The sequence below is a fragment of the Streptomyces coffeae genome (assembly GCF_016741875.1).
Lineage (GTDB): Bacteria > Actinomycetota > Actinomycetes > Streptomycetales > Streptomycetaceae > Streptomyces > Streptomyces coffeae.
Genome location: NZ_JAERRF010000039.1, coordinates 1 through 57,671, shown reverse-complemented (window position 1 = coordinate 57,671; position 57,671 = coordinate 1). Strand labels below are relative to the sequence as shown.

The 57,671-nt window shown below is 70.2% G+C and carries 31 protein-coding genes and 1 pseudogene (1 of these 32 running past the window's edge); 19 read left to right on the top strand and 13 right to left on the bottom strand.

All coding sequences use genetic code 11. The annotated features are described in order from the left end of the window. The 11 genes from JK363_RS37205 to JK363_RS37155 form a co-directional block, all read left to right on the top strand. Positions 1 to 876: the 3' portion of a cytochrome P450 family protein gene (locus JK363_RS37205; RefSeq protein WP_201882361.1), read on the top strand. It extends 480 nt beyond the left edge of the window; only the last 876 of its 1,356 coding nucleotides appear in the window; its start codon lies beyond the left edge, outside the window; its stop codon occupies positions 874 to 876. A 78-nt stretch (positions 877 to 954) separates the two neighbouring features. After that, on the top strand, positions 955 to 2,592 hold the full coding sequence (locus tag JK363_RS37200; protein WP_236076440.1) for a phospholipase D-like domain-containing protein: 1,638 nt from the start codon (positions 955 to 957) through the stop codon (positions 2,590 to 2,592). A gap of 416 nt (positions 2,593 to 3,008) precedes the next feature. Continuing rightward, positions 3,009 to 4,271 carry a phenylacetate--CoA ligase family protein gene (locus JK363_RS37195; RefSeq protein WP_201882359.1) on the top strand — a complete coding sequence of 421 codons (1,263 nt, stop codon included), beginning with the start codon at positions 3,009 to 3,011 and terminating at the stop codon, positions 4,269 to 4,271. Beyond that, entirely contained in the window at positions 4,268 to 5,689 is a 1,422-nt protein-coding gene (locus tag JK363_RS37190; protein WP_307822021.1) for an MFS transporter, read from the top strand. Before JK363_RS37195 ends, JK363_RS37190 begins: the two co-directional genes overlap by 4 nt. Continuing rightward, a complete protein-coding gene (locus tag JK363_RS37185; RefSeq protein ID WP_201882358.1) occupies positions 5,686 to 6,837 on the top strand; it encodes a GNAT family N-acetyltransferase in 1,152 nt (383 codons plus the stop codon). Before JK363_RS37190 ends, JK363_RS37185 begins: the two co-directional genes overlap by 4 nt. Then, positions 6,834 to 7,997 (top strand): LuxE/PaaK family acyltransferase, encoded by a 1,164-nt coding sequence (locus JK363_RS37180; protein WP_201882357.1) that lies wholly within the window; start codon positions 6,834 to 6,836, stop codon positions 7,995 to 7,997. Before JK363_RS37185 ends, JK363_RS37180 begins: the two co-directional genes overlap by 4 nt. Then, on the top strand, positions 7,997 to 10,585 hold the full coding sequence (locus JK363_RS37175) for an acyl-CoA reductase (RefSeq protein ID WP_201882356.1): 2,589 nt from the start codon (positions 7,997 to 7,999) through the stop codon (positions 10,583 to 10,585). The genes JK363_RS37180 and JK363_RS37175 overlap by 1 nt, the downstream gene beginning before the upstream one ends. A 703-nt stretch (positions 10,586 to 11,288) precedes the next feature. After that, on the top strand, positions 11,289 to 12,569 hold the full coding sequence (gene dacB / locus JK363_RS37170) for a D-alanyl-D-alanine carboxypeptidase/D-alanyl-D-alanine endopeptidase (RefSeq protein WP_201882355.1): 1,281 nt from the start codon (positions 11,289 to 11,291) through the stop codon (positions 12,567 to 12,569). Between the two features lie 152 nt (positions 12,570 to 12,721). Beyond that, positions 12,722 to 12,868, top strand: coding sequence for a hypothetical protein (locus JK363_RS37165; RefSeq protein WP_201882354.1), 147 nt, complete (start codon positions 12,722 to 12,724; stop codon positions 12,866 to 12,868). Between the two features lie 242 nt (positions 12,869 to 13,110). Then, positions 13,111 to 14,175 carry a methyltransferase domain-containing protein gene (locus JK363_RS37160; protein WP_201882353.1) on the top strand — a complete coding sequence of 355 codons (1,065 nt, stop codon included), beginning with the start codon at positions 13,111 to 13,113 and terminating at the stop codon, positions 14,173 to 14,175. A gap of 67 nt (positions 14,176 to 14,242) precedes the next feature. After that, entirely contained in the window at positions 14,243 to 14,440 is a 198-nt protein-coding gene (locus tag JK363_RS37155; RefSeq protein WP_201882383.1) for a hypothetical protein, read from the top strand. A gap of 171 nt (positions 14,441 to 14,611) precedes the next feature. Here the strand turns inward: JK363_RS37155 and JK363_RS37150 are convergent, their stop codons facing one another. The 4 genes from JK363_RS37150 to JK363_RS37135 form a co-directional block, all read right to left on the bottom strand. After that, on the bottom strand, positions 14,612 to 15,508 hold the full coding sequence (locus JK363_RS37150; RefSeq protein WP_201882351.1) for an SDR family oxidoreductase: 897 nt from the start codon (positions 15,506 to 15,508) through the stop codon (positions 14,612 to 14,614). Between the two features lie 69 nt (positions 15,509 to 15,577). Next, entirely contained in the window at positions 15,578 to 18,094 is a 2,517-nt protein-coding gene (locus JK363_RS44455; protein WP_307822020.1) for an FAD-dependent monooxygenase, read from the bottom strand. 22 nt (positions 18,095 to 18,116) lie between these two features. Beyond that, a complete protein-coding gene (locus JK363_RS37140; RefSeq protein WP_201882347.1) occupies positions 18,117 to 25,355 on the bottom strand; it encodes a non-ribosomal peptide synthetase in 7,239 nt (2,412 codons plus the stop codon). A 263-nt stretch (positions 25,356 to 25,618) separates the two neighbouring features. Continuing rightward, a complete protein-coding gene (locus JK363_RS37135; protein ID WP_201882346.1) occupies positions 25,619 to 28,270 on the bottom strand; it encodes a glycosyltransferase family protein in 2,652 nt (883 codons plus the stop codon). A 336-nt stretch (positions 28,271 to 28,606) separates the two neighbouring features. Between JK363_RS37135 and JK363_RS37130 the strand changes: the two genes are divergently transcribed. The 4 genes from JK363_RS37130 (at position 28,607) to JK363_RS37115 (ending at position 32,868) form a co-directional block, all read left to right on the top strand. Further along, positions 28,607 to 29,389: a thioesterase II family protein gene (locus JK363_RS37130; protein ID WP_201882345.1), complete on the top strand. Its 783-nt coding sequence runs from the start codon at positions 28,607 to 28,609 to the stop codon at positions 29,387 to 29,389. Between the two features lie 188 nt (positions 29,390 to 29,577). Then, on the top strand, positions 29,578 to 30,759 hold the full coding sequence (locus JK363_RS37125) for a cytochrome P450 (RefSeq protein ID WP_201882344.1): 1,182 nt from the start codon (positions 29,578 to 29,580) through the stop codon (positions 30,757 to 30,759). After that, on the top strand, positions 30,756 to 31,943 hold the full coding sequence (locus tag JK363_RS37120; protein ID WP_443726314.1) for a cytochrome P450: 1,188 nt from the start codon (positions 30,756 to 30,758) through the stop codon (positions 31,941 to 31,943). Before JK363_RS37125 ends, JK363_RS37120 begins: the two co-directional genes overlap by 4 nt. A 67-nt stretch (positions 31,944 to 32,010) precedes the next feature. Continuing rightward, entirely contained in the window at positions 32,011 to 32,868 is an 858-nt protein-coding gene (locus JK363_RS37115; RefSeq protein WP_201882343.1) for a phytanoyl-CoA dioxygenase family protein, read from the top strand. 6 nt (positions 32,869 to 32,874) lie between these two features. On the opposite strand, the gene JK363_RS37110 is transcribed toward JK363_RS37115, so the two are convergent. From JK363_RS37110 to JK363_RS37080, 7 genes are all read right to left on the bottom strand, one after another. After that, positions 32,875 to 33,798 (bottom strand): SMP-30/gluconolactonase/LRE family protein, encoded by a 924-nt coding sequence (locus tag JK363_RS37110; RefSeq protein WP_236076438.1) that lies wholly within the window; start codon positions 33,796 to 33,798, stop codon positions 32,875 to 32,877. A 24-nt stretch (positions 33,799 to 33,822) separates the two neighbouring features. Then, positions 33,823 to 34,797, bottom strand: coding sequence for a sugar kinase (locus tag JK363_RS37105; RefSeq protein ID WP_201882341.1), 975 nt, complete (start codon positions 34,795 to 34,797; stop codon positions 33,823 to 33,825). Beyond that, entirely contained in the window at positions 34,794 to 35,405 is a 612-nt protein-coding gene (locus JK363_RS37100; protein ID WP_201882339.1) for a bifunctional 4-hydroxy-2-oxoglutarate aldolase/2-dehydro-3-deoxy-phosphogluconate aldolase, read from the bottom strand. The genes JK363_RS37105 and JK363_RS37100 overlap by 4 nt, the downstream gene beginning before the upstream one ends. Then, positions 35,402 to 36,253: a hypothetical protein gene (locus JK363_RS37095; RefSeq protein WP_201882337.1), complete on the bottom strand. Its 852-nt coding sequence runs from the start codon at positions 36,251 to 36,253 to the stop codon at positions 35,402 to 35,404. The genes JK363_RS37100 and JK363_RS37095 overlap by 4 nt, the downstream gene beginning before the upstream one ends. Next, positions 36,247 to 37,392 carry a galactonate dehydratase gene (dgoD, locus tag JK363_RS37090; RefSeq protein WP_201882335.1) on the bottom strand — a complete coding sequence of 382 codons (1,146 nt, stop codon included), beginning with the start codon at positions 37,390 to 37,392 and terminating at the stop codon, positions 36,247 to 36,249. Before dgoD ends, JK363_RS37095 begins: the two co-directional genes overlap by 7 nt. Beyond that, on the bottom strand, positions 37,389 to 38,105 hold the full coding sequence (locus JK363_RS37085; RefSeq protein WP_201882334.1) for a FadR/GntR family transcriptional regulator: 717 nt from the start codon (positions 38,103 to 38,105) through the stop codon (positions 37,389 to 37,391). The genes dgoD and JK363_RS37085 overlap by 4 nt, the downstream gene beginning before the upstream one ends. A gap of 62 nt (positions 38,106 to 38,167) precedes the next feature. Beyond that, positions 38,168 to 38,935: an SDR family NAD(P)-dependent oxidoreductase gene (locus JK363_RS37080; protein ID WP_307822019.1), complete on the bottom strand. Its 768-nt coding sequence runs from the start codon at positions 38,933 to 38,935 to the stop codon at positions 38,168 to 38,170. Positions 38,936 to 39,218: 283 nt separating this feature from the next. On the opposite strand from JK363_RS37080, the gene JK363_RS37075 reads away from it, so the two are divergent. From JK363_RS37075 to JK363_RS37060, 4 genes are all read left to right on the top strand, one after another. Further along, the gene (locus JK363_RS37075) at positions 39,219 to 40,256 is read left to right on the top strand and encodes a substrate-binding domain-containing protein (protein ID WP_201882333.1); all 1,038 of its coding nucleotides are present in this window, start codon (positions 39,219 to 39,221) and stop codon (positions 40,254 to 40,256) included. A gap of 109 nt (positions 40,257 to 40,365) precedes the next feature. Next, entirely contained in the window at positions 40,366 to 41,943 is a 1,578-nt protein-coding gene (locus tag JK363_RS37070; RefSeq protein WP_201882332.1) for a sugar ABC transporter ATP-binding protein, read from the top strand. Further along, the gene (locus JK363_RS37065; RefSeq protein ID WP_201882331.1) at positions 41,940 to 42,980 is read left to right on the top strand and encodes an ABC transporter permease; all 1,041 of its coding nucleotides are present in this window, start codon (positions 41,940 to 41,942) and stop codon (positions 42,978 to 42,980) included. Before JK363_RS37070 ends, JK363_RS37065 begins: the two co-directional genes overlap by 4 nt. 204 nt (positions 42,981 to 43,184) lie before the next feature. Further along, complete coding sequence (locus JK363_RS37060; protein ID WP_201882330.1) at positions 43,185 to 45,425, top strand: DUF8189 domain-containing protein; 2,241 nt, start codon at positions 43,185 to 43,187, stop codon at positions 45,423 to 45,425. Between the two features lie 81 nt (positions 45,426 to 45,506). Here the strand turns inward: JK363_RS37060 and JK363_RS37055 are convergent. Both JK363_RS37055 and JK363_RS43320 read right to left on the bottom strand, forming a co-directional pair. Further along, positions 45,507 to 49,610, bottom strand: a pseudogene (locus JK363_RS37055) (type I polyketide synthase); the annotation flags it as partial. 101 nt (positions 49,611 to 49,711) lie between these two features. Continuing rightward, complete coding sequence (locus JK363_RS43320; protein WP_307822018.1) at positions 49,712 to 57,655, bottom strand: SDR family NAD(P)-dependent oxidoreductase; 7,944 nt, start codon at positions 57,653 to 57,655, stop codon at positions 49,712 to 49,714. Positions 57,656 to 57,671 lie beyond the last annotated feature (16 nt).

Genomic DNA, 57,671 nt, shown 5'->3' with positions numbered 1-57,671 from the left:
AACGTTGTCCTGGGCGTGCCCGAGGAACTGCACGACGCCTTCCGGGACGCGATCGGTGACCTGTTCGCCACCGATCTGACGCCGGAGGCAGCCGCGGCGTCTCACGTCCGGGTGTACGAGCTCCTCAACGAGCTGATCGACCACAAGAAGCGGCGCCCCGGTGATGACATCACCTCAAGCCTCATCGCCTCGTGCGACGATGGCCAGATCACCGGGCAGGAGCTCACCGACAGCCTCATGCTCCTCATCGGCGCCGGACACGAGACCACCGTCAACCTCCTCGACCACGCGATCGTGAACCTGCTCGTCCACCGCGGCCAGCTCGCCCGTGCCACGGCCGGTGACGTCACCTGGCCCGAGGTCGTGGAGGAGGCGCTGCGCCACCAAGCGCCCATCGCCACGATCATCATGCGCTTCGCCGTACGTGACGTCGTCGACGAACCCACCGGCCTCACCTTCGCGCGGGGCGACGCCGTCGTCATCAACTTCGCCGCCGCCGGGCGTGATCCGGGCGTTCACGTCGCCCCGGACAGGTTCGACATCACCCGCGACGCGCACGACCACCTCGCCTTCGGGCACGGACACCATCTGTGCGTCGGCGCCGAACTCGCCCGCGTCGAAGGCCGTATCGCACTCGCGGCCCTCTTCGGCCGCTTTCCGCGGATGCGCCTCGCGGTCGACCACGACCAGCTCCGTCCCCTTCCCAGCTTCATCTCCAACGGCCACCGCGCACTCCCCATCCGCCTTGGCCCCGCGGTCCCTCGGGCAGGAACCCGTGCAGGGGAGTCGCCGGTGGGCCGTGGACCTGTCGGGCGGCTCGGTGTTCCGGACGTGACTCAAGATCGATACCCGAATGGTTACGCTACTCAGGAGTAAGGTAGCTTCGGGTCACCCCACAGCCGAGCGGGCCATCAGCCCGTTCGGCATTTTGCTCATGTACCGGAAGGAAACCTCTTGGCTCGCCCCCACCTCCGCCGTCTGATATCCGCCGCGGTCGCTCTCACCGCCACGTTCACCGCCTTACCCGCCACCGTCACGGCCGACCCGGCTCACGCCGCCGACGCTCCGCCGACCCCGCATCTGGACGCCGTCGAAAAGACGCTCCGGGAGGTCTCGCCCGGCATGGAGGGTTCGATGTGGCAGCGCACCGAGGGCAATCGGCTGGACGCCCCCAAAGGCGACCCGTCCGGCTGGCTGTTGCAGACTCCGGGCTGCTGGGGCGACGCGAAGTGCACCGACCGCTCCGGGACGCGCTCGCTGCTGCGCCGGATGGAGCAGAACATCGCGCGGGCCGAGCACACCGTGGACATCTCCTCCCTGGCACCGTTCCCGAACGGCGGCTTCCAGGACGCGATCGTCAAAGGGCTCAAGGCATCGGTCCAGGCGGGTCACCGCCCCCGGGTACGCATCCTCGTCGGGGCCGCGCCCCTCTATCACCTCAATGTGATTCCCTCGCGTTACCGCGACGAACTGATCGAGCAACTCGGGGACGCCGCCACGTCCGTCACCCTCAACGTGGCCTCGATGACCACCTCCAAGACCGCCTTCTCCTGGAACCATTCCAAACTCCTGGTCGTCGACGGCCGGACCGCGGTGACCGGTGGGATCAACGGCTGGAAGGACGACTACCTCGACACCGCCCACCCGGTCTCCGACGCCGACATGGCGCTGAGCGGTCCGGCCGCCGGGTCCGCGTCCCGGTACCTCGACACCCTGTGGGACTGGACCTGCGACAACTCCCGGAATCCCGCCCGGGTATGGCTTGCCACCTCGGGCGGCGCCTCCTGTATGCGCACCCTGGAGAAGGGAGAGGACAGTCAGGGCGGTGGTCGAGCGGCGGAAACGGCCGGTGACGTCCCGGTCGTCGCCGTCGGAGGGCTGGGCGTGGGCATCAAGGACAAGGATCCGTCCTCCCACTACTCCCCCACCCCGTCCCCCGCGCCCGGTGTCCGGTGCACCGCCGGACTCCCCGACCGCACCAACGCGGACCGCGACTACGACACGGTCAACCCCGAGGAGAGCGCGCTGCGTTCACTCGTGTCCTCCGCCACGTCCCGCATCGACATCTCGCAGCAGGACCTCAACGCCACCTGCCCGCCGCTGCCGCGCTACGACGTGCGGCTCTACAACACCCTGGCGGCCAAACTCAAGGACGGCGTGAAAGTGCGGATCGTGGTGAGCGATCCGGCCAACCGCGGCGCCTTCGGCAGCGGCGGCTACTCCCAGATCACCTCCCTGTCCGAGATCAGCGACGCTCTGCGGGACCGCCTGGTCAAGCGCACCGGAAGCACGGCGGAGGCGGACGCGGTGATGTGCCGGAACCTTCAGCTCGCCGCCTTCCGGAGCTCCCCGGAAGACCGCTGGGCCGACGGCAAGCCCTATGCACTGCACCACAAGATCGTCTCGGTGGACGACTCGGCGTTCTACATCGGGTCGAAGAACCTCTACCCCGCCTGGTTGCAAGACTTCGGCTACATCGTCGAGGACCGTGACGCCGCAGTGCAGTTGAAGGAGTCCCTTCTGAACCCGGAATGGAAGTACTCCCAGAAGACAGCGACGGTCGACTACGCCCGGGGCGTATGCCCCGGATGAACCGCCCCCGTGTTCAGCGCCCGGGGCGCTGAACACCGGACCAGGGGACCGGCCCGGCAATGCTTCTCCCACCTGCCGGGGCCGGTCCTCCACGTGTCTCCCCATACTTTTCCGCCATGCCGGGCTCCGCACGCCCGTTCTGGCGTCCGACGGGTAATCAGGACCCTCCTGAGGGTGTTATCGTTGAGTGTCGGTGCACGCATGAAGCGGTAAGAAGCAAGCCAGAGTCAGCCTTGGTGGAGCAGGAATTCCGACCCTGCACCCCGGGCCGCATTCCGGCTGGTCCGTGAGTTTTCCGGACCAGCCGTACAGCACAGCCGCACTTGCCTGACCAGCAGTTGAACCAACACCACCCCGCAGCGGTGTTCGCGTTTCATGGACACCGTCGTCCTTCGTATGCCTCAAAGCAGGAATTGATGCCCGTTCAATCACTAGCGGAACTCATTCATTTCGCCCGGCGCAACTCGGGCTTTTACTCGGCGCTCTACTCCGGTTTACCCGAAGGCGTCACGGAGCTGACCGCACTGCCGGTCATCCCGCAAAGCGAGTTCTGGCAGGCCAACACTCCCCGCGATAACACCCTTCTGACCGGGCCGCTGGAAGAAGCCGTCGTCTTCAAAAGCGGCGGGACGACCGGATCACCGAAGTTCTCCTTCTACACCCGGGAAGAGTGGCGGGAATTCACCACCGCTTTCGGTGCCGGACTGGCCGAAGCCGGGCTCCGGCCGGGGCAGCGGGTCGCCGACCTCTTCTACGCGGGGGACCTGTACGCCAGCTACACCTTCATCCTGGACAGTCTGGCGCGCTCCCCGGTCGCCAACGTCCGCCTCCCGATCGGCGGCGCCGCGCCCCTGGCCTCGACCGTCGCCACGTTGGAGCAGTTCGGCGTGGAGGTGATCGCCGGAACCCCGACCACGCTGTGCGGCCTGGCCGAACACCTCCGGACCGAAGGGCGCCAATTGCCCTGCGTCACCATGCTGTTCTTCGGCGGCGAGAGCATCTTCAGCGACCAGCAGCGGCTGTTGTCCACCGCCTTCCCCGCCGCCCGCGTGGCCTCCATCGGCTACGCCGCCGTGGACGCCGGGCTCGTGGGCCTTCCCGTGCCCGGCGACGATCCGCGGCTGCACCGGGCCCCCGCCCCATACAGCGTCGTCGAGATCCTCGACGAGCACACCGGAGAGCCGATCACCCGTGCGGGCGTCCCCGGCCGGGTTGTCGTCACCGACCTGCGGCGCCGGCTGATGCCCATCCTGCGCTACCCCGTGGGTGACCGCGCGGAATGGACCGATGTCGCCGCCGGCCGCTTCCGCGTCCTCGGCCGCGCCGAAGAAGGCGTGCGTGTGGGTCCGGTGGCCCTGCACACCCAGGACATCCACGACCTGGTGCGGGACGCCGACGTCGCGGGCCGGATCACCGGTGTGCAGCTCGTGGTGCGCCGCTGGGCGGACCGGGACGGCCTGCTGCTGCGCCTGGCGTGCGACACCGGGTCCGGGGAGCTGTCCGAACTTGCCGCGGCCGTCGAGAAGGCGTTCCACGCCGCCCGCCCGATGTACGCGGAGGCGGCCGCGGCCGGGCATGTGCACCCCGTCGCCCTGACCTGGGTGCGCCACGCCGACCTCGCCGTCAACGCCCGCTCGGGGAAGCTCATCCGCGTCCTGGACGAACGGCCGCTCGCGTGAACGCGCCCCTAGCCCCCGGATCGTCCGCGTCCGCGCCGCTGCCGAAACGATCCGCCACCCGGCTGCCCGTCGTCCTGCGCAATCCGGCCTTCGGCGCCGTCTGGATCGCCCAGGTGCTCACCCAGGCCTCCGCCCGGATGTTCCAGGTCGGCATCGTGTGGTGGCTCATCCAGTGGTCCGCCGGATCCGAACGGGGCCTGGCCTCGGGCGCGTTCCTGGCCGTGAGCACCCTGCCCGCGGTCGCGCTCGCCCCCGTCGTCGCCACCGTCATCGCCCGCCACCCGTACCGCACCGTCATGGCGGCGGCCGCCGCCGGAGCCGGACTGGTCGCCGCCGCCACGGCCGCCTGGGCGTACACGACGCCGCTGCCGATGGGCCTCGCCTACGGCGCCGCGCTGCTGCTGGCGGGCTGCCAGGCGTTGTTCGACCCGTGTCTGACGACCTCGTTGCCCGTACTCGTCGACGACGCCGACGTGGAGGCGGCCACCGGCTTCGAACTGGCCACCCAGTCCATCGCCGGACTGGCCGGCGGCCTCCTCGGACCGCTCGTGATCGACGCCTGGCAACTGCCGGGCATCGTCGCCGGATGCGCCGGGGCGTACCTCCTCGCGGCCATGCTGGTCGGTGTGACGCGGTTCCCGGCCACCCCCGCCGCCGAGGACACCGGCACCACCACGGCAGCCGACCCGGTCGGCGGAGCATCCGCCGCCCCACGCCGCACACTGCGCCGCATCCTCGCGGACCTGCCGTTCATCCGGCGGGTGCTGCTCTGCTTCGCCGCGGCGAACGTGGTCACCACCGCCGTCTTCGTCGTCATGCCGATGTACACCGCGCTGGTACTGCACCAGGACGGCTCGACCGTCGCGCTGCTGGAAGCGGCGCTCGGCACCGGCACGCTGGTCGGATCCTTCACCGGTGGTCGGCTGCCGGGCCGTCCGGTCACGACCGGCACCGCATGCCTCGGACTGATGGCGGCGGCGCTCGCCGTACCGGGACTCATCACCGACCGCACCGCCTACGCGGCTGCCATGGCCGTCGCGGGCTGGTGTGTGGGCACGATCGGCGTACGGTTCGTCGCCCTGTTCCAGCGGCTGGTGCCCGCGGCGGACAAGCCCGGCTTCTTCGCCGTCATGCAGTCACTCCTCGGGGCCACGTTCCCCGTCGCGTCACTGCTGTTCGGAGCGCTCGGGGACCAGATCTCACCGCGCACCCTGTGCCTGGTCCAGGCCGTGGGCCTGGTGCCCGTCGCCCTCGCTCTGTGGTGGACGGGCACACGCGGCGACGCCGCCATCGCCGCCGCGCCGCACCCTCCCGCCGACACCACACCCGCCACATCCAACACGGACGACGAGGCCGACGCGCCCGCCCAGGAGACGGCCACCGACACCACCGCCACCACCGGAGGAGGAGCACGATGAGCGTCACCATCACCCCCGCCGTCCTCCAGGACATCGCCGACCTGCGGCAGCTGTACTTCGACGTCTACGGCCACGGCTACCCCGTCCCACTGGGCAGCGACCCGGCCGAGATGCGCCGCCTCATCACCGATCCGCACACCCACTGGCTGGTGGCCCGCTGCCCGGACAGCGACGAGCCCGCCGGTTCCGTGGTCGTGCAGACCGACCCCGGCACCCGTATCGGCAAGCTTCTCGGCCTGGCCGTCCATCCCGCCCAGCGCCACGGCGGACTGGCCGGCCGGCTCACCGCCGCGGCCTGCGCCGACGCCCTGGCCACGGGCACGGTCAACTCGGTGTACGCCACCGTCCGCGTAGTCACCGAAGGCCCCCAGCACGTCGTGGTGCGCAACGGCTTCCGGCCGCTCGGGCTCCTGCCCAACGCCGTCGAAGTCGCCGGATGCGAGAGCCTGGCCCTCTTCGTCCGCTACGCCGACGGCGTGCTGGAGCAGCGCGAGACCGTGGCACACGTGCCGGAACCCCTCGCCCCGCTCCTCGCCGCCGCCGGGCACACCTCGGACGTCGACTACGCGGCGGCCCGGCCCGTCGAGACCCCGGGCACCGGACCGTCCTCGGGATCCTCCGTCCCGGCCACCACCGCCATGGAGATCGTCACTGCCCGCTCCTTCGTCCGGCGCCGCTTCCTCGAACAGTTCCCCGACCCCGCCGACCGTTTCTTCCCCCTGCACTCCCCCAACGCGATCCTCACCCCCGAGGACGGCACGTTCGAGGTGTACGCGGACCTGGACCCGGCCGCCCGGAGCTGCTCGCTGATCGCCGTGCACCCGTACCCGGCGGCCATGGCCCACGCCCTGGAACCACTGATGGCCACGGTCATCCGCACCGGCGCGGACTACGTCGAGACCCTGCTCCCCCTGTCCGACACCGCCGGTCTCGGCGCGTTCCTCACCGCGGGCTTCGTGCCCAGCGCGCTCTATCCGGCCATGCGCCGCATCGGCGACCGCTTCCACGACTACGTGGTGCTGTCCCGGACCAACCGCCAGATCGACTTCCGCACCGCCGCCGTCAGCCCGCTGGTGCGGCCGTACCTGAGCGCGTACCTGCGGGCCTGGACCGCGACCTACCTTCCCCTTCACGAGGTTGTCTCATGAACCCCCATCTGCTTCCCGTCGAGGTCCCCGACCCCGGCGCCCTCCCGCACGTCCAGCGGCTGTGCGACCTGACCGCACCGTACGAACGGGGACCGGAGGCCGACGCCCTCTTCGCGGCCGCCATGGCCGAGAGCAACGCCTGGCACGCCGAACGCTCCCCGTTCTTCCGCTCATTGCTGGCCGACGAGCCCGCCGCGCCCGCACCGAGCATCGGCCGGGACGTCCGCACCCCGCTGGTGCACGCCAACTTCTTCAAGCGGCACGAAGTGCTCTCCATCCCCCGGGAGGAGGTCCACCTCCACCTCACCTCCTCCGGGACCACCGGCCAGAAGTCGCAGATGTTCTTCGACGAATGGACCATCCGCGCCGCCCAGCGCATGGTGGCCCGGATCTTCGACCACTACGGCTGGATCACCCCGGACCAGCCGGTGAACTACCTGCTCTACAGCTACGAACCGGCCCCCTCGCTCAGGCTCGGCACCTCCTTCACCGACAACTACCTCTGCGACTTCGCCCCCGCGAAGGACACCACCCACGCCCTGCGGCACACCGGAAGCGGCCACGAGTTCGACGCGCGCGGCTGCATCGAAGCCCTCCAGCGCTACGCCGATGAGGGCCTGCCCGTGCGGATCCTGGGCTTCCCGGCCTTCCTCCACTTCACCCTGGAGCGGATGCGCTCCCTCGGCGTTCCGCCGGTGCGCCTGCCGGCCGGATCGCTGGTGGTCCTCGGCGGCGGCTGGAAGGGACACACCGACCGGCAGATCAGCAAGGACACCTTCTACGCGCAGGTCAGCGAGCAGCTCGGCATCCCCTCCGAGCGGATCCGCGACACCTTCGGATCCGTGGAGCACTGCGTGCCCTACGTCGAGTGCGAACGGCACCGGCTGCACATCCCCGTGTGGTCCCGCGCCGCCGTACGCGACACCGCCACCCTGGCACCCCTCCCCTACGGCGAACGCGGCTACCTGCACCTCGTCTCTCCGTACATCACCTCCGTCCCCGCCCAGAGCGTCCTCATGGGCGACCTCGCCTCCCTGCACCCCGGCGAGGAATGCGGCTGCGCCCAGCCGACCGAGTGGTTCACCGTGCACGGCCGGGCCGGGATCAGCCGCAACCGCAGCTGCGCCGTGGCCGCCGCCGAACTCCTGAAGGGAATGTGATGACCAGCGCACCGACACCCGGGACCGCCACCGCGGGGAACGCCGCACCGGCCCCCGGAACACCCGGCGGCGAACACCACTGGTGGCAGGGCGCGTTCATCGACGAGGCAGAGGTCACCGAACACCTCGCGGACCTCCCCGCCCTCACCGACCGCGTCCTGAGCGAACAACTCCCCACCGAGATCGTCCTCGCTGCCTGCGACCAACTCTCCGGCGCACTGCACACCCCCGGCGACCCCGTGCACACCCGGCTCACCCGGTGCCTCACCGACGACGGCACCGAGCCCGAGGAGGCGGCGGCACTCCTCGCCGACCTCGCCACCGCCCTCGCCCGTCCCGCGCTGGAGCGCAAGCTCCGCCGCGAACTGGGCGGCCCGCACCCCGAACGCCTCACCCGGCCCGACGCACGCGAAACCGTCTACGAGGCGTGGGCGCCGGTCGGACTGCTCGTACACATCGCCCCGGGCAATGCCGCAAGTGTCGCCCCGCTGAGCGTGGTCGAGGGCCTGCTGTCCGGCAACCTCAACATCCTCAAGACCAGCAGCTCCGACACCCCGCTCGCACACCACCTGCTCGCCGAACTGGCCGCCGCCGACCCGACCGGCACCCTCGCCCGCCGGATCGTCGTGCTGAGCTTCCCCTCCGGCCGACGCGAGTGGCTGGAGCCGCTGTGCGCCGCAGCCGACGCCATCGCCGTCTGGGGAGGTGAGGACGCCGTGGCGGGCACCACCGAACTGGCGCGGCCCGGCTGCCGCCTCGTCGAATGGGGACACAAGATCTCCTTCGCCTATCTGTGCCGCGACTCCTGGTCCGACCCATCCGTCCTGTCCGCGCTCGCCGCGGATGTCTGCCGCCTGGAGCAGCAGGCGTGTTCCAGTCCGCAGGTGGTCTACCTCGACACCACCAACGCGGACGAGGTCTTCGCCTTCGCCGACGACCTGGCCGGACACCTGGCGCAGGTCTCCGACAAACTGCCCCGCCCGGCACTGGGCCTCGCCGAGCACGCGGAGATCACCAACACCGAGCTGGTCGCACGGCTGGAACAGCACCTCGGGCTCACCCGCGTCATCGCCGCCGACGACGGCTCCTGGCGGGTCCTCGCCGACACCCGGCCCGCGCTCACCGCCTCGCCGCTCCACCGCAGCGTCTGGGTCAAGCCACTGCCGCGCCACGACATCACCGCCACCCTGCGCCCGATGCGCCGCTATCTCCAGACCGCGGCGGTCGGCGGCCACCGCACGGACATCGCCACGCTCTCCCGCGCCCTGCTCACCGCCGGTGTCACCCGGGTGACACCCATCGGCGACATGCTGGAGAGCTACGAGGGCGAACCCCACGACGGCGTCTACGCGCTCCAGCGCTACAGCAGGCGGGTCGCCGTCCGCACCGACGAGCGGTTCACCGCGACCTCCTGCCTGGACGACCTCGTCGCCCCGCCACTACACCCCGCACCGCCCACCGGCCCCCTCCTCGACAAGGCGGGTGTGCAGGACCAGTTGCGCCATCTCGCCCCCGAGCACGCGCAGCTGTACTTCCGCAGTGGCGGCACCACCGGGGCGCCCGCCCTGTCGGTGTTCACCAACGCCGACTACGACACCCAGATGCGCGCCGCCGCGCACGGGCTGCTCGACTCGGGCTTCGACCCGGCTCGCGACCGCGCCGCCAACCTGTTTTACTGCGGCGGGATGTACGGCAGCTTCATCAGCTTCTTCTCCATCCTGGAACGGCTCAATGCCACCCAGATCCCGCTGGCCGCGGGCGACGACCTCGCCGCCGTCGCCGAGGCGCTGGTGGCCTACCGCGCCGACACCCTCTTCGGCATGCCGTCCTACCTGTGGCAGCTCTTCCATACCCAGCGCGAGACCCTGGGCGCCTGGGGCGGGGTGCGGAAGGTGTACTACGGGGGCGAACACTTCACCGGCGAGCAACGCCGCGTCCTGGAGGAGGACTTCGGCGTCGAGGTGATCCGGTCCGCCGCCTACGGCAGCACCGACCTCGGCCCGCTGGGCTACCAGTGCGAGCACGCCGAGGGCTCGGTCCATCACGTCCTCACCGACCTGCACACGCTGGAGATCCTCGACATCGAGGAGGACCGGCCCGTGACACCCGGCGAACCGGGCCGTCTGGTCTTCACCAGCCGTGCCCGGGCCGGGCAGCGGCTGGACCGCTACCAGATCGGCGACCTCGGCCGCGCCCTGGAGTGCGACTGTCCCTGCGGCAGCCGCACCCCTCGCATCGAACTCCTGGGCCGCCACGGCGACGTGGTCCGCGTGGGCACGTACTCCTACCACTACCGGCGCTTCGTCGAAGCCGCTCAGACGCGTCTGGGCTACCGCGGAGAAATCCAGGTGGTCCTGACCGGTGAGCCCCTCTGCGAACGGCTCACCGTGCGCCTGGACGCGGTCTACGCCCCGCCCGCCGAAGAGGCTCGCGCCGCCTTCCTGGCGGCGATCCCGGAGCTGCGCTCCTCGGTCGAGCAAGCCGGCGTGCTGACACTGTCCGTAGAGATCACCGATGTGGCGTCGTTCGAACGGGCGGCGACCAGTGGGAAGCTCCGCGCGTTCGTCGACCGGCGGACGACGGGCTGAGCCCCGCGTGGGCCCATGGCGGCGACGGTGAGCCGTCGGGGGAGGCACATCTGAGCGTCCGCCATGGGTGGTCTCCGCGCGAGCGGAGGTGAACCGCGCGGTGGCGCAGGGGGCCGATCCGCACCGGCCGTGCTCTCCGCGCAGGCTGGGAGGGTGGGCCGGGGCCATGCCGCGGCTCTCAGGACCGCCCGCGGGGAGCGTCACCACCAGCCGGGGCCGGGTGATCACGTCACGGAGAACGGGGTCGGTGAGCAGGACGACCGGGGTGATGCGGTTCGTATCGTCGGGGCGCCGGTGTCGTGAAGCCCTCCCTGAGGGCCTTTGAACCCCATCGCTGTCTGCGCTCCGTCATGCGTACGCCGGCCGAGCCGCTCGAGCGGTGACGCAGCCACGGTCCCGGTTTCCACTCCTCCGTAGCGTCCCAACGCCGTTCGGTACCCGCAACGAACGGGGCCGCGCGCGAGCGTCTGGCGATCACCTGCGGGCCGATGGAGGTGACTCGGGCACGTGAAGCCCATGCTGCCCCTCCATGTCTGGGGAAATACCTGGAACCTCCCCTCTTCAATTGAACTAGCAACGGATGTGGTTGTTCATTCATGTTCCAGATCAGATCTGGCTCCCCGATACATTCACGCCAAGGACCACAATGCCCTCCACCTCACCGGCCACCGGTGTCCGCGGTCGTCACCGCAAGCCGCGAAAGATGACCCCGGCAGCTCGCCGCGCGGTCATGTTCGCGGCAGCTGCCCCCGTCGCGGGAACGATCCTGACCGGCCCGTCCGCCTTCGCCGCCGAGAAGGACACCGCGAAGACGTACGGCACCACACTCGACCCCGCCGATCAGAAGATCGCGGATAACCTGAACACTCGTGTCCAGGACCCCCGACTGGGCACCACGCTCAGCGGTGTTGTCATCGACTCCGAGTCGGACAAGGTCATCTGGGGCCACGACGCGGCCACCGCGCTGATGCCCGCGTCCAACACCAAACTCGCCACCGCGACCGCCGCGTTGACCGTCCTCGGCCCCGACCACAAGTTCACCACCAAGGTCGTCTACGGCGACGGCACGCTCACCCTCGTCGGCGGTGGCGACCGCACCCTCACCAGCGCCGACCTCGACGCACTCGCGAAGACCGCCGCCGACGGGCTGAAGAGCGCGGGCCTGACCTCGGTCAAGGTTCGCATCGATGACAGCCTCTTCCCCGAGCCCACAGCCGCCACCGGCTGGAAGCCCGACTACTACCCGGACACGGTCGCCCCGGTGCGGCCCCTGGTGGTGGACGGGCACGGCGTCAACGACACCTCCCTCGACGCGGGGCAGGTCTTCTCCCAGCGCCTCACCGACCAGGGCATCACCGTGAACGGTGACGTCACGCGCGGCGCGTCCGGTCCGGGAGACGTCCCAGTGGCCCAGCACACATCCGCGAGTCTGTCCACGATCGTCGAGCACATGCTCACCGTGAGCGACAGCAACACCGCCGAGACACTGCTGCGGATGACGGCGCTCGGTGCGGGGCGGCAGGCCACCTTCGAGGACGGAGTAGCGGTCGTGAAGGAGGTACTGAGCCAGAACTACGGCGTGTCGCTGGAAAACTTCCAGATGCACGACGGCAGCGGTCTGTCCCGCGACACGCGCATCCCGGCGCAGACCCTCGCCGACATCCTCGATCTGACCACCGACCCGCGCTACAGCCCGACCCTGAGCTCTATCAAGGACGGCCTGCCCGTGGCGGGCGACGACAATGGCACCCTGGGGCCCTCCTCGGGCCGGTTCGACACTCCGGACTCCAAGTGCGCCGTCGGCAAGGTCATGGCCAAGACGGGCACTCTCACCGGCGCCATCGCTCTGAGCGGCTTCACCAAAGCCGAGGACGGGCGGTGGAAGGTCTTCTCGTTCATCGAGAACGGCTCCACCGCTGCCACGGATGACACCAGGGACGCCATGGACGGCCTTGCCGCGACCGTGAACGGGTGCTGGGCGTAAGCCCTGGAATCGGAGGGCGGCGTCGGTGACGACGCCTGCGTCGTCGACGTCATCCCCCGGCGAGTTATCCGCAGGACCCGTCCGCCCTCAACAACGCGCCGCACGCGACACCGCGTGCGGCGCGTTGCCCTGTTTACAGGTGGGCGGTGAACGTGTCGTGGTCCACGGCTCAGGTGGCGAAGTCGGGGCCATGGGCGGTACGCACCGCGCACGCGGAGAAGACCGTGGCGAAGCACTTCGGCGACCCCGCCCACCCCGCCTCCCCCTACGCCGCCTACGGAGCCGGCATGGCCAGATGAGGTCGGGCTCCCGCTGAGCGGAGGTGCGTCGTCGACGTGGGACGAGTGAGCGTCAGGCTGACGGAATGCGCCAATGCGCCCTACCGAGCGTCTCACCTTCAGGCCACCATTGACCCTCACCTCGGACAAGGAGAGCGCGTGGGCAAACACAGCGGCAAGCAGGACCCGGCGGAGAGCGATGGGCACAAGCCTGACAAGCCCATCCCGCCGCCGGATCCGAAGCGGCCGGAGGCGCCGAGAGGATGACCCGTCCGAGCCCATCCGCTCTCGCCGAGCAGCTCGCCGGGAGCGGGCACCTCCCCGCCGGATGGCACACCCCCTGCACCCACGTCGACCGGGCCCGGTTGATCCCGGACCGCATCTGGATCCGCGGAGACGACGGATACCAGCCCCTGGACCGGGCCGACGACCCCGACCGGTGGCGACAGCTGGTGTACAGCGACATCCCGCTGGTGACCCAGGTGGAGGACCCACCGGACACTGCCGTGGCCCGTACGCCGTCGAGCTCGGCGAGCATGCCTCGCATCGTCCTGGCCATGCTCCAGGCCCTTGACATCCGCGAAGGGCAGCGAGTCCTCGAGATCGGCACGGGCACCGGCTACAACGCTGCTCTCCTCGCCCACCGACTCGGTGACCACCTGGTCACCACGATCGACGTCGACCCCGATCTCGCCGATCAAGCACGCGCCAACCTCAAAACGGCCGGCTACGCACCTGCGGTCGTCATCGGCGACGGCGCCCGAGGCTGGCCGGACGGCGCGCCGTACGACCGGCTCATCGCCACCTGCTCCGTCCACGACGTGCCCCGCACCTGGATCGAACAGACCGCCCCCGACGGACACACCGCGAGCGGCCCGGTCCCCGGCGACACGGCCTTCATGTGGATGCGCGCACAGGCCCCGTCCCGGGATGCCATGGCCGTTGCCCGCTCCGGGGGTGAGGCCGCCGGAAGCCGTACGACGCTGGATCCGCACTTCTTGGGCGACGACGACGCGTGGTTCGCGGCCGGGGATCTTGTGCCGGGTTGCCAGCAGGTCGTGGGCCACGGCCCGGACGGCGCATGGACCCTCTGGCTGGCCGACGCGGCAAGTGGCTCGTGTGCGTCCGTCGACTACGAGCCGGAAGCCGCCGACTTCGAGGTGGAACAGCACGGGCCACGGCGGCTCTGGGACGAACTGATGACGGCACACGCCTGGTGGACGGCTGCCGGGCGGCCGGCCCGTACGCGGTTCGGCCTTACGGTCACTCCAGCCGGTCAACGTATATGGCTCGACCAGCCGGACAACACCCTCCCCACACTGGCCTGAAGGGCTCCTCAGATCCAGGACTGACTGTCTGTCCACCCAAGGAGGTTCCGTGTCAGCGGAGCAAAAGATGTACTGCTACACCTGCGCATCTGACGAACAGCACCGTCGCCTTTCGGCCGAGGAGAAGGTCTGGCTCAAGAACCGCACGGGCCGGAAATCCGTCGAGGAGTTCTTCATGTGCACGGCGCCGGACTGCCGGAACCTGCGCACCGGCTTCAACAAGCACCCCTTCGACCCCGTCATCCGCGTGCCCCTGCCCGACTGACCCCGCACGACGGTAGCCGCCGTCGGCGATGACGCCATGCACCGGCGGACCGGCCTGGGCGTCGCTGACCCGCCAGGACCGCCGGTGCAAGGCCGGCACCCGATCCGATCGGCCACCCCAGGGCAAACCAAACTGGTCACCGACGCCCTGGCCATGGCCATGGCCGGGCCCCTATCGGTCCTTGGTGACCGAGCTGAGGCCGCGGTCCAAGGCGGCGTCCGGCAGCAGCCGCGACAGCGTGGCTGCCGCCCGCGCATCGGTGCCGACGCAGTAGCGGGTCCGGGGCCGGGGGGCGGTCAGCGCCCGGAAGACGGTGCGGGCGAAGTCCTCCGGTCGCGTGGTACTCGACTGCGCCCGTTGCTCGTTCATGCGCAGGAACTGCTGGAAGGAGGCTCGGTAGAGGTCGGCGATGTCTTGGGGGGCCTTGTTCAGGATCTCCTCGCCGGCCTCCCGCACCTTGTCCCAGATCGGGGTCGCGATCGCGCCCGGCTGCACGACGGAGACCGTGACGCCGAAGGGCCGCAGCTCGCGGCGGAGCGCGTCGCTCATTCCCTCCTTCGCGAACTGTCCCGCCGCATATGCGCCGAGGTAGGGCATCACCAAGCTGCCCAGCCCCGAGGAGACGTTGACGATGCGCCCGCGGCTCCGGCGCAGCTGCGGCAGGAAGACCTGAGTGACGGCGAGCGCACCGACGACATTGGTGTCCAGTTGCTGCCGCAGCCGTTCGGGCGGCACGCACTCCAGGGGGGCCGAGACGCATGTACCGGCGTTGTTCACCAGCGCCCACACGCCCTGCTCACCCACGGACTCGGCAACCGCGGCAACCTCGGCGGCAGCCGCCCGCAGGGACCCTTGGTCGGTCACGTCCATGAGTACCGGCCGCAGCCGCGTGGAGGACGCCTCGGCGCGCAGCCGCTCGCCGTCCTCGGCCTTGCGTACTCCGGCGAAGACGCGGAAGCCGCGCTGTTCCAGCCGGAGCGCGCACTCCTTGCCGAGCCCGGAGGAGGCGCCGGTGATGACGACGGCGCGTCCGGCCGGAGACAGGGGCTTGGGCTGGCGGGTTAACAATGTGCTCTCCTTCTGTGGTGGGATACACGGCTGACGAGCGGTCAGCCGAAGGCATGGGATATGCCGTACTCAGCCCGCCGACACCGCGGACAGCAGGGTGCGCAGGGACGCGTCGGCGATGTGGTGGGCGCGCGGTGCCGGGACGATTCCCTCGATGTAGCTGAAATTCCAGGCGAGCTGGCCATGGGCGGTGAGAGCCGTTGCCACGATCGCGCCGGTCACCGAGATGCCCGCGACGAGCTGGGTGTCGGAGACGCGCCAAGGGCCCACCCGGTCGGGGAAGCCGGAGCGGCCGAGGTTGGAGAGGCACAGGTTGAGCGGGCCCTGTTCGTCCATGGAGCGCATAAACGCTTCACTGTCGGCCAGTGTCCTGGGTCCCGCCCGGTCCAGCAGGTTGACCAGGGACAGGTGTTCCTCACGCTTCCGGCGGTCCGCGAGGTCCCGGCTGATGGCGCGGGCCATGGGCCACAGCGGCATGCCGGGCCGGTACAGGACGCGGGAGGGAAGGGTGGCCGCGTAGGTGCCGGCCTCGTCGTAGGAGACGGCCGGGTCCAGTTCGGCACGGAAGTCGAGCGGGGAACCGATCGAGAAGTGGGCCGGTTCCGGCGTCCCCGCCTCCTGGGCGACGGCGGTCACCATGGCGGCGGCAAGGGCTCCGTGCACCGTGACCTCCTGCCGCTTGCAGGCGTCCACGAGAAGCTCCAGTTCCCCGGCGGCGAGGAACCTGTGCACCATCCGGGTGCGCCGCCGGTCGAAGGGGACGGAACGACTGGGGGCGACCCGCCGTGGCCGCAGCCGATGGGCCTCCTCCTCGTCACGCTCCATCAGCGCCGTGAGACCGGCGGCACCCGCCTCGCCCCGGTGGTGGCGCGGAAGCAGGTCTTCCGCGGCAGGCAGCGCCCGGCGGGACATAGCTGACGGCTCTTCTCCGGTGCTGAGCTGCGCGGCGATCTCGATCCACTCCCTGAGCAGGGACAGGCCCGTCATGCCGTCGGCTATGCAGTGCGTTGCCGTGAGCAGCAGGTCGTGGACGTCCTCCGCGCGCTCGGCACCCTCATGCGTGATCACGAGGGCCCGCAGCAGCGGCCCGGTGTGCCAGTCGACGCCCTCGGCGAGCTCGTGCTCGTCGACCTCGCGTTCCCATCGGGTATCGGCTCCGGGGTCCGCGGCCGGCACCTGGAGGTGGCGCAGCGGGATCGGCCGCCCGCCGACCGGGCGGAAGGCGGGGGTTTCGCCCTCCTTGTCGCTGATTGCGGTGCGCAGCAGAGGGTGGCGGGACTGGAGGATGTCCAGGGCGCGGCGCAGCAGCGGCAGTTCCAGGTGACCGTGGACCCGGGTCCGGATGACGCCGTTGAGCGGTGAGGTCCGGTCCGCGATCCAGTACCAGCGCTCCAGGGGGCTGAGGTTGCGCCGGACGCGTGGTTCGGGGTCCGGGATGCCGGGGAAGGTGAGGGCTTCCGCGTTCCGGCGGGCGAGCTCCTGCCGGGGCGTCAGCCGGAAGTAGTCGTCGCGGACCTGCCGCTGTGCGGGGGTGTCGGCCTGTTCGAGGTCGCTCATCGACCGGGACGCGGCGACCATGGCCCGGGTCCGGTCGCGGCGGCGGTCCTCGTACGTCCGCAGGGCGAGCGGCAGGTCGTCGCGCGCCCCGGGCTCGGCCAGGGTGTGCGCCAGGACAACGGCGTCTTCGATCGCCATGGCCGAACCCTGGCCGAGGGTGGTCAGCATGGGGTGTGCGGCGTCGCCGAGCAGGGTGACGGGGCCGTCTCCCCACCGTTCCAGGAAGGTGCGGTCGCGGGAGGGCACGGCGAGGATGTCCTCGGGCGGGGTGGCGTCGATCACCGCCCTCACCTCGTCGGCCCAGTCCGCGTAGACCTGGGCGATCTCGTCCTTGGTGCCGTCCCAGGCGTGTGAGCGGGCGGCGGGCATGTTCTTGGTGCCCCACCAGTAGAAGCGGCCGTGGCCGATGTCGATGAGGCCGAAGCGCTGTCCGCTGCCCCAGTAGTGGCGCACGCTGCCCGGGGCGAGGCCGGGGTGGCGGAACGGGACGATGCCGAGCCAGCAGACATAGCCGCTGTCCTCGGACGCCTCCGGCCCGACGAGCCGGCCGCGGACGGCCGAGTGGAATCCGTCGGCGCCGATGAGGATGTCGCCGTGCGCCGAACTCCCGTCCTCGAACCGGACGATGACGCCCGTGTCGTCCGTCTCGAAGCCGGTCGCGGCGGCGCCCAGGTGGAGGGAGCAGTCTCCGGCCGCGTCCAGCAGGGCCTCCTGGAGGTCGGAGCGGCTCAGGCAGACACTGGGCGCGCCGACCTGCTCGCAGACCTCCTTGAAGGGCAGGTCCCTGATGTTCCGGCCGCGGTGGTCCAGGATCGTGAAGGACTCCACGACTTGGCCGCGCTTGTCCAGGCCGAGGTCGATACCCAGCGTGGCGAGCGCGGTGACGGCGTTGCTCATGACCGACAGGCCGGAACCGGCGGCACGCAGCTCGGTGGCCCGCTCGTACACCGCCACCTCGATCCCCACCCGCCGGAGCGCGATGGCGCAGGTCAGGCCGCCGATACCGGCTCCGATGACAATGGCCTTCACAGACCGCTCCCTTGACATCTCGTCAGCTCTCCTCGTGGGCCCCGGACCGGCGGGACCTGATCAGCTCCGCGACCGTCCTGGCCACGTGCTCCACGTACGGTTCTTCCATGATCGTGAGGTGGTCACCGGGCACGCCGATGACCCCGACCGGGCCGTCGGTCATGTCGCCCCAGCCGTTCGTCGGCTCCTCGTGGCGGCTTCCGGCCGCGCCGTGCATCGCGGCGAGGACGTCCGGCAGCGGTTCCGCGGCGCGGATCAGGGTGAGCCCTTGGTCCCCGGCCTCGGGCCGATAGTCCAGCGCCGCCTTCCAGTTGGCCTGATAGACGCGGAAGAGCCGGCGTATGACGGCCCCCGAACTGCCGGCCGGCAGCACGCCGGCATCGGTCGCGAGACGGGCGATGAAGTCGAACTTCTCGTCCAGCGAGATCAGTTCGCCCGGTATGTCCTCCATCGGGGAGTCGCCGCCGCGCTCCAGCCAGAGCAGTTCCCAGAAGAACCATCCCAGCAGCGCGTCGTCGTCATGACGGTGGCGCTGTCCCTGGCTCAGCGCGGTGGTGTCCAGGAGCACCAGCCGGGCCACGTCCTCGCCCGACGCCCGCAGACGGCGGGCGATCTCGAAGGCGACAAAGCCACCGAAGGACCACCCGCCGAGGACGTAGGGGCCGTGCGGCTGCACCTTCCGCAGCGCGGCGAGATAACTGTCCGCGAGCTCCTCCACGGTACGCAGCGGCCTGGTGCCGGGGTCCGCCCCGGCCGCCTGGAGCGCGTACAGCGGCTGATCGTCCGGAAGGTGCCGGGCGAAGCGTACGTAGCACAGCACGTTGCCGCCCATGGGATGCACCATGAACAGCGGCGGGCGGGTGCCCTCCGGGCGGATCGGCACCAGGGGGTCGAACGCGGGAACCGCGCCGCCCGCACGCAGCAGCGCCGCGAGTCCGGCCACGGTGGGGGCCGCGATGAACTCCGACAGCGGGACGTTCACCCCGTAGCGCTGCTCGATCCGGACCACCAGCCGCATCGCGGTGAGCGAGGTGCCGCCCAGGTCGAAGAGGCTGTCGGAAACGCCGACGGCGGGCAGCCGCAGCAGGTCCGCCAGCATCTCGGACAACGCGCGTTCGTAGGCGTCGCGCGGTCCTGCCCCGGTGGCTTCGGCGGTGGGGGTGAGGGGGACCCGGCGCAGGGCGGCGTCATCCCGCTTTCCGCTGGGGGTCTTCGGCAGGTGCGTCACCCATTGCAGATGGGAGGGCACCATGTGGTCGGGCAGCGCGGTGCGCAGCAGCTCGCGAATGCCGGTCAGGTCCGAGCTGGTGCCTTCGCCCATCAGGAAGGCCGTGAGGAGGCAGTCGCCGTTCTCGTGCCGCCGGGCCACGACCGCGGCGTCGCGCAGGCCCGGGAACAGCCCGGCGAGATCGGTGAGGGCCAGCTCCACCTCGGCGAGTTCCACGCGGAAGCCGCGCACCTTGACCTGCGTGTCGGCCCGCCCGGCGTACGCGATCGTCCCGTCGGGCAGTACCAGACCGAGGTCCCCGGTGTCGTAGAGCATCCTCTCCTCTCCCGCGAAGGGATGCGGGATGAAGCGTTCCTTGGTGAGGTCGGGGCGCCCTTCGTAGCCGTCGGCCAGACAGCTGCCGCCGAGGTGGATGGTGCCGCGCGCTCCGGCGGGCACCGGGCGCAGCCGGTCGTCCAGCACATATGCCTCGGCGCCGTCGACGGGGCGTCCTATCGGGGGCAGCGGGGGGAACGCGGCCGGGTCCCCGGTCATGGTGAAGGCGGTGGCGACGTGGGTCTCCGTCGGCCCGTACTGGTTCTCCAGGACGACGTCCGGGAGCGCGGCGCACAGCCTGCGGATCTCCTGGGTGACGCGCAGCTGTTCGCCGGAGGAGATCAGCACCCGTAGGGCACGGGGGACGATGCCCAACGCCTGTGCGGTCTCCGCCAGTTGCTGGAGTGCCACATAGGGGAGGAAGACCCGCTCGATGCCCGCGCGGTCGATCAGCCGCAGCAGCTCCGGCATATCACGCCGCTCGGCGTCGCCCACCAGGTGCAGTGTGCCGCCGGAGCACAGCGTGGAGAAGATCTCCTGGAAGGACACATCGAAGCTCAGGGGCGCGTACTGGAGGGTGGCGCCGCCCACGGCACCGCTCGTGGCGTGTATCTGCCAGGCGACCAGGCCGGCCAGGGAACGGTGCGGCATGGTGACGCCCTTGGGCCGGCCGGTGGAGCCGGAGGTGAACAGGACGTAGGCAGTGCTCTCGGCGGGGATTTCCGCCGGTGGCTCCACGACGGGGCCGGGGGCCGACTCGGTCACCGACGCGGCGGACAGCAGCAGCGACGGGTCGCCGACGAGGTGGGCATAGGGGGCATGGGCGATGACGCGGAAGGGCAGGGCCTGTTCCAGCATCGTGGCCAGCCGCTGGGCCGGGTAGCCGGTGTCCAGGGGCACCACGGCGCACCCGGCCCGCAGCACTCCCAGGATCACGGCGATCGTCTGCGGTGAGCGGTCCATGGCGATCCCGATCCGGGCCTGGGGCGGGGCGCCGAGTGCGCACAGGCGCCGGGCCACCCGGTCAGCCGTCCGGGCCAGCCGGGCGTAGCTCCACCGCTCCTCCCCCATCACCAGGGCCGTGCCGTCCGGGATGCGGGCCGCCTGCCGCGTAACGCGTTCGACGACGGTGGGCTGGGACGTGGCTCGGGCGAGGACCGGCCGGTCCGCGAGGAAGGCGACTTCGGGCTCCCCGTGCGGGTCCTCCACCATCCTCCGCAGGATCTTGCGGTACCCGTCGGCGAAGACGCGGGCCTGGTCGGCGCAGAACCCGTCGCCGTCGCAGTCGATCCGCAGCCACACACCCGCGCCGTCCGGTTCGGTGACCGCGTTCACCAGGAGCCGGAAGCTGGTCTCTTCCCAGGTACGGAAGTCCCGTAGCCGCACGTCCGGGAGCCGGAGGACGTCGGACAGTTGGTGGAAGTGCACATAGTTGAAGGCGGTGTCCAGGACGGGGCCGCCGTGGTCCTCCTGGATGGCGCTGAGCGGGTAGCGGCGGTGGGGGTGACTGTCCTGTTCCTGCCGGAGGGCCTCACGCGCCACGTCCAGCCATGCGGCCTGCGCCACGTCCAGGCGCAGGGGCACCGTGTTCAGGAAGAGTCCGGCGGTGCGTTCCGCGCAGGCGAGCTCGGGCCGTCCGTGGGTGATCAGACCGGTGGTCACCTCGCGGGTGCCGGCACCGGCGAACGTGGCCAGCGTCAGGCAGTGCGCCGCGAAGAGCACGGACTTGAGGGGCAGGTCGTGCTGGGCGGCGAACCGCCGCACCTGTGCGACCAGCGCGTCGGGCAGGTCGGCGCGGTGCGCGGACGGCTCCCGGCCGGTGCCCGGCAGGTGCGCCCGGAACGTCTCCGTCTGCGGGGGTTCGCAGCCGGCCAGCTTCTCCTTCCAGTACCGCCGCGCCTCCGCGGACCCCAGGGCCGCCAGCTCCGCCTGTACATGGCACGCGGCCGAGGGCGGCGCCGTGCCGTCGACGGGGCCGATGCCGAGTCCCAGGCCGTGCGCATAGTCCTGGAGGAGTTCCTGGAGGAGGTTGGCCACACTGCCGCCGTCGAGCAGTGCGTGGTGGAAGCTGAGGACCAGGTCGACAGCCTCGGGCCGGAGATGTGCCCGGAAGAGGTACAGCGGCGCCCGGTCGAAGGCGTAGGCGTGGCGGCGGCGCTCGTCGATGTGCGCGCGCACCTCGGCGTCGGCCGCGGCGCTGTCGAGCGAGCGCAGATCGACGATGTCCAGGCCACCGGGCTCGGGCGCGCCGACGATCTGCAACGGCTCGGAGAAGCCCGCCAGGTCGAAGGCGGAGCGCAGCACCGGATGGCGTGCCACCAGCCTGTCGAACGACCGGCGGAACGCGTCCTCGTCCCAGGGGAGTTCGAGCGTGTACTGGAAGACGTCCTTGTACGTGGCGGAGGTCTCATGCCTGCGGCTGTGGTAAAGCAGGCCGAGCTGGAGCCGCGTGAGCGGCCAGGCGTCCTCGGCACCTTCCAGACGGGCCCGGTCCACGCCGGAGACGAGGGCGAACGGCGCGGGGGCACCCTCGCCCAACGGTGCCGGCCGGCTCTGGACGCAGGTGGCCAGACCCGCCACCGTCGGGTGGTGCATGAGGTCGGTGAGGGAGAACCGCAGGCCTTGTGCCTCGGCCTCGGCCCGCACCTTGAGCATGAGGATCGAGTCGCCGCCGAGCGTGAAGTAGTCGTCGTGGACGCCGACGGTCTCCCGGTCCAGCACCCTGGCCCAGATCTCGGCCAGGGCGGCCTCGGTGGGGTTGCGCGGCTGTGGCCCGGTCGCGGTGTCCGCGGTGTCCGAAAGCGGGGGCAGCGCACGGCGGTCGGCCTTGCCGTTGGGGGTCAGCGGAATGGCGTCGATCCGTAGGAAGCGGGCCGGCACCATGAACGCCGGCAGCGTCCTCGCGAGCAGCTCGCGCAACCGCACCGGATCGATGGCGGCGTCGGCGACGTAGTAGCCGGCCAGGTGGATGCCGCGGGCGGCATCGGTGTGGTCCACCACGATGGCGTCGCGGACGCCGGGGACCGCTCGCAGGGCGCCGGCCACCTCACCCGGCTCCACCCGGTTGCCCCGGATCTTGACCTGGCCGTCGATTCGCCCGAGGTACTCCAGGGTGCCGTCCGCCAGCCATCGTGCGAGGTCACCGGTGCGGTAGAGGCGACCGTCCGGCACGAACGGGTCAGCGACGAACTTCTCGGCGGTCAACTCCGGGCGGTCCAGATAGCCCCGCGCGACACCGGCACCACCGATGCACAGCTCACCGGCGACGCCCACCGGCTGGGGCAGGTCGCCGGGGCCCAGGACGTACAGCCGGGTGTTGTCGATCGGCCGGCCGATCGGGACCCGCGCGACGCTCCGAGCGGGATCGCCCGGGCAGTCGTAGTACGAGACGTCGACCGTGGCCTCGGTCGGTCCGTAGAGGTTCACCAGCCGTACCGGGCACGGGGCACCGGATATGCCGAAGACCCGGTTGAACTGCTCGACCCGCTCCGGCGGCAGGGCCTCGCCGCTGCAGAAAACGTACCGCAGGGAGCGTAAGCCCTCGCGTGCCTCGGGTAATGCCTGGAGCAGGTCGAGGAACGGGCCGAGCATCGAGGGCACGAAGTGCACGACGCTGACGCGCTGTTCAGCGATGGTCCGAAGGATCTCCCGCGGATCGTGCTGGCCGCCGGGCGGCAGCAGGGCCACGGAGGCGCCCTCGACGGCCCACCAGAACAGCTCCCACACCGAGACGTCGAAGGAGACCGGCGTCTTGTACAGCAGGACATCACCATCGCCGAGCGGATAGCTGCGCTGCATCCACGCGAGGCGGTTGACGACGCTGTGGTGCTCCACCATCACGCCCTTGGGCCGGCCGGTCGAGCCGGAGGTGTAGATGACGTAGGCCAGATCGCGCGAGCCGGCGAGCGGCGGCAGCGGGGCACCGCTGCCGTGCAGCAGGTCCTCGACGTGCCGCACCGCCGCTCCTTCGGGCACACCGGTGGCGGGGGCGTCACCGTCCACGATCACCACCTTGGCGCGGCTGTCTTCCAGCAGGAACCACACGCGTTCGGACGGGTAGTCGCGGTCCACCGGTACATACGCACCCCCGGACTTCAGCGTGCCGAGGAGCGCCACCAGCTGCCGCGGCCCCCGCTCCATCATCACCGCGACCCGGTCGTCCGGGCCGACGCCCTCGTCCCGCAGGGCCCGGGCGACCCGGTTGGCCCGCTCGTCCAGTTCGGCATAGGTCAGGGTCTCGCCCGTGGCGCCGATGGCGGCGGTCTGCCGGGGGCGGCGGGCCGCCTGCTCCTCGAACAGGCCGTGCAGCGTGGCCTCGTCCGCATAGGGCACCTGGGGACCGTGGCTGCGCACCGCGGTGAGGTCCCGGTGTTCGACGGGCGTCAGCATCGCAACGGCCGAGGCGGGCCGGTCCAACTCGTCCACTGCGTGTGCGAGCAACGTCCCGAGGTGGCCGGCGACCGAGGCGATGGGCAGGTCCTCGTCGAAGACGTCGAGGGCGTAGTCCAGGTCGATGCGGATGTCGGCCGTGTCGTCGAAGGCACAGACCATGACGCCCAGGGCGTCCTGTTCGTGTGAGGGGGCCATCATGGCCGTCTGCCGTTCGACCCCCGGTATCGGTGCCGGTCGCGACCAGTGCAGGTAGGAGACCGTCACATCGAAGAGCTGGCGGGGTCCCTCGGCCGGCAGGGGCAGTTCGCGCTGGACGTCGCCCAGCGCGAGTCGTTCGTGGCGCCGGAGCGCATAGGTCGCGTCCTGGGTCTCGGCGACCAGTTCCCGCACCGTCCGCCCGCCGGGTGCCGCGACCCGCAGCGGCAGGGTGTTGGCGAACTGGCCGAGGACGTCCTTGTGGTGATCCTCCGGCCGGTTGAGGAAGGGGACGCCAAGGACCACCTCTTCGCTGCGGTGCAGCCGCGTCAGCCAGGTACCGAACATGGCGGCGATATACGCGAACGGCGAGAGCCCGGCGGCGCGGACCCGGTCGGCGAGACGGCCCTCGACGATGAACGAGTGGCGGCCGCGTCCGCTCCCGCCCGCCGTGCGCGTGAAGAGCGCGGGCGCCACGCCGGCGAGGGCTTCCCGGTGGAAGGCACGGTCGCCCTCGGCACCGGCGCGGTAGGCGGCTTCCTCCTCGACGAACGCGAGGTAGGAGGAGGGCGCGCGGCGGCCGGTGGGCTCCTGGCCGGCGCCCGTGGCCCGCGCGTAATCCTCCAGGATCTCGTGGCTCAGCTCATTGACGGTCCAGCCGTCGGCGACGATGTGGTGCGCCTTGATGTGCAGATGTGTGACGTCCGGGCTCTCCAGCAGCAGCGTGGCCTCGACCAGGGCACCACCGTCCGCGAGCGGCAGTGCCGTCGCCATCGAGCGCCGCATCCAATCGGCGCACGCGACGTCCGGTTCGGGCTCCTGGGTGAGGTCGACCGTGCTGACCCGGATGACCTCGCCCGCCACCCACTGAAAGGGCGCCCCCGCGTGCTCACCGAACCGCAGCCGGAAGGTGTCATGGCGGTACAGCGCGTTCTCGACGCACTCGGCGAGCGCGCCGTGGTCGACGCCGCCTCGCAGACGTTCGTGGAGGACGCAGTTGAACTGCGGTGATTCCGGAGCCTGGGAACTGGCGGCCCAGATATCCCGTTGATACGCCGTCAGCGGGCTCCGCCTGTGTTCGTTCCCCTGCGTTACACGGAAGGCTGCTCCGACAGCCGCGGTCCTCGTCATGATCAACATCATGCCTACCCATGAGTAGAACCGCGGCAGGCCCGTACCCCAGCGGGGCAAATCACGCCAGGCACCGCGAGCGTGGCCCCCCCGCACATACCAGATCCGGCAGCGCGACGATCAACCGGAGTGATCTGTTCCGTCAGCCGGAACGCGCAGCCTCCGTCACCCGCTCACCGCCCCGAACCGGAGATTGTCCGAATCCATAAGGGAGGTTTCCGAGGCCGACGGCGAACCGCCGACCGATCGGTGGCCGGTCCGTCCTACAGCTTCGCCGTGCCGAGATCCTCCAGAACGGCGAGGTGGAGCTCGGCCACGCGCTTCCAGTCGTAGACCGGCCGCAGCCGTACGGCCGCCTCCCGGGCATGACGGAGCTGGGCCTCATCCAATCCATCGATGCACCGCCTGAGGTCCTCGGCGGACGAGCCATAGCAGATGCCCGCGTCGCCGAGATATTCCGTCAGGAACGGCCAGGAGGACACCAAGGCCGGCAGGCCCGCACCCACGACGTCCCCGACCGTCCCGGTCGTGAGCATTCCCTCGTCGAAAGGCATCACCAACACGTCGATGGCGGCCAGGCGCCGGTTGTACTCCTCCTGCGGCACATGGTCGTAGGGGAAGGCCACGATGCGCGGGTCGTCCGGCACCTGCCGGCCGCGGGCCGAGGAGAGGACGAGGAGTTCGATATCGTCCCGCGCCGACGCCGCGACCGCCTCCATCACCAGATCGGCGCGCTTCTCGCGCCGAGGTGCGCCGATGACGGCCAGGCGCAGCACACCCGGCCGCAGACCCAGAGACTTCTCGACCTCCTGCCGCTGGATCGTGATGTCTTCGGGGAGCGGATTGCCGGCGTGCCCGTGCGGGATCACCCAGTGCCGGGTGTGCTCACCGAATGCGTAGCGTTCGAGCACGCGAGCCTTCCCGTACTCGCTGTGGTGGATGACGGTGTCGGCGGCCGCCGCCCACTGCGCGTAGACCTCCTCGTCGTTCGGTATCCGGTGGTGCGGGACGAGGTTGTGCTGCGTCCAGACGATCTTCACGCCGTTCTCCTGAAGCAGGGCGATCAGTGCCCGATGAGCGCTCGGCTCGCACGGCGGAATGTGATCCGGCAGCAGGCGGGGGTGCGACGGCCAGTAGAGATATTCCGGCCAGTGCAGGTGGAACTGGTCCCAGCCGTCCAGCGCCGCGGTGTCTCCCCAGTACACCTCCTGGGGCGTCGGTCCGTGTACGATCCGGCCGGCGAGCGGTTCGTAGAGGCTGGCGTCGTATGCGTCGAAGTGGGCCGTCGTCATGATCCGGAGCCGCGGTGAGACCGACCAGCGGAACCGGACACGGGAGGTGGGCTCCAGGTCCACCTGGTGCACCGCCGGCAACTCGGCCCAGCTGCTGCGGTATTCCGTCAGTCCACTGGTGTCGACCGTCGTGACGTGGTCGTCGCCCGTGGTCTCGAACCGGACGTTCAACGGGCGGTCCGTCGTCTCCGCCACCTGGAGGGACAGGGCATCGGGGACCGTGTCGAACCGCAGATCCTCCGCCACCCGTAGCGTCGCTCCCTCGACCTGGTACGTGGCCCGTCGCCGACCGCCGAGCACCGGACGGTCGGCCGGCACATCGAGCTGACCGGCTTGCACCCATCCGATGTGTTCGACCTCTATGCCGTGGGGGACCTTGCGCACCGATACGGGAAGGCCCGCGGGCGTGAAACGGCTCTGGTGGCGTATCGCCATCGGCAGACCGGTGACAAGATCGCTGTCGACCGGGACCTCGAAGAGACCAGGATTCCGCGGGGCGGCGAGATACTCGCTCAGGCTGCCGCCGACCAGCGGCAGCACAAAGGCCAGATCCCTGGACCGGTAGGACCACACCCCCGAGTTCCGGGACTCGTCGAACCACACCAGCTCGTCCCGGTCGGCCGTGAGGGGGGTGCGTCCGGCCAGGCGGTCCAGCGAGTTGGCGGCGTCGGCCAGTTTACCCAGACAGTCCAGGGTCATCTGAAGACGGGCGTTCGAACCCCGGTAGGCGTCGGTCGAACGGTACTGGTGCGCGGCCACCAGACCGCCGGGGAACCAGGTGCGCAGATGGGCGAAAGCGTTCTCGGCGCGCCCGACCCACTCGCCGATCGCGTCCTCGGCGACCAGCCGGTGGCACGCGGCCAGTCCCGCAAGCTCCACGGTCAGGCACAGGGCGAGTGCACCGGTCGAACGGCCCCAGGTGACGGCCGCTCCGTTGCGGCTGATCACCGACTCGACCAGGCGGAGAGCGTTGGCGGCCCCGGCGGTCCAGGCATCGCCGAAACCGGCGGCCAGTGGCTCGGTGAAGAGGTAGACATCCGCGGTGTAGATATCGAAGCGGCCATCGCCCTGGTACGAGTCGTCGAGATAGCCGCGGGAGTTGGCGGTCAGGAGGTCGCGTGTCCGGGCTGTCAGGTCGTCGAGCACATCCAGGTCGATCGGCAGACCCAGCGCTTGGCGGCCCGCTTCACAGCGCGCCAGGACCGCGGCGTAGTTGCGCGGGAGCCCCGCGTCCAGAAGCGGCAGGAAGGACAGGGAGTCGCAGGCAGCCGCTATCTCGCTGCGCTGGGCGGCGGTCAGCTGCGCCAGCAGGGGGTTCCCGTCGAACGGCCCGTAGCGTGCGACGGTCTCCGCCACGCGGTAGGAGGCGAAGGTGTGAGTGCCCTGTCCATCGGTCGGGGCGAGGACGGTGCGCAACGCGTCCTCCACCGGCATGCCCGCGACCCGGGAAACCCCTCCGGTACCCAGCAGCCCAAGGGTGAAGGCAAGATCCGCGCGCACATCGGCTTCGACCTGGTGCCCGCCGAACACCCTCGGGATACGGAAGCCCGGGAGGTGTGTCGTGTGCAGCTCTTCCAGGCATCCCACGACGAACTCCCGCAGGCGGTCGGCGAGTAGCGTCATCGGTTCGCCCCCATGGCGGGAAGAACGACGAGGCCGCGGGGCCGCACCGGCTGTCCCGGGGCGGCCGTCCGCCCCGGAATCGGGCCTATGGGGGTGCTGTGCACATCTCCTCCTGGAGTCTTTCGCACGGGCTCACCCGTGAGCAGGCTTCCCGTCCTCCTTCGGCTGCGAGGAGTCTTATCGGGCGGCGACAGGCAAATCCCCAGCTTCCGCGCAACACCGAGCGCTCCATGGCCCGCGGTATGGAAGGTGAGGCGAGACTGGGGATTTCCGGGCGCGGCGCCGTCTTCACTGGGCGTCAGGCGGACATCGCGACCGGAAAGGGACCGAGGAAACTTGGACACGAAGGACGACGCCACGACAGCCTGGATTCGTCGGTACCACCCGTCTGGTGACAGCACCGCCCGGCTCATCTGTTTTCCCCACGCGGGGGGCTCGGCCAGCTTCTTCCACCCGGTGTCGGTCCGGTTCTCCCCCGACACCGATGTGATCGCCCTGCAATATCCCGGCCGCCAGGACCGGCGTCGCGAGCCCTGCATCGAGGACATCGGCACGCTCGCCGACCAGCTCGCCGAGGAGATCCAGGCGCTGAGCGACAAGCCCACCGTGTTCTTCGGGCACAGCATGGGGGCGGTGCTGGCCTTCGAGACCGCCTTCCGGCTGGAGCAGCGGGGACTCAACTCCCCGCACACCGTGCTCGCCTCGGGGCGGCGCGCGCCGTCGACCGTACGGGACGAGCAGGTGCACACCCGCGACGACCGCGGCATCATCTCCGAGCTCAAACTGCTCAACGGAACCGACTCCGCGGTGTTCGGCAACGACGAGCTGCTGAGCTTGGCACTGCCCGCGATCCGGGGCGACTACCGCGCCATCGAGACCTACGCCGGCGAGCCGGGCCGCCGGGTCCGCTGCCCCCTCACCGTACTGACCGGGGACAACGACCCGCGGACCACACTGGACGAGGCACACGCCTGGCAGGAGCACACCGAAGGCGCCTTCCGGGTGGAGGTGTTCTCCGGGGGCCACTTCTTCCTCGCCGACCACCAGGACGAGGTCAACAAGGTGATTGCCGAGGCACTCGACGCCGCGCGCGCGGCGCGGACCGCCGCCTCACCGTGATCCGACCGGGTTCCCCCGGCACTTTCACACCACTGAGGCGCCACCCAGGTCCGCCCGGCGGCCGGTATTCCCCCTCCCCCCCCAGCCGGCCGCCGGGCCTATGTCCTTCGCGGCGCGACGCAGCCCGTACCCCGCTCCGTAGCGCCGAACCGCAGTGCCCCATCAGGCAGGAACATGAGGAGAAGTCCGTGCCGACATCCGAGGATCTGCCCACGCTGACCACCGAGGCACAGCCCGTGCTGTGTCCCAGTCGTCTTGAGTCCCTGCGGACGAACGCGCCGGTCTGCCGGGTGCGCACCCCGGCAGGTGACGAGGCATGGCTGGTCACCCGGCACGCCGAGGTGAAGCAACTACTCCACGACCAGCGGCTCGGCCGGTCGCACCCGAACCCGCCCGCCGCCCCGAAGTACATCAACAACTCCATGGTCGACATGCTCATCTCCGCTGACGCGGAGGCCGCCCGGGAGATGCACGCCAAGTCCCGCTCGGTGCTCACGCCGCAGTTCTCCGCGCGGCGTATCAACGCCCTGCGCCCGCGGATCGAGGCGCTGACGACGGCCATGGTGGAGGACTTCGCCACCCGGGAGCGGCCCGCGGACCTGCACGCCCACTTCTCCCTGCCGTACGCCCTGCGGATCCTGTACGAGCTCATCGGCGTGCCGGAGGCGGACCAGGGGCGGTGCGCGGCGCTGCTGGCCAGCATGGGACAGGTCGGCAGCGGGGCGGACCCGTCGTCCGGACCGGCAGCGCTGTTCGGCCTGCTCACCGAGATCGCGGCAGGCAAGCGGGCGGAACCCGACGACGATGTGATCTCCCGGCTGTGCGAGACGGGCGTCCCCGACGTCGAGGTCGGCGCACTGGCCGCGGCCCTGATGTTCGCGGGACTGGAGGCCGTCGCCACCCATATCGACCTCGGGGTGGTGCTGCTGTCCGTCCATCCGGAGCAGCGCGACCGGGTACTCCGCGATCCGGCACAGCTGGCCGGCATGGTCGAGGAGGTGCTGCGGTCGGCCAAACGGGCCGGGGCCACCCTGCCGCGGTACGCCAGTGAGGACATCGAGATCGGTGGTGTGACGATCCGGGCGGGCGAGCTGGTACTGCTCGACTTCGCCCTCGCCAACTTCGACGACCGGGCCTTCGCCACGCCCGAGGAGTTCGACGTCACCCGTTCCCCGAACCAGCACCTGACCTTCGGCCACGGGATCTGGCACTGCATCGGCGCACCACTGGCCCGCCTGGAGCTGAGCACCGCCTTCACCACCTTGTTCACCCGCCTGCCCGGGCTGCGCCCGGCGGTCCCGTCCGATGAGCTGGTCACACGGGCCGGAAAGCTCGTCGGGGGGCTCGACGAACTGCCGGTGACCTGGTGAGCGGCGCCGAGGCGCCGGACGCCGCCAAGCGGGTCGACTTCCCGCTGCGGCGGACCGGTGGCACTTTCCCGCCCCAGGAGTACGAGGAGTTCCGCGAACGCGAGGGGCTGGTCTGGTCCACCATGCCCACCGGGGACCGGGTCTGGCTGGTGACGCGCTACGAGGACGTGCGCGCGGTGCTCACCCATCCGAAGATCAGTTCCGACCCCCGGCATGAGGGCTTTCCGGCCCCTGGCCGGACCGGCGGGCCACCCGCCCAGACCCAGGTGCCCGGCTGGTTCGCGGCGCTGGACCCGCCCGAGCACGACCGCTACCGCAAGGTCCTCATCCCGGAGTTCAGTTTCCGGCGTATCAAGGAACTGCGGCCGCGGATCCAGGAGATCGTCGAAGGCTGTGTCGAGAGGCTGCTGGCCAAGGGCAGCCCGGCGGATCTGGTGACCGACTTCGCGGTGCCGGTGCCATCTCTGGTGATCTGCGAGCTGCTCGGGGTGCCGCCGGTGGACCGCGGCTTCTTCGAGTCCCGTATCCGTGTCCTGGTCACGCTGACCTCCACCGACGAGGAGCGTGACGAGGCCACCAAGCAGCTGCTGCGCTATCTCGGCCGGATGCACACCATCAAGCGGCGGCGTCCCGGAGACGACCTGATCAGCGTGCTGATCAGGTCGGAGGCGCTGACGCCGATGGAGACCGCGGGCGCGGCGCTGCTGCTGCTCATCGCGGGGCAGGAGACCACGGCGAACAACATCGCGCTCGGGGCGGTCACCCTGTTGTCGAATCCCCAGTGGATCGGCGACGACGGGGTGGTGGAGGAGCTGCTGCGGTTCTACTCCGTCGCCGACCTCGTGCCGCTGCGGGTGGCTGTGGCGGACGTCGAGATCGCCGGGCAGGTCATCAAGGCCGGTGAGGGCATCGCCCCGCTGGTCGCCGCCGCCAACTTCGACGGTTCCGCCTTCTCCTGCCCGCACCAGTTCGACCCCGGCCGCTCCGAGCAGCACCACATCGCGTTCGGCTTCGGCCGCCACCTGTGCCTCGGGGCCCATCTCGTACGGGCGGAGATGGAACTCGCCTATCAGACCCTGTTCCAGCGGATCCCGACACTGGAGCTCGCGCGGCCGGTCGAGGAGCTGGTGTTCAAGGAAGCCGGGGTGCTGCACGGTCTGGACACCCTGCCGGTCCGGTGGTGAGTCCCCCGATCCGCCCGATGTCACCGATCCGTCCGACGTCACTGACACCAAGGAGCCTGACAATCCCATGGCCGCACGTCTCACCCGGCTTCCCTCCACGTCCGCCGTGAGCGACGTCTGCGCGGCCCTCGACCGCGACGGCGGCGTGATCGTGGAGAACCTCATCGACGCCACGACCCTCCAGGGACTGTGGGATGACCTCGGCCCGGCCCTCGACGCGACCGGGTACGGGGACAGCTCGTTCACCGGGCAGCGGACCAAGCGGCTGTGCTCGCTGTTCGCCCGCTCCCGGCACATGGAACGCATTGCGCTCAACCCGCTGTTCCTCGGCGCCGCCCGTGACCTCATCGAGCGGCCCGCACCCAACTGGTTCGGGCCGCAGCGCGCACTGCTCGCACCCAACGTCCAGGTCAGCATCACGCAGCTGATTCAGATCTGGCCCGGGGAGACGCCGCAGCCCGCACACCGTGACGACATCGCCCATCTGCTCCCCTGCCCGGGGCCCACCAACCGGGTGCAGATCATGCTGGCGATGGACGAGTTCACGGATGAGAACGGCGCCACCTTGGTGTATCCGGGCAGCCATACCTGGGAGGCGGAGCGCGGCCCCCGTCCGGACGAGGCCGTCTCCGCCGAAATGGCGCCCGGCTCCTGCCTGATCTGGGTCGGCGGACTGTTCCACGGCGGCGGGCCGAATCTGTCCGACACCCCGCGCACCGGCCTCACCGTGGCCCTCGTACGCGGAAACCTCCGACAGGAGGAGAACCAGTACCTGGCCGTGCCCAGGGAGATCGTGCGCGAGTACCCGGAAGAGCTCCAGCGCCTCCTCGGCTACGGCATCTGCCCGCCGTTCCTGGGCTGGTACGAACAGCAGGATCCGATGCTGCTGCTCAAGGACGAGGGCGTGGCGGGCGAGGGCGCCTGACACCCCCTAAAGCCGGCGCCCCGGCGGACCGGACGACCCCCGGGAGGGGATATACGGCCGTGCCGCGGGTGCTGTGGCATCCACCTCGGTTGCGAGGACGGCTCCGGCTGGGCCGTGGCCATGGCCGAGTCCGTAGCGCGCTGTGGTGATCATCAACTGGCCGGCGGTGGGATGGAGGCAGACGGACGTCGGCTGCGGGGTGGGCAGGTCCAGGGTGGCGAGGAGGGCACCGCTCGGGTCGTAGCGGTGAACCTGGCCCGCACCCCACACGGCGACCCAGAGGTGGCCTTGGGTGTCGACGGTCATGCCGTCGGGAGAGCCGTTCGCCGGCCGCGTGAACACATGCTGGTCGGTGGGCGTGCCTTCGGCATCCAGCGGGCAGCGGTAGATGATGCCGGCCGAGGAATCGGCGACGTACAGGATGCTGCCGTCGTCGGTGAAGGCGGGGCCGTTGACGATGGTCATGCCGCGCAGGACCTGGTGCACACCGCCGTCGTTGTCGGTTCGGTAGAGGCTTCCGGCGCGGGGTGTGTTGTCGTAGGGCATACTCGTGGCCCAGAACCGGCCGAGCGGGTCGCAGGCGCCGTCGTTCATGCGGGTCGACAGACGGGTGTGGTCCTCGGGACGGGCGAGCCAGGCCCATTGGCCGTCGGCGTCGAGGAGCGCTATCCCGGTGCCGGCCGCTGCTATCCAGGACCCGGGTGCCCCGTGGACGGGCGCGACGGCGCCGAGCGGCATGTCGAGGGTGGCCAGTTCCCGCACCTGGCCCGGTGCCCGGCCGGTGATTTCCAGGAGGCGTCCGGCGAGGATGTCGGTGAAGATGAGGCGCCCGTCCACCCAGCGGGCGCCTTCGCCTAGTTCGCAGTCGCTGTCGGCCAGGATCCGCACGGGGGCGGGCATACGTACGGAGGAGGGCTTGGAGTGCGGCATCGGGGTTTTCCGTTCACTAGGTCCCTAGCGCAGGGCAGTGCCTGTCGGCTGGTCGAGAAGCGTCAGGTCGTCTCTGGTGGGCAGCCCCTCCCAGTCCCCGTGGGTGCTGACGGCGAAGGCGCCCGTCGTGGTGGCGCGTTCGAGCCGGCGCCGGGCATCGAGACCGTCGAGGAGCCCTGAGAGGTATCCGGCGACAAATGCGTCACCGGCTCCGATGGTGTCGACGACGGGGACGGAGCGGGCCGGTGCGGCGATGCTGCCGTCCTCGGAGATGACAGCGGCACCATCGCCACCACGGGTGATGACGATTTCGCGGCAGCTTTGTCGCAGCAGGGCGGCGGTGGCGTCGTGCTCCGTGAGGGCGGGATCGTCGCAGACCAGAGGGAGTTCGTCGGCGGAGGCCACGATGATGTCGGCCAGCCGGGACAGCGGCAGGAGTGTGGTGCGGGCCTGGTCGGCAGACCACAGCCGGGCGCGGTAGTTGACGTCCAGGCAGACAGTGGTGCCAAGGGCCCGGGCCCGCCGGACCGCCGCCATCGTCGCGTCGGCGGCTGTGGGACTGAGCGCCGGGGTGATTCCAGTCAGGTGGAGGATGCGGGTACCGGCCCGCAGCGCCGGGAGGACGTCCGCGGGCCGGATCGCCGAACCGGCTGAGCCGGCGCGCCAGTAGGTGACGCCTGCCAGATCCCGGATGCGTCGTTCGGCCACGAGCAGGCCGGTGGGCCGGCCGTCGCGGTCGATGGCGGTGTGGCTGACATCGACCGCTTCGGCGCGCAGGGTGCGCAGCACCAGTGCGCCGAACTCGTCGTCGCCGACGCGGCCCGCCCAGCTGACGGTGTGGCCGAGCCTGGCGAGCCCAATGGCCACATTGGCCTCGGCACCGGCGACGGACAGGCTCAGGGTGCCGCCCAGGCGGACCGGGGTGCGGGCCCGTAGCGCGCCCATCGCTTCCCCGAAGGTGACGACATCGGGGCAGCCGGGCTGTGGGGTGCCGGTCATCGATGCACCTCTCCGGCGAGTGCGCGGTGCCATGTTCTGGCGCGCAGGCGCAGCGCATCGAGGTCTCCGCCGTCGGCGGCATCTCCGATGAGCGGTGTTCCGACGCCGACGGCGAGGGCGCCGGCGGCGATGTAGGCGCGGGCTGCGGCCAGGTCGATACCGCCGACGGGGACGAAGGGAACGTCGGGGAACGGCCCGCGCAGCGCCGTGAGGTAGCCGGGGCCGCCGAGGCAGCTGGGGAAGAGTTTGACGGCGCGGGCGCCACGGTCCCTCGCGATGATGATCTCCGTAGGAGTGAGGGCCCCCATGACGACGGGGAGCTCGGGCAGGGGGTCGAGGAGCCCTGGTGTGACCAGAAAGCCGGCTCCCGCGTCGGCGGCGCGAGCGGCGTCGTCGGAGGTGCAGACGGTGCCTGCGCCGAGCAGGACGTGTGCGCCCAGTGCCTGGCGGGCTCGCTCGATCACGCGCAGGGCGTCGGGGGTGGTGAGGGAGACCTCGACGGTGGTGATGTCTTCGTCGGCCAGGGCCAGGACGGTCTTCAGCGCGGCGTCGGCGTCGGTACCGCGGACGATGGCGAGCAGGTGGTGCCGTGGTGCGGTGGGGTTCATGGCGTGGCCTTGCCGGGTCGATGGCGTGGACTGCCGGTTGCGGTGATACGGAGCTGCCAGGTGAGGGTTCCGCCGCTGGGGACGGTCGCCGCGTCGGACGGCCCGGCCTCCGCGAGGTCGAAGACGGATCCGAGCATGGGCTCGACCCCGATGCTGCGGTAGGGGGAAGTGGCGGGGAACCCGGCGAGGTTGCGCCACAGGGCGATGGAGAGGGGGACGCCGGGGTCTGCGTACAGGGTGAGGGAGAGCGTGCCGGAACCATCGGTGACCTGGACTCCGCAGCAACCGGTGAGGATCGCCCCGACGGCGCTGCCGTCGTCGGGGCCGAGGCGGTCCAGCCGCAGGCCGTGGGGGGCCGGCCAGCGTCCCGTGAGGTACCGGGACGGATGGGGCCAGGGCCGGCCGAGATGGGGAGCGGCTTCGGGGAAGAGGCGGGTGGGGGTTCCCCAGGGGGCGGTCAGGCAGGCGCTGGGGGTGAGGTCCAGCAGGGCGTGTGCCGCCCACAGCAGCCGGTATCCGGGGTCGGCGGTCAGCTGGTAGTCGGCGACCAGGCCGGAGCCCTCCTTCCGGATACGCCGACGGAGCGTGAACTGCGGACAGTTCACCTCATCGCTGTCACCGGTGCGGCGCCAGGGCCGGGACCAGGCGTCGCCATGGTCCGGAAGGCCGCGGACGGTCGGGACGCACTCCTCGAGTCCGCCGGCGTCGACGAAGGGGGCGCCGGGGCGGACCTGAGCGCGTGCGGGGTCCGGGCGGTGCCACAGCCACTCGTGTCCACCGGCTCGGAGGGAGGTCCATCGGCCCCCGTGAGCCAGGTCGGTGCGCACGGTCAGCGGGAGTGTCACCATTCGGCGAACGCCCCGTCCGCGTGGCGCCATACGGGGTTGCGCCAGCTGTGGCCGTGCTCGGCGGCCTGGCGCACGGCGTCCTCGTCGATGTCGATCCCCAGGCCCGGCGCGAGGGGCCGGTTGGCGTAGCCGTCGGTGAAGCGGAACGGCGACGGATCGAGGAGGTAGTCCAGCAGGTCGCTCCCGCGGTTGTAGTGAATGCCCAGACTCTGCTCCTGGATGAGGAAGTTGGGTATGGCGAAGGCGAGTTGAAGACTCGCGGCGAGGGAGATCGGGCCGAGGGGGCAGTGCGGAGCGACGCTCACGTCGTGGACTTCGGCGAGGGAGGCGATACGGCGTACTTCGGAGATGCCGCCGGCGTGGGAGACATCGGGCTGGGCGACCGCGATTCCGGTGGCGAGCACATCGCGGAAGTCCCAACGGGAGTACAGCCGTTCGCCGACGGCAAGGGGAACCGAGCTGGAATCGACCAGTTGCCGCAGGTCGCGAGCGTGCTCGGGCAGGACCGGCTCTTCGACGAACATCGGCTGGAGGAACTCCAGCAGGGGCAGCAGGCGCCGGGACATCGCAGTGGACATCCTGCCGTGGAAGTCGACGGCGATATCGCGTTCGTCGCCGAGTACCTCGCGTACGGCCGCGACCCGGTCCAGTACCGCCTGTGTGCTGGCGGGGGTGTCGATGGGGGCGAGCTGTGCCGAGCCGTTCATCTTGACGGCCGTGAATCCCGCCGCGATCTGCTCCTGCGCATGCTCGGCCGCGCGGGACGGGGTGTCGCCGCCGACCCAGGCGTACACCCGCACCCGGTCGCGGACATGGCCGCCGAGCAACTGGTGTACGGGCACTCCGTAGGTCTTGCCGGCGATGTCCCACAGGGCCTGGTCGATACCGGAGACCGCGCTGGAGAGCACCGGACCGCCGCGGTAGAAGCCGCCCTTGGTCAACACCTGCCAGTGGTCCTCGATGCGCAGGGGGTCGGTGCCGATCAGGTAGTCGGCGAGTTCGCCGACGGCGGCACGGACGGTGTCCGCGCGGCCTTCGACGATCGGTTCCCCCCAGCCGGTGATTCCCTCGTCGGTGGCGATCCGCAGGAACAGCCAGCGCGGGGCGACAAGGAAGGTCTCCAGCGCGGTGATCTTCATCCGGTCTCTCCTCCATGGGGCTGGGCCAGGACCCGGGCGAGGTCGGCGACGGCCTGGCTCAGCAGGGCCTCGACCGCCCGGGTGGCAGCCGCGGTATCCCGTGCGCGTATGGCGTCGAGGACGGCCCGGTGCCCGGGAACGGAGTCCGCACAGTGCTCGGCCCCGTGGACGATCTGGTCCCGTACGCGCAAGCCGGCCTCGATGACAACTTCCATCCGGGTCAGCAGTTCGTTGTGGGTGGCGGCCATCAGCGCCCGGTGAAAGGCGAGGTCGGCGTCGACGATGGTCGTGGTGTCGCTGTCGGGAGCGCTCATGCGCTCCAGTGCCTCGGCAAGGGCTTCCAGGTCCCCCTCGGTACGGCGTTCGGCGGCCAGGCGGGCCGCGGCCGGCTCGAAGATGGCGCGGACTTCGGCCAGGTTGTCGAAGAAGGTGTCGTCCGGACTTCCCAGCGCCTGCCAGCGCAGCAGATCACTGTCGAGAAGGTTCCAGTCGGCACGGGGACGGACGAACGTACCGCGCTTCTGGCGCGATGCGATCAGTCCCTTGGACGCCAGTACGCGCAGCGCCTCGCGCACAACGGTCTTGCTGACACCGAGCTCCTGCTCGATCTGGTCGGGGTACAGGGCGCCCCCGGGCTGGTACTCCCCGCGGATGATCCTGGTGCCGATCACCTCGACCGCCTGGCGGTGCAGACCCCGTGCGGCGCTGTTCATCGTGTTCTCCTCGGTATGTGGCCCGATGCGCCGACGCGTCACCGGTTGCGGGGCAAGAGTGTTCAGGACGAGGCTTTGAAGATCGACCAGCCCCCGTCGACGACCAGGCTGGTCCCGGTGACGTACGAGGCGTCGTCAGAGGCGAGGAAGGCGACCGCCGCCGCCACCTCCTCGGGCAGGCCGAACCTCTTGACCACGGTCTCGGCCACACTCGCCGCACGATCGGCATCCGCTACGCGATCCCAGGCGCGGGTCAGAATCGGCCCGGGCACCACCGTGTTGACGCGGACCCGCGGGCCGTACTCGACGGCGAGTTGACGGCCCAGCGCGCACAGCGCGCCCTTGGCCGCGGAGTAGGCGGGATGGCCGGGCAGTCCGACCAGGGCGTGCACCGAGGAGGTGAGTACCACCGTTCCGCCGGACTCCTCCAGCGCGGCGGCGAAGGCCCTCATCGCCAGCCAGGACGCCTTCAGGGTGACGGCGAGTTGTGCGTCCCACTCGTTCTCGTCCAGCCGGTGGGCCGGTTTGACCACGACGTGGTAGGCGTTGCTGTGCACCACGTCCACGCGGCCGTAGGTCTGCCGGGCATGGCCGGCGAGCTCCTCCCACACGGCCGCGCTCGCCACGTCGCCGTGCCGGTACTCGGCCTTCCCTCCCGCCCGGACGATCCCCTCGGCCACCTCGCGGCCCGCTTCGTCGGCGATATCGACCACGATCACGGCCGCGCCCTCGGAGGCCAGCCGCCGTGCCGTGGCCGCGCCGATGCCACGAGCAGCGCCGGTGATCACCGCCACCCGTCCCTCGAACCTTCGACATCCGTGTTCGGTCACAACGCAACGGTAGCTCTTCGCATTAATAATTCAATATCTTGACAACGCTGTGCCGGTGGTCACACGATGCCGTGCAGGCAAGCCGGTGACGGCGATGCCCCGCGCCAGTCGTACGTGTGCTGCCCGGCAGCACAGTCCCGTGCAGTGCACCGCGGTATCCGTCGGTGTGCCCCAACGCCGTTGAGTTCAGCGGGAGTCCATCCGTGATCTCGATGCTCGCCCCGGCCGCCCACGACGTGGCCGTTCAGCCCACCTTCGAAGAACGTTGAACGGAGCCGTGACAATGATCCCTGCAAGAACCCGCGCCGCCGCTGTCGTCGGGATCGCCGCCATCCTGACGCTGGGTGCCTGCTCTTCCGGTCAGTCCGAGGTCGGCTCGGGCGAGGTGAAGAAGGCACACGGGAAAATCTCCCTCGCCTACCTCCAGAAGCAGGGCGACCAGGAGTACTTCGTGGGCGAGGCCGAGGGCGCCGAGGCCAAGGCCGCCCAGCTCGGCGTCGACCTCAAGGTCGTCAACCTCGGCAATGACGCCAACAAGGCCATCAGCGAGGTGAAGTCCGCGATCGCGCAGAAGGTCAACGGGTTGATCATCGTCGTACCCGACCCGGCCGTGGGCCCCGAGGTCGCGCAGGCGGCCAGGGACGCCAAGATCGCCCTGCTGACCTCCGACGACCAGATCTGCACCACCGGACCCGACCCGGTCAAATGCCCCAAGGGCGATCTCGTGCCCCGTGTCGGATTCAGCGGCGACCAGATGGGCGGTGAGGTCGGTAAGCGGGCCGCCGAGGAATTCAAGAAGTCCGGCTGGAAGGCCGAGGACACCCGGATCATCTCCGCGTGGAAGCAGGACGTGACCGTGTGCAGCGACCGGGTCAAGGCCGCCAAGGAAGCCTTCACGGCCGGCGCCGGAGCGAAGGTGCGGAACATCGACGTCGCCACCGACAACACCCCCACCGGCGCCCAGGACAAGGTCGCAGCCACCGTCACCGCCAAGCGCGACGTCAAGCACTGGATCGTCTGGGGCTGCAATGACGAGAACGTCCAGGGCGGGGTCACCGCCCTCCAGAACTCCGGCGTCAGCCACCAGAACATCATCGGCATCGGCCTGGGCGCCTACCTCGCCTGCAAGGACTGGGCCGCGGACAAGTCCTCTGGTATGCGGGCCGCCCTGTTCATCAACGGCAAGGATGTCGGCGCGCTGGCCGTGCAGAAGATGTACGACAGGCTCAAGAACGGCACGGAGTTCCCCGCCGAGGCATTCGCCCCAACGAAGATGGTGGACGCATCGAACTGGCGCAGCGCGGGCCTGAAGTGCAGCTGACCGCGTCCCGGGACCGCGCCGGCCGGCCCGGCAGCCACCTCCCCCGGCATTCCAGCGGCCCGCCGGCCCGTCCCGCCGGCCCCTCCCACAGCTCCCGCAGAGGCTCAGGATGACCACACCCACCGTCCCGCCCGGCACCCCACCACCGGGGCTGTCCGCCGAAGCCGTCAGCAAGAGATTCGGCACCGTCACCGCTCTCCACGATGTCTCCGTGCACTTCCCGCCCGGACAGGTCACCGCGCTGATGGGCGAGAACGGGGCCGGCAAGTCGACCCTGCTGCGCATCCTCACCGGCGACCACCAGCCCACCGTCGGCCGCGTCCTGTTGAACGGCACCCCCCTGAATCTGTCCTCCCCGATCGACGCACGACGGGCCGGGGTCAGGATCATCCCGCAGGAACCGGAGATCATCCCCCATGTCTCGGTCGCCGAGAACATCTATCTCGGCGCCCTCCCCCGCCGGGCCGGGCGGCGCCTGGACCGGGCGGAACTGCGTCGGCGGGTCACCGCCGACCTTGCCCGGCTCGGCTTCGACACCGTCATCGACCCCGACCTGCTGGGGTCCGAACTCACCGCGGCCCAGCGGCAGCTGGTGGAGATCCTGCGCGCGCTGACCGGCGCGCACGCCGCCCAGGTCATCGCGTTCGACGAACCCACCTCCTCACTGTCCGAGCGGGAGGCCGAGGCGCTGTTCTCCCTGATCGCGGCGCTGCGCGACCAGGGCGTGGCGATCATCTACGTCTCCCACCGGATGAAGGAGATCTTCCGTCTCGCCGACCGGATCGCCGTCCTGCGCGACGGCGCCCTGGCAGGCGTTCGCCCGACCTCCGCCACCAGTGAGGGCGAGATCGTACGGCTGATGGTCGGCCGCGATCTGTCCACCATGTTCGAACGGCAGCAGGCCGCCACCGGAGACGTGGTACTCAGCGTCGAGAACCTCACCACCGATGATGTGGACGACGTGAGCCTTGAGGTCCGCTCCGGCGAAGTGGTCGCCCTGGCCGGGCTGATCGGCGCGGGCCGTTCCGAGCTCGCCCTCGCCCTCGCCGGCGACAGCCCGGTGCGCTCCGGCACCATCCGCGTCAACGGCCGTGAGGTGCGCCTGCGCAGCCCGCGTGACGCCATCCGCGCCGGTGTCGGGCTGGCGCCCGAGGAACGCAAGGCCCAAGCACTGTTCCTCCACCGCACGATCCGCGACAACATCACCCTGGTCAGCCTGGGACGCCTGCGCCACGGGCGCTTCGTCAGCAAGGCCAAGGAGAAGGCCCTGGCCCAGGACTTCGCCGACCGCCTGCGGGTGCGGGCCCCCTCGATCGAAGCGCAAGTGGGCACCCTCTCGGGCGGCAACCAGCAGAAAACCGTCCTGGCGCGCTGGCTGGCCCGGCGCCCCGAACTCCTGATCCTCGATGAGCCCACACGAGGCGTCGACATCGGCGCCAAAGTGGAGATCTACCACATCATCGCCGCCCTCGCCCGTGACGGAGTGGCCGTCCTGGTCATCTCCTCCGAACTGCCGGAAGTACTCGGTCTCTCCGACCGCGTCATCGTCATGCAGAACGGCCGGGTGACCGGTGAACTCTCCCGCGACCAGGCATCGGAAGAGGCCATCCTCGCTCTGGCCATGGCCGACGATCTGACCGACACCCCCCACCCCGCCTCCGACGAACCGACCGGAGTCGCATCATGACCACTCAGACCAGCCCCGCCTCCGGCAGCGTCGGCACCCAGCTACCACCCCGGCGCGCCGGCCGGATACGCGTCGTCCTGGACACCATCGGGGCACAGAACCTCAGCCTCGGTGCGGCACTGGCCCTGATGCTCCTCCTCTTCGGATACCTCGACCCCGACTATCTCAGCTGGGACAACCTCCAGGTCATCGCGGAAGCGGTCACCATCGTCGGCCTCCTCGCGGTCGTCGAGACCGTGGTGATCATCTGTGGCGGGCTCGACATATCCGTCGGCTCCCAGGTCGGTCTCGCCTCCGTCGTCAGCGCCATGGTCTTCACCTCCGCCGGTGCCAACCCACTGGCCGGCATGGCAGCCGCCCTCGCGCTCGGCGCGCTGATCGGTCTGCTCAACGGCGCCGTCATCATCTACGGCCGGGTCAACGCCGTGATCGCCACGCTCGCCGGCCTCGCGGCTTACAAGGGCGTCGCCCAGCTGATCTCCGACGGCCGGGCACAGGGGTACGTCCTCACCGACAGCGTCTTCATCTTCCTGGGCCGCGGCAAGATCGCCGGCCTGCCCTTCATGGTGTGGCTGCTGATCCTCGTCGCCGCGGCCGTCCACGTCCTTTTGAAGTACACCGACATCGGTCGCAACCTCTACGCCATCGGAGGCAACGCCACCGCCGCCCGCCTCGCCGGCATCAACCTCAACAAGTACCTCATCGCCGCCTACGCCCTCAGCGGCGTGGTGGCCGCTCTCGCCGGCATCCTCCTGACCGCGCGCACCGGTTCGGGCCAGCCCGTCTCGGGCAGCGAAGGACTGGAACTCCAGGCCATCACCGCCGCCGCACTGGGCGGCTGCGCACTCAACGGCGGCAAGGGCACCATCCCCGGAACTCTCCTCGCCGTCGCCCTCCTCGGGGCCCTCCAGAACGGCCTGACCGTCCAGGGCCTCAACACGTTCTGGCAGAACGTTGCCCAGGGCCTCCTCCTCGTCGCCGCCGTCGTCATCCAACAGCGCCGCTCCGGCCGCCGCGCCGTCGGCTTGCCGGCTTAGGAGGCAGCCGGCCCCCCTCGCGCCGGAGCCGGCGTGGGCTTCCTCCTGTCCACCGCGCCGGCTCCGGCCCCAGGTTTCTGACAGCGAAGGCTCACAGCAAGGTCACCACCGCCGTGCTCGCGCACTGCCGACGGTGGACCGCCGTCGTTGCCGGAAGATCAGCCCGCACTGCGGGGACCACACCCACGCCAAGGAGCGTGAAGCATGTCCTCTACCTCCTGCCCACCAACCACCCGGGGCCGTCACAGACGGCCTCGGACAGCAGGCGTCGTCACCGCCGCACTGGCGCTGTGCGTCGCCCCCGTCATCACCTCCGGCCCTGCCGCGGCGGCAACCGCGCCGGACTCGCTCAGCACCCTGTACGCGGCGGCACCGACACCCACCATGGGCTGGAACTCCTGGTACGGCTATGGGGGATTCCAGTTCTCCGGCGCCCACACCGTAGCGAACATCACCGCCAGGAACATCAACAGCACGAAGATCAGGGCCGAGGCTGACGCCCTGGTCAGCAAGGGGCTGAAGACCGCCGGATACGACACGGTCTGGCTCGATGAAGGCTGGTGGGACGGCTCCCGCGACGGGAGCGGAAACATCACGGTCAACACGACCCAGTGGCCCGGCTTCACCGTCGGCTCCACAACCTACGCAGCCGGTATGAAAGGGCTCGCCGACTACATCCACAGCAAGGGACTGAAGGCCGGCATATACACCGACTCCGGGAAGACAGGTTGCAGCGGTCTTCCCGACGGCAGCGCTGAGCACGTCCAACAGGACATCGACGCCTTCGCCGCCTGGGGCTATGACGCCGTCAAGATCGACCACTGTGGCGGCGACATCACGGGCAAGGACGAGGCCCAGACGTACGCGGCGTACCGTCATGCCATCCTGAACAACTCCTCCGGCAGAACGATGGTCTTCAACGTCTGCCGCTGGCAGTACGGCAGTTATATGCCCGTGACGGCGAACACCTGGCGGACGGACCTCGACATCGCATCCGTCAATGCCGATGGTTCCTCCACACGCGGCGACGGTAATTTCACCTTGGCAAAGGTGATGCGGAACCTGGACACCAACGGCAACACACCGTCGGTGGCCGGGCCCGGCCACTTCAACGACCCGGACTACCTCCTCACCGGTCACGACCTCGACAACGTCCCCACCACCTCCACCGATGCCATTTCCAGGTCGCAGTTCAGCATGTGGGCCATGATGAACGCCCCGCTCATCATCGGCACCAAGGCGAGCACCCTGTCGGCCGCCTCCGTGGCCACGTTGACGAACGACGAAGTCATCGCCATCGACCAGGACTCGCTCGGCGCCCAGGGCGTGAAGGTCTCCGAACCCAGCACGGGCCTCCAAGTATGGTCCAAGCGTCTGGCTGCCCCAGGCACCCGGGCCATCGCGCTGTTCAACCGCACGGGGACAGCGGCACATATCACCGTCAACTTCACCGACACCGGCCTGACCAGCACGGACGCCGTTACCCTGCGCGATTCGTGGGGTAAGACCAACCTCGGCAGCAAGACCGGTAGCTACACCACCAGCGTTCCTGCCTACTCCACCGTCATGCTGAAGGCCACCGGCACCGAGTCCGGCAGCTGGACCGACATCGGTGGCACCCAGTCTGCCAGCCCCGCGATCGCCAGCGGGGGCCCGGACAGTGCAGACGCGTTTGTCCGGGGAACCGACGGCGCCCTCTACCAGAAGACCTGGGGTGGTCACTCCTGGACCGGAGCCTGGGCCAATCTCGGTGGGCCCACCGGCGGAACATTCACCGGAACACCTGCCGCTGTCTCCGACGCCCCGGGCCAGATCGACGTCGCCGTCCGCGGCACCGACAACCACCTCTACCACCGTGCCTACAGAGCCGGCAGCTGGGGATCCTGGGAAGACCTCGGAGGAACGATCGCCGACAGCCCCGCGATCAGCAGCCAGCATGACAACCAGCTCGATGTCTTCGTCCGGGGCACAGACGGCGCCCTCTACCAGAAGAGCTGGGACGGCACCGCATGGAGCAGTAACTGGGCCAATCTCGGCGGCCCCAGCAGCGGAACCTTCACCGGCGCGCCGGCAGCCGTCTCCAACGGTTCAGGACGTATAGACCTCGCCGTTCGCGGTACGGACGACGCGGTTTACCACCGTGCCTACTACGCCGGCAGTTGGCACGCCTGGGAATCCCTCGGCGGCACCATCACGGAATCCCCGGCGATCACCAGCGCGAGCACGAACAGGTGGGACGTTCTGGTGCGCGGTACAGATGGAGCTCTCTACCGGAAGCACTGGAACGGCATTGCCTGGGACAGCAACTGGGCCAATCTCGGGGGTGTCACCAGCGGTACGTTCAACGGCACCCCGGCTGCGGTATCGCTCGGCGGCAACCAGCTTCTCCTCGCTGTGCGCGGAACCGACGACCACAACTACGCGCGGATGCTGACCAGTTCATAGTGATCGAGGCATCTCACTCAGCCGCCCGCGCGTCGCCGACCCGAAGGTCGACGGCGCGCGGACTCCGTGTGGCGGTGGCTCTTACTCATCCGGGAGCCTTCCCCCAGGGGTGTCCTGATCCATCAGCCACGCGTGCACCCGTCGCGCGGTCGTCTCCGCGTCCTTCTCGAGCAGGGTGAAGTGGTTGCCGGGAACCTCGGCCATCTCATGGTCCAGCGGCCAGGACGGCCGTACGGCCTCGAACAGCAGCTCGGGGACGAAGTCGGCCGCCCGGACGAAGAGCGTGGGGGTGGTGAGGGGCGTCGGCTGCCACGCGGTGAACAACCGCGCGTAGTGCGCCATCGCGGTGAGCTGGTCGTCGTCCACCGGGATCTCCGGGAACTGCCGCATCAACCGGTACGTGGTGGCCACCATGCCCAGCGCGAGGTCGTCACCCGCGCCGGCGGGAGTGTCCAGCAGCACCAGCGCGGGTGGAGGGGTGCCGATCGCCTCCAGACGGGCCGTGAGGGCATGGGCCGACCACCCACCGGAGGAGTAGGCGACAAGCGTGGGCGGCTTGTTGCCGAACGCCCGCAACACCACCTCCGCCTGCCGGGCGGCGGCGGCTTCGATGTCGGCCGGAAGCGACTCACCCCGCCCGAAGCCGGGCATGGGCAGGAACCAGACATCGTGTGAGCCGTCCAGCGCTCCGGCGAACCGGGCGAACTGGTACGGGCTCGCCGGCACCACCAGCGAGGGCAGACACAGCACGGGCGCCGCCGTTTCGCCGTGTGCGAGGTGCACCGGCGCGCCGCCCGGCTCCGGCTCCGAGCCGCCGGTGTCGGACATCCGGAACCTCGGGCGCGCACCGGCTGCGAGATCGAGCAGATCCAGCCCGCGGTCGTACTGTTCTTGTGCGAGGGCGTGCCGGAACAGGTTCGTGACGACACAGCCCCCCTGCCCCGGTCCGTCCGCCCGTTCCTCATCCGTGTGCCGCACCAGTTCGGTCAGCAGGTGGGTTGCCAACTCCCGCGGAGTCGGATGCGCGAACACCTCGTCGGCCGTCAGGACGCATCCCGTCATCCGGCTGAGTCCGGTGCACAGTTCGCTGATCGACAACGAGGTGAAGCCCAGGTCGAGGAAGGTGCGCTCGCCCTCCACCTCTGCCGGGTCGGCGTGCCCGAGGATGGCCGCCACCTGCGAGGTGACGAGGTCGAACACGGCCCTGTGCCGCTCTTCCACCGTCATGGTGCGCAGGCGGGTGGCATATGGACGACCGTCCACGGTCCATGGCTCGGTGTGCTCCGCCGCCTGAGGCCGGCCGGGCCATTGATCGGCAGTGTGCTGGTCGGCAGTCCGCTGGTGCTCGAAAGGCCGGTCTCGCTGATCGGTCAGCCGGTCGGGCAGCCAGTAGCGCCGCCGCTGGAAGGCGTAGGTCGGCAACTCCACCTGCCGGGCGCCGGTTCCGGCGAACACTGCACCCCAGTCGACCTTCGCACCACATACGAACAACCGCGCCACCGCGGACATCGCCGTCTCGGCCTCCCCGTGGCCGCTGCGCAGTGCCGGGACCGCCATGGCCGCGGCCGTTGGAGACTGCCCAGAGGAGGTGAGGTGAGAGGTGAGTACGGGGTCGGGGCCGACCTCCAGCAACCGGGTCGCGCCCTGCCGGTCGGTCGCGGTCTGCAACGCGTCATGGAAACGCACCGGTTCGCGGATCTGACGTACCCAGTACTCCGGGTTCGCCCAGTCCCGCTCCCCCACGCGGTCACCTGTGACGGTGCTGACCGCGCGTGTCCGGGGACTCCGGTAGGTGACCCCGGCGGCAACCTTGGCGAACTCGTCCAGCATCGGCTCCATCAGCGGGGAGTGGAAGGCGTGGCTCACCCGCAGGCGCCGGACGCGACGGCCGTCCTCCACCGCGATCGCCATCACCCGCTCGACGGCGTGCTCGTCACCGGAGACCACCACCGCCGACGGACCGTTGACCACCGCGATCACGGCCCTGTCCCCGTCGGACAAGCCGTTCAGCATCGCCAGAGCCTCGCTCTCGGGGGCCTCGATCGCGGCCATCGCGCCCCCCATGGGCAGAGCCTGCATCAGCCGGGCCCGTGCCGCGACCAACCAGGCGGCATCGGCGAGCTCGAACACACCGGCGGCCCAAGCGGCGGCGAACTCCCCGATCGAATGGCCCAGCAGCAGGTCCGGCCGCATGCCCCAGGATCGCAGCAGCGACACCAGCGCAACCTGTACGGCGAACAGGGCCGGCTGGGCATAGCCGGTCCGGTCCAGCAGGCTCCCCTCGGCCGAGCCCTCGGCAGCGAACAACACTTCCCGCAGGGGGACTTCGAACCCGGCGGATCCCTTCAACCCAGCGTCCAGATATCCGCAGACCTCGTCCAGAGCCCCAGCGAAGGCCGGAAAGCGGCCGTAGAGCTCGCGGCCCATGGCGGCACGCTGACTGCCCTGACCGGTGAACATCCACGCCGTACGGCCCGTGCTCGCCACCCCGGTCACCATGGAAGCAGGGGAGCGGGGTGCGACGTCCCCTTCTGCCGCCGTGGCCAGAGCCGCCACACCCGCGCGCAGAGGGGCGTAGTCGGTACCCAGCATCACGGCGCGGTGTTCGAGCACGGCGCGGGTCGTCGCCAGGGAGAAGCCCACATCGACCGCGCGGATCGCACCGACGACTGCGTTGGCCGGGCCCTCGGACGAGTGATCCTGTGTGTCGAGATGGGAGATGAGGCGTTCGGCTTGGGCCCGTACCGCGTTCGAGCTGCGGCCGGTCAGCACCCACGGCACCACCGGCAGCGCCGTCGAAGGACAACGCTCCACGGACGAGGGCCGATCCGCCGGAGAGCTCCCACCGTCCGTCCTCACCGCACTGCCCGGTTCGACCGGCTCCGGTGCGGGAGCTTCCTCGATGACGACGTGTGCGTTGGTCCCGCTGATCCCGAAGGAGGACACACCTGCCCGACGCGGACGCGCACCACGTGGCCAGGGACGGGATTCCGTCAGCAGGCGCACCACGCCGGAGTCCCAGTCCACGTGCGGCGAGGGAGCGTCCACATGCAGCGTCCGCGGCAGCTGTTGTGCCCGGAGCGCCATGACCACCTTGATGATTCCGGCCACACCGGCGGCGGCCTGGGTGTGCCCGATGTTGGATTTCATCGACCCCAGCCACAACGGATCGCGACCCTCGCGGTCCTGGCCGTACGTGGCCAGCAGCGCCTGGGCCTCGATCGGATCGCCCAGGCTCGTACCGGTGCCGTGCGCCTCGACGGCGTCCACGTCGGCCGCCGTGAGCTCCGCGGCGCGCAACGCCTGACGGATCACCCGCTGCTGCGACGGACCGTTCGGTGCTGTCAGACCGTTCGACGCGCCATCCTGATTGACCGCGCTCCCCCGGACCACCGCCAGCACCGGGTGCCCGAGCCGCCGTGCGTCCGAGAGCCGCTCCAGCACCAGAACGCCAACGCCTTCAGACCACCCCGTACCGTCGGCGCTCTCCGCGAACGCCTTGCACCGGCCGTCCGGGGCCAGCGCCCCCTGCTGTGCGAACTCCTCGAAAGCCATGGGAGTTGACATCACCGTCGCACCGCCCGCCAGCGCCATCCGGCAGTCGCCGGCCCGTAGCGCCTGGACCGCCAGATGCACCGCGACCAACGCCGATGAGCAAGCAGTGTCCACGGTCACCGCGGGCCCCTCGAGGCCCAGCGCATAGGAGACCCGGCCGGACAGCACGCTGGCCGCCGAACCCGTTCCCACAAAGCCCTCGATGCCGTCGAGCCGGCCGCTCACCGTGTGGAGATAGTCCTGGCCATTGGTACCCGTGAACACGCCGGTGGCCGACCCCCGCAGCGACAAGGGGTCGATCCGTGCCCGCTCCAGCGCCTCCCACGACGTCTCCAGCAGGAGCCGCTGCTGCGGATCCATCGCCAACGCCTCACGCGGCGAGATACCGAACAGCCCAGCATCGAACTCCGCAACACCCTTGAGGAACCCGCCGACACGGGCGTATGACGTCCCTGCGCCGCCCGAGTGAGGGTCGAGCAGTCCGTCACGGTTCCAGCCACGGTCCTCGGGGAACGGCACCAGACCTTCGCCACCAGCGACCAGCAGCTCCCACAGCCCGTCCGGCGAGGAGACCCCACCCGGCAGCCGACAACCGATGCCGACGATCGCGACCGGCTCGCGGAAGGCCGCACGCAGCTGCTGGTTGTCCTTCTTCAGGGCGTCGGTCTCCTCCAGCGACTTCCGGAGCGCCTGGACGACTCTTTCGTACGACGCACTCATCAGGGCCTCGCTCACTCCTGCTCGAAGGGATCGTCGTCGCCGAGCGCCAGCTCCACGAGGTCGTCGACGCTCAGTTCGGCGATCGACCGGTCCTCCTCGGCAGCCTCGTCCCTGCCGGTCCCATCCCGGCCGGTCCCGTCCTCGTCGGAGGCGACCAGTTTCATCAGGGCATCCATCAGCCCCGCCTCCCTCAGCCGGGCCAGAGACACGGACGCCAGCCGGCGCCGTAGCTGCTCCTCGTCCATCACAAGGCCGGGGTCACCGCCCCGGTCGATGGAACCGGTGTCCGCATCGTCGACGTCCGGGAACAGTTCGCCTCGCATATAACGAGCCAGCGAGGTGGGCGTGGGGTGGTCGAAGGCGATCGTGGCCGACAGCCGGAGCCCGGTGGCCGAGGTGAGCCCGTTGCGCAGGTCCACCGCGGTCAGCGAGTCGAAGCCGAGGTCCTTGAACGCGCGATCGGCGTCGATCGCCGCGGCGGACTCGTGACCCAGCACCGCAGCGACGTGTGACTGCACCAGGTCCAGCAACGCCTCCTCCCGCTCGCTCGGGGAGAGGTCACGCAGCCGCAGGATCAGCGCGTCGGCCTCCTCGCCGCCGACGTCGGTAGCCGCGGCCGGCGCGGCCGCCGCCTCCGGCAGATCCGCGATCAGGGCGCTGCGTCGGCCGGCGTACCTCAGCGACGTCACGTAGCGTTCCCAGTCCACGTCCATGACGGCGACGCACGTCCGGCCGTCACCGAGCACCTGGCCGAGAGCCGCCACCGCACGCTCCGGGGGCAGTCGGCGGACCCCGGAGAGACGGAACCGCTGCTCGGCAGCGGCATCGGCGGCCATACCGTCCCCGCCCCACGGGCCCCATGCCACCGAAGTCGCGGGAAGCCCCAGGCCGCGCCGGTGCTGTGCCACGGCGTCGAGGAAGGCGTTGCCCGCCGCGTACGCGGCCTGGCCCTGGCCGCCGAACACCCCGGCGATGGACGAGAACAGCACGAACGCGTCCAGCTCCAGGTGCGCGGTCAGCTCGTGCAGATGCCATGCGGCCTCCGCCTTCACCCGCACCACTCGAGCCATGCGCCGCGGCGTCAGGTCGGTGACCAATCCGTCATCGAGCACACCCGCGGTGTGCACCACGGCCGTCAGCGGAGCGTGCGCGGAGACCGTGTCCAGCAGCGCGGCCAGAGCCCGGCGATCGGTGATGTCACACGCGACGACCTCGACCTCCGCTCCGGACTCGGCCAGTTCCTGCCGCAGCCGCTCCGCGCCCGGCGCCTGGGGCCCCTGCCGCGAGACCAGGACCAGGCGCTCCGCGCCCTGCGAGGCGAGCCGACGGGCGACATGCCTGCCCAGCGCACCCGTACCGCCGGTGACCAGCACTGTGCCGTGCGGTTGCCACCCCTCGCCGTTTTCCGGTGCCGTGTCCCGCGTCAGCCTGGCCGCGTGCACTCCCGAGGGCCGCACGGCGACCTGGTCCTCGTAGGTGTCCTGGCGCCCCGTGGCGAACACTGCCACCAGGCGGGTCAGCAACTGCTGCCCTGTCTCCTCCGGCAGATCGACCAAACCGCCCCAGCTCCGGGGCTGCTCCAGCGCCACCGTCCGGCCCAGGCCCCAGAGTTGGGCCTGCACGGGGTTCGTCAGCTGATCCCCCGCGCCGACGGACACCGCGGAGCTGGTCACACACCACAGGGGCGCCTCGGCCTCGGCGTCGGAGAGCGCCTGTACGAGCGCCAGTGTCATGGCCGTCGCGATCGGTACCGATGCGCCACCGGCGCTCTGCGGGTCGGGAGTTTCCGCGCCGGTCCGGGCACGTGCCGATTCGGCTTCGGGTGCGCTGCCCACGGTGTGAGCTTCACGTGCGGTAGTGCTTTCTCCGGTGTGAGCGTCCGGTGCGATGCCTTCCGTCGCGGTGCCTTCCGTTGCGGTGGCTTCCGTCGCGGTGGCGTCCGTTGCGGTGACTTCCGTCGCGGTTTCGGCCCACGCCAGCAAGGACACCACGCCGACCGGCGACGCCTCGCGAATCCGTCCGGCGAGTGCTTCACGGCCTTCGGTGGGGTCGACGGTCAGCACGGTGACCTGAGCCCCGGCCGCCTCCAGAGCCCGCACACACTGCTCGACCAAGCCGTCCTGGGCAGCGGCCATCCGCTGCGGCGCGGCCATCAGCCACGTGCCCGACAGCCGACCCGACGCGGGAACGCTCACCGGCCGCCATACCACTCCGTAGCGCCAGGCCGACAGCGCCGACCGCTCCTGCTGCCGCTTGCGCCAGGTTGAGAGCATCGGCAACACGGTGTCCAGTGACGCTCCGGCGTCCACGCCGAGCTGTCCGGCGATGGAGGCCACATCACCCTGCTCGACCAGATTCCAGAACCCGGACTCGACCCCGCCCAAGTCCACGCCGACAGCGCTCGCACGCTGGGCCTTACGGTCCGGCAGCCAGTACCGGCGGCGCTGGAAGGCGTACGTCGGCAGACTCACCCGCTTGGCTCGGGTTCCGGCGAACACCGCTGCCCAGTCGGCCTTCATACCGCATACGAACAGCTCTGCCACCGCGGTCAGCACGGTCACGGCTTCGGCACGCCCCTTGCGCAGCGCCGCCACCGCGACCGCCACCTTCCGGCCTTCTCCGAGGCCCGCGCCCCCGCTCCGCCGTTCCCCCATGCCCGGGGTGTCGGCGACGTCCGGGACCCCTGCGGCACCCGGAGCCTCCGGAGAAGCTGCGGTGTCCACGGCATCCGGGGCGTCCGGAGCTTCTGCGGTCTTTATGGTGTCCGCGGCATCCACGTGGGACTGCACCAGCGCGCTCAGCACCGGGTCCGGCCCGATCTCCAGCAGCCGGGTGGCGCCCTGTTCGCCCATGGCCTCCTGGAGCGCAGCGCTGAACCGGACCGGCTGCCGCACCTGCTCGACCCAGTAGTCCGGCGACGTCCAGTCCCTGTCGCCCACCGGCCAACCGGTGACCGTGCTGACCGCGGGGAGCAACGGCCGACGGTAGGTGATGCACGCCGCGATCTCGGCGAATTCCGCCAGCATCGGCTCCATCAACGGCGAGTGGAACGCATGACTCACCCGCAGCCGCGACACCCGCCGCTGCTGCTCGCGAGCCACGGCTGTGGCCTCCTCCACCGCGTTCTCGTCGCCGGAGATCACCACGGCGGTGGGGCCGTTGACCGCCGCGATCGCCACCTGCTCGCTGCGCGGAAGCCCGTGCAGGATCTCGAGGATCTCGGCTTCCGTGCCCTCGATCGCCGCCATCGCACCGCCCTCCGGCAGCGCCTGCATCAGGCGGGCCCGGCCTGCCACCAGACGTACGGCGTCGGTCAGCTCGAACACTCCGGCGGTGTACGCCGCAACCAGCTCACCGATCGAATGGCCGAGCACCAAGTCGGGCCGCACACCCCAGGAGCGCAGAAGTGCCACCAGCGCGGTCTGCACCGCGAAGAGGGTTGTTTGGGCGTAGCCGGTCGATTCCAGCAACTCCGCCTCGTCCGAGCCCTCTTCAGCGAACAGCACGTCGCGCACTCGTACGGTGAACTCGGCGGCACCTGCCAACTCGGCATCGAGGCAGTCGCACACCTCATCCAGGCCCTTCGCGAATGCCGGGAACCGTTCATACAGCTCACGGCCCATGCCGGACCGCTGGCTGCCCTGCCCGGTGAACATCCACGCCGTCCGGCCCTCACCGGCCGCTCCGGACACCACCCTGGTGTCACCGATGGCTGCCGCCCCCGAGGCCACAGCTGCCACACCGCCGCGCAGGGCGTCCCCGTCGGCGCCCAGCACCACCGCGCGGTGCTCGAACGCGGCGCGAGTCGTGGCCAGGGAGAGACCGACATCCACCGCGGCGGTGTCATGCTCGTCGAGGAAGGCAGGCAAGCGTTCGGCCTGAGCGCGCAGGGCCTGCGCACTGCGTCCGGAGAGAACCCACGGAATCACCGGCAGTGCGTCCGACGGCTGCTCTGCGCGCCCGCCGTCCTGGTCGCCCCCGGCTTCCACCTCGTCCGCCAGCTGCTCCTGTCCCGCCACTACCGGCTGTCCCGCCACGGCGGAGGAGACTGGCGGCGCCTCACCCACGATGAGGTGCGCGTTGGTGCCGCTGATGCCGAACGACGACACACCCGCCAGGCGCGGACGCTCGCCCTGAGGCCAGGAGCGGGACTCGGTGAGCAGCCTCACCGCCCCGGACTCCCAGTCCACATGGGACGAGGGCCGGTCCACGTGGAGGGTCCGCGGCAGCTGCTGCTCCCGCAGAGCCATCACCATCTTGATGACCCCGGCCACGCCCGCGGCGGCCTGGGTGTGCCCGATGTTGGACTTCACCGATCCCAGCCACACCGGATCCTGACCGTCACGCTCCTGCCCGTACGTGGCCAGCAGTGCCTGCGCCTCGATCGGGTCACCCAGCTTCGTACCCGTGCCATGCGCCTCGACGACGTCCACATCGGACGCCGAGACCTTCGCCGCGGCCAGGGCTTGACGTATCACCCGCTGCTGCGACGGACCGTTAGGCGCGGTCAGGCCGTTCGACGCGCCGTCCTGATTGACCGCGCTACCCCGCACCACCGCGAGCACCGGATGTCCCAGCCGCTGCGCGTCGGACAGCCGCTCCACAACCAGGATGGCACCGCCCTCGGCCCATGATGTGCCGTCGGCGGCATCGGAGAATGACTTGCACCGGCCGTCTTCGGCGAGGCCGCCTTGGCGTGCGAACTCCTGGAAGATGGCCGGTGTGGCCATCACGGTCGTGCCCCCGGCGAGGGCCATCGTGCACTCCCCGGCCCGCAGGGCCTGACACGCCAGATGCAGCGCGACCAGAGAAGACGAACAGGCCGTGTCCACCGACACCGCCGGCCCCTCCAACCCCAATACATACGACAGCCGACCCGAAGCAACACTCGGCGTACTACCCGTCAGCAGGTAGCCCCCGGTCTCACTGTCCGCCTCATCCTCCTGACCACCGACATAACCATTGGCAGACACCCCCGCAAACACACCCGTCGCCGAACCCCGCAGCGACAACGGATCAATCCCCGCCCGCTCCAACGCCTCCCACGACGTCTCCAACAGCAACCGCTGCTGCGGATCCATCGCCAACGCCTCACGCGGCGAAATCCCGAACAGCTCCGCATCGAACTCCGTCGCATCATGCACAAAGCCACCAACAGCCACACCCTCAGGCAACGACCGCACCCGCCAACCCCGATCAACCGGCAACGCAGACATCCCATCGCCACCAGAACTGACCAGGTCCCACAGCATCTCGGGCGAGGCCACACCACCCGGATAACGGCACCCCATCCCGACAATCGCGATCAGGTCATCGCCCGACGCCACAGATGTGACGATGTGAGTGTCGGTGGGCTGCTCTTCCAACACCCCCAGCAACTGCTCCCGCAGATTCCCCGCAAAAGCGGAGGGCGTGGGATGGTCGAACACCATCGTCACCGGCAGATTCAGCCCGGTCGCCGCATTCAGCCGATTACGCAGCTCCACCGCCGTCAGCGAATCAAACCCAAGATCCTTGAACGCCCGGTTCGCATCAACCGACGCCGCAGACGCATGCCCCAACACCGCCGCAATCTGCGACTGAACAAGATCAAGCAACACCCGCTCCTGCTCAACAGCCGACAACCCCCGCAAACGACGAACCAACGCCCCATCACCCCCAGCAACCCCCCGACCAGCAACACGCCGCTGCGACACCACCGGAACCAACGCCCGCAACACACTGGGCAAACTGTCACGGAACGCCGCCAACGACGCCGCCCTGAAGGCAATGGGCATCAGGACGGGCTCGTTGGTGTGCAGAGCGGTGTCCAGCAGCGAGAGGGCGTCGTCGGTGGGCAGGGGCGGGAATCCCTGCCTGCGCAGGCGGGCCACGTCGGCGTCGCTGAGCCGACCGCCCATACCCTCGGCCTGCTCCCACATGCCCCACGCCAACGACACCGCCGGCAGACCCTGCACCCGCCGCGACACCGCAAGCGCGTCCAGCACACTGTTCGCCGCCGCATAGGCCGCCTGCCCGGCATTGCCCACTACACCGGCAAAGGAAGAGAACAGGACGAACGCATCCAGCTCACTGTCGCGGGTCAGCTCGTGCAGATGCACCGCCGACTCTGCCTTCGCCGCCAGTACACGGGCCAATCGCTCAGACGTCAGATCCGAGACCAGGCCGTCATCGAGCACACCCGCGGCATGCACAACACCGCGGAGTGGGGTCTCTGCCGGGATCGCGTCCAGCACACCCGCCAGAGCCTCACGATCACTGACATCACACGCGGTGACCGTCACCCGGGCGCCGAGCCCCGTCAGTTCCCCGCGCAGTTCCTCCGCCCCGGGAGCCTCAAGACCCCGCCGGGACAACAGCAGCAGATCCCGCACCCCATGCACCGCGACCAGGTGCCGGGCCACCACCGCACCCAAACCACCCGTACCACCGGTCACCAGGACCATGCCCGACTCCGGCCACGCGCCCCGGCGCTCGGTCGGTACCGGCACCCGACCCTCCAGGCCACCCTCATCGGCCCCAACCACATGCACGTCTGCCGCCGCAACCGAGGGCTCCGCCACCGCATCGTGCGGAAGACGCCGGACGCGGGGCAGCCTGAGCTGCCCCTCCCGCACCGCGACCTGACTCTCCCCCTGCCCGACCAGCTCAGCCAACCCCCCGGCCAAGGCCCGGTAGGACGACTCCTCCCCATCCACATCAGCCAGCACAAACCGCCCCGGATGCTCACTGACCGCCGAACGCACCAAACCCCACACACCCGAACCAGCCAAGTCCAACCCACCGTCCTCAGACACCCGCACCGCACCAGCGGTCACCACCACCAGCCGCGAAGAGGCAAACCGCGACTCCGCCAACCACCCCCGAACCACGTCAAGGACAGTGGCAACGACGTCAGTGGTGCCCGAGTCGACCCCGGCAACATCCGGGACCGGGACCGGGACCGGGAGCAGGACGGTCTCGGGAGTGTCGGCGCCACCATCCAGCGCGGCGATCAGGCCCGACAGGTCGGCGTACGTCGTGACCGGAATTCCAACCTCCCGCCACTCCCCGGGCCCGCCCAGCGCAACCCAGGCGCCGCCCTGAACCGTCTCATCAGACCCTGTCGAGGGCGGCGCAGGAGTCCAGTCCAACCGGAACAGGTTGCCCGCGTTCGTAGAGTTGGCCGCCGCGAGGTCCGCGGCCTGCACGGGACGCAGCACCAGTGAGTCGACCTGGGCGACCGGGTCACCCGCGGCATCGGCTACCCGCACCCTGTACTCACCAGAGCCGCACGGGGACAGGTGTGCCCGTACTGCGGACGCCCCCACCGCTGACAGTGACACCCCCGACCACAAGAACGGCAGCAGCACACCCTCAACGGACTCACCCCGCAGTTCCAGCGCATGCAACACCGAGTCCAACAGCGCGGGATGCAGGCCAAACCCGCTCGCGTCATCCGCGACATGCTCGGGCAGCACCGCCTCCACAAACAGGTCCTCACCCTGCTTCCAGACCTCGCGCAGGCCACGGAACGCAGGACCGTAGGCCAGCCCGACCCCGGCCAACCGCTCGTACAGCCCCTCCAGCGAGACAGACTCCGCCCGTGCGGGCGGCCACACCCGCAGATCCCAGTCCACAGCCCCGCGCTCAGCCGTCGCCGTCAGGACTCCAGCGGCATGCAACGTCCACGGCTCATCAGCACCGGCATCCTCCCCACGGGAGTAAACCCGCACCTCACGCCGCCCCTCACCAGACTCCGAAGCATCGACGCTGATCTGTATGTCGACGGCTCCATCCTGCGGCAGCACCAACGGCGCCTGGAGCGTCAACTCCTCAACACGGTCACAGCCGACCCGGTCACCCGCCTGCACCGCTAGCTCGACGAACACTGTGCCCGGAACCACCGCCGAACCGGCTACCAGTTGATCGGCGAGCCACGGGTGCGACTGAACGGACAGGCGCGACGTCAGCACCACCGCATCTGACCCA

Coding starts and splice junctions, on each gene's coding strand:
- JK363_RS37195 (WP_201882359.1), top strand. CDS start 3,009: ATGCCCGTTCAATCACTAGCGGAACTCATTCATTTCGCCCGGCGCAAC.
- JK363_RS37185 (WP_201882358.1), top strand. CDS start 5,686: ATGAGCGTCACCATCACCCCCGCCGTCCTCCAGGACATCGCCGACCTG.
- JK363_RS37180 (WP_201882357.1), top strand. CDS start 6,834: ATGAACCCCCATCTGCTTCCCGTCGAGGTCCCCGACCCCGGCGCCCTC.
- JK363_RS37175 (WP_201882356.1), top strand. CDS start 7,997: ATGACCAGCGCACCGACACCCGGGACCGCCACCGCGGGGAACGCCGCA.
- dacB (WP_201882355.1), top strand. CDS start 11,289: ATGACCCCGGCAGCTCGCCGCGCGGTCATGTTCGCGGCAGCTGCCCCC.
- JK363_RS37160 (WP_201882353.1), top strand. CDS start 13,111: ATGACCCGTCCGAGCCCATCCGCTCTCGCCGAGCAGCTCGCCGGGAGC.
- JK363_RS37155 (WP_201882383.1), top strand. CDS start 14,243: ATGTACTGCTACACCTGCGCATCTGACGAACAGCACCGTCGCCTTTCG.
- JK363_RS37140 (WP_201882347.1), bottom strand. CDS start 25,355: ATGACGAGGACCGCGGCTGTCGGAGCAGCCTTCCGTGTAACGCAGGGG.
- JK363_RS37135 (WP_201882346.1), bottom strand. CDS start 28,270: ATGACGCTACTCGCCGACCGCCTGCGGGAGTTCGTCGTGGGATGCCTG.
- JK363_RS37115 (WP_201882343.1), top strand. CDS start 32,011: ATGGCCGCACGTCTCACCCGGCTTCCCTCCACGTCCGCCGTGAGCGAC.
- JK363_RS37110 (WP_236076438.1), bottom strand. CDS start 33,798: ATGCCGCACTCCAAGCCCTCCTCCGTACGTATGCCCGCCCCCGTGCGG.
- JK363_RS37105 (WP_201882341.1), bottom strand. CDS start 34,797: ATGACCGGCACCCCACAGCCCGGCTGCCCCGATGTCGTCACCTTCGGG.
- JK363_RS37100 (WP_201882339.1), bottom strand. CDS start 35,405: ATGAACCCCACCGCACCACGGCACCACCTGCTCGCCATCGTCCGCGGT.
- JK363_RS37095 (WP_201882337.1), bottom strand. CDS start 36,253: ATGGTGACACTCCCGCTGACCGTGCGCACCGACCTGGCTCACGGGGGC.
- dgoD (WP_201882335.1), bottom strand. CDS start 37,392: ATGAAGATCACCGCGCTGGAGACCTTCCTTGTCGCCCCGCGCTGGCTG.
- JK363_RS37085 (WP_201882334.1), bottom strand. CDS start 38,105: ATGAACAGCGCCGCACGGGGTCTGCACCGCCAGGCGGTCGAGGTGATC.
- JK363_RS37075 (WP_201882333.1), top strand. CDS start 39,219: ATGATCCCTGCAAGAACCCGCGCCGCCGCTGTCGTCGGGATCGCCGCC.
- JK363_RS37070 (WP_201882332.1), top strand. CDS start 40,366: ATGACCACACCCACCGTCCCGCCCGGCACCCCACCACCGGGGCTGTCC.
- JK363_RS37065 (WP_201882331.1), top strand. CDS start 41,940: ATGACCACTCAGACCAGCCCCGCCTCCGGCAGCGTCGGCACCCAGCTA.
- JK363_RS37060 (WP_201882330.1), top strand. CDS start 43,185: ATGTCCTCTACCTCCTGCCCACCAACCACCCGGGGCCGTCACAGACGG.